The organism is Pedosphaera parvula Ellin514 (genome assembly GCF_000172555.1).
Taxonomy (GTDB): domain Bacteria; phylum Verrucomicrobiota; class Verrucomicrobiia; order Limisphaerales; family Pedosphaeraceae; genus Pedosphaera.
Genome location: NZ_ABOX02000048.1, coordinates 1 through 57,328, shown reverse-complemented (window position 1 = coordinate 57,328; position 57,328 = coordinate 1). Strand labels below are relative to the sequence as shown.

The 57,328-nt window shown below is 51.8% G+C and carries 53 protein-coding genes (1 of these 53 cut by a window edge); 37 read left to right on the top strand and 16 right to left on the bottom strand.

All coding sequences use genetic code 11. The annotated features are described in order from the left end of the window. Window positions 1-742, top strand: partial view of an NHL repeat-containing protein gene (locus CFLAV_RS25780; protein WP_007417817.1) — the 3' portion only. Its footprint begins 617 nt before the window's first position; 742 of the gene's 1,359 nt are visible here — the last part of the coding sequence; its start codon lies beyond the left edge, outside the window; it ends in the stop codon at window positions 740-742. Window positions 743-1,091: 349 nt separating this feature from the next. Here CFLAV_RS25780 and CFLAV_RS25770 read toward each other — a convergent pair whose 3' ends face one another. Then, window positions 1,092-2,654 carry a sigma-54-dependent Fis family transcriptional regulator gene (locus tag CFLAV_RS25770; protein ID WP_007417816.1) on the bottom strand — a complete coding sequence of 521 codons (1,563 nt, stop codon included), beginning with the start codon at window positions 2,652-2,654 and terminating at the stop codon, window positions 1,092-1,094. A 148-nt stretch (window positions 2,655-2,802) separates the two neighbouring features. Between CFLAV_RS25770 and CFLAV_RS25765 the strand changes: the two genes are divergently transcribed. The 11 genes from CFLAV_RS25765 to CFLAV_RS36695 all read left to right on the top strand — a co-directional run bounded on the left by CFLAV_RS25765 (window position 2,803) and on the right by CFLAV_RS36695 (window position 14,187). After that, complete coding sequence (locus CFLAV_RS25765) at window positions 2,803-3,246, top strand: hypothetical protein (RefSeq protein ID WP_150107596.1); 444 nt, start codon at window positions 2,803-2,805, stop codon at window positions 3,244-3,246. A 660-nt stretch (window positions 3,247-3,906) separates the two neighbouring features. Next, complete coding sequence (locus CFLAV_RS25755) at window positions 3,907-4,533, top strand: MotA/TolQ/ExbB proton channel family protein (protein ID WP_007417813.1); 627 nt, start codon at window positions 3,907-3,909, stop codon at window positions 4,531-4,533. Next, entirely contained in the window at window positions 4,530-4,970 is a 441-nt protein-coding gene (locus tag CFLAV_RS33185; RefSeq protein ID WP_007417812.1) for an ExbD/TolR family protein, read from the top strand. Before CFLAV_RS25755 ends, CFLAV_RS33185 begins: the two co-directional genes overlap by 4 nt. Continuing rightward, window positions 4,967-5,749, top strand: a complete 783-nt coding sequence (locus CFLAV_RS25745) for an energy transducer TonB (RefSeq protein WP_150107595.1) — start codon at window positions 4,967-4,969, stop codon at window positions 5,747-5,749. Before CFLAV_RS33185 ends, CFLAV_RS25745 begins: the two co-directional genes overlap by 4 nt. Before the next feature lie 3 nt (window positions 5,750-5,752). Next, window positions 5,753-5,977 carry a SprT family zinc-dependent metalloprotease gene (locus tag CFLAV_RS25740; protein WP_007417810.1) on the top strand — a complete coding sequence of 75 codons (225 nt, stop codon included), beginning with the start codon at window positions 5,753-5,755 and terminating at the stop codon, window positions 5,975-5,977. A 90-nt stretch (window positions 5,978-6,067) separates the two neighbouring features. Further along, entirely contained in the window at window positions 6,068-7,246 is a 1,179-nt protein-coding gene (locus tag CFLAV_RS25735; RefSeq protein WP_007417809.1) for a GuaB3 family IMP dehydrogenase-related protein, read from the top strand. A gap of 20 nt (window positions 7,247-7,266) precedes the next feature. Continuing rightward, on the top strand, window positions 7,267-7,866 hold the full coding sequence (locus CFLAV_RS25730; RefSeq protein ID WP_007417808.1) for a HupE/UreJ family protein: 600 nt from the start codon (window positions 7,267-7,269) through the stop codon (window positions 7,864-7,866). 144 nt (window positions 7,867-8,010) lie between these two features. Then, on the top strand, window positions 8,011-9,432 hold the full coding sequence (locus tag CFLAV_RS25725) for a TolC family protein (RefSeq protein WP_007417807.1): 1,422 nt from the start codon (window positions 8,011-8,013) through the stop codon (window positions 9,430-9,432). After that, a complete protein-coding gene (locus CFLAV_RS25720) occupies window positions 9,429-10,481 on the top strand; it encodes an efflux RND transporter periplasmic adaptor subunit (protein ID WP_007417806.1) in 1,053 nt (350 codons plus the stop codon). Before CFLAV_RS25725 ends, CFLAV_RS25720 begins: the two co-directional genes overlap by 4 nt. An 11-nt stretch (window positions 10,482-10,492) precedes the next feature. Further along, window positions 10,493-13,615: an efflux RND transporter permease subunit gene (locus CFLAV_RS25715; RefSeq protein WP_007417805.1), complete on the top strand. Its 3,123-nt coding sequence runs from the start codon at window positions 10,493-10,495 to the stop codon at window positions 13,613-13,615. 365 nt (window positions 13,616-13,980) lie between these two features. After that, on the top strand, window positions 13,981-14,187 hold the full coding sequence (locus tag CFLAV_RS36695; protein WP_150107594.1) for an addiction module protein: 207 nt from the start codon (window positions 13,981-13,983) through the stop codon (window positions 14,185-14,187). Here the strand turns inward: CFLAV_RS36695 and galE are convergent. Further along, on the bottom strand, window positions 14,184-15,155 hold the full coding sequence (galE, locus tag CFLAV_RS25705; protein WP_007417804.1) for a UDP-glucose 4-epimerase GalE: 972 nt from the start codon (window positions 15,153-15,155) through the stop codon (window positions 14,184-14,186). The genes CFLAV_RS36695 and galE overlap by 4 nt on opposite strands. Window positions 15,156-15,474: 319 nt before the next feature. Between galE and CFLAV_RS25700 the strand changes: the two genes are divergently transcribed. The 4 genes from CFLAV_RS25700 to CFLAV_RS25685 are packed head-to-tail and all read left to right on the top strand — an operon-like array spanning window position 15,475 to window position 19,497. Further along, window positions 15,475-16,440, top strand: a complete 966-nt coding sequence (locus CFLAV_RS25700; RefSeq protein WP_007417803.1) for an ABC transporter permease — start codon at window positions 15,475-15,477, stop codon at window positions 16,438-16,440. After that, window positions 16,441-17,541, top strand: a complete 1,101-nt coding sequence (locus CFLAV_RS25695) for an ABC transporter permease (protein WP_007417802.1) — start codon at window positions 16,441-16,443, stop codon at window positions 17,539-17,541. 22 nt (window positions 17,542-17,563) lie between these two features. Then, window positions 17,564-18,532 (top strand): ABC transporter ATP-binding protein, encoded by a 969-nt coding sequence (locus CFLAV_RS25690; protein ID WP_007417801.1) that lies wholly within the window; start codon window positions 17,564-17,566, stop codon window positions 18,530-18,532. Next, window positions 18,529-19,497, top strand: coding sequence for an ABC transporter ATP-binding protein (locus CFLAV_RS25685; RefSeq protein WP_007417800.1), 969 nt, complete (start codon window positions 18,529-18,531; stop codon window positions 19,495-19,497). Before CFLAV_RS25690 ends, CFLAV_RS25685 begins: the two co-directional genes overlap by 4 nt. A gap of 168 nt (window positions 19,498-19,665) precedes the next feature. Here the strand turns inward: CFLAV_RS25685 and CFLAV_RS25680 are convergent, their stop codons facing one another. Next, window positions 19,666-20,142: a hypothetical protein gene (locus tag CFLAV_RS25680; RefSeq protein WP_007417799.1), complete on the bottom strand. Its 477-nt coding sequence runs from the start codon at window positions 20,140-20,142 to the stop codon at window positions 19,666-19,668. A gap of 149 nt (window positions 20,143-20,291) precedes the next feature. Between CFLAV_RS25680 and CFLAV_RS25675 the strand changes: the two genes are divergently transcribed. Together CFLAV_RS25675 and CFLAV_RS25670 are read left to right on the top strand one after the other, a co-directional pair. Continuing rightward, entirely contained in the window at window positions 20,292-21,080 is a 789-nt protein-coding gene (locus CFLAV_RS25675) for a DUF1559 family PulG-like putative transporter (protein WP_007417798.1), read from the top strand. Window positions 21,081-21,636: 556 nt separating this feature from the next. Further along, entirely contained in the window at window positions 21,637-23,889 is a 2,253-nt protein-coding gene (locus CFLAV_RS25670) for a fibronectin type III domain-containing protein (RefSeq protein ID WP_237712466.1), read from the top strand. 24 nt (window positions 23,890-23,913) lie between these two features. On the opposite strand, the gene lepB is transcribed toward CFLAV_RS25670, so the two are convergent. The 3 genes from lepB to CFLAV_RS25655 all read right to left on the bottom strand — a co-directional run bounded on the left by lepB (window position 23,914) and on the right by CFLAV_RS25655 (window position 26,361). Further along, entirely contained in the window at window positions 23,914-24,402 is a 489-nt protein-coding gene (lepB, locus tag CFLAV_RS25665) for a signal peptidase I (protein ID WP_160164660.1), read from the bottom strand. A gap of 266 nt (window positions 24,403-24,668) precedes the next feature. After that, a complete protein-coding gene (locus tag CFLAV_RS25660; protein WP_007417795.1) occupies window positions 24,669-25,130 on the bottom strand; it encodes an OsmC family protein in 462 nt (153 codons plus the stop codon). Between the two features lie 25 nt (window positions 25,131-25,155). After that, a complete protein-coding gene (locus tag CFLAV_RS25655) occupies window positions 25,156-26,361 on the bottom strand; it encodes a DUF4097 family beta strand repeat-containing protein (RefSeq protein WP_007417794.1) in 1,206 nt (401 codons plus the stop codon). 437 nt (window positions 26,362-26,798) lie between these two features. Between CFLAV_RS25655 and CFLAV_RS25645 the strand changes: the two genes are divergently transcribed. After that, window positions 26,799-28,427, top strand: coding sequence for an ABC transporter permease (locus CFLAV_RS25645; RefSeq protein ID WP_007417793.1), 1,629 nt, complete (start codon window positions 26,799-26,801; stop codon window positions 28,425-28,427). A 238-nt stretch (window positions 28,428-28,665) separates the two neighbouring features. Further along, entirely contained in the window at window positions 28,666-28,899 is a 234-nt protein-coding gene (locus CFLAV_RS35215; protein ID WP_007417792.1) for a hypothetical protein, read from the top strand. 68 nt (window positions 28,900-28,967) lie between these two features. Here CFLAV_RS35215 and CFLAV_RS25640 read toward each other — a convergent pair whose 3' ends face one another. Further along, complete coding sequence (locus tag CFLAV_RS25640) at window positions 28,968-31,994, bottom strand: outer membrane protein assembly factor BamB family protein (RefSeq protein WP_007417791.1); 3,027 nt, start codon at window positions 31,992-31,994, stop codon at window positions 28,968-28,970. Window positions 31,995-32,349: 355 nt separating this feature from the next. On the opposite strand from CFLAV_RS25640, the gene CFLAV_RS25630 reads away from it, so the two are divergent. The 5 genes from CFLAV_RS25630 (at window position 32,350) to CFLAV_RS25605 (ending at window position 37,396) form a co-directional block, all read left to right on the top strand. Next, entirely contained in the window at window positions 32,350-33,564 is a 1,215-nt protein-coding gene (locus tag CFLAV_RS25630) for a patatin-like phospholipase family protein (RefSeq protein ID WP_007417790.1), read from the top strand. Between the two features lie 543 nt (window positions 33,565-34,107). Next, a complete protein-coding gene (locus CFLAV_RS25625; RefSeq protein WP_007417789.1) occupies window positions 34,108-34,566 on the top strand; it encodes a response regulator in 459 nt (152 codons plus the stop codon). Between the two features lie 363 nt (window positions 34,567-34,929). Then, on the top strand, window positions 34,930-35,721 hold the full coding sequence (locus CFLAV_RS25615) for a DR2241 family protein (RefSeq protein ID WP_007417788.1): 792 nt from the start codon (window positions 34,930-34,932) through the stop codon (window positions 35,719-35,721). 15 nt (window positions 35,722-35,736) lie between these two features. Continuing rightward, window positions 35,737-36,921, top strand: a complete 1,185-nt coding sequence (locus CFLAV_RS33180; protein WP_007417787.1) for a TlpA family protein disulfide reductase — start codon at window positions 35,737-35,739, stop codon at window positions 36,919-36,921. A gap of 58 nt (window positions 36,922-36,979) precedes the next feature. Beyond that, window positions 36,980-37,396 (top strand): lipid-A-disaccharide synthase N-terminal domain-containing protein, encoded by a 417-nt coding sequence (locus CFLAV_RS25605; RefSeq protein WP_007417786.1) that lies wholly within the window; start codon window positions 36,980-36,982, stop codon window positions 37,394-37,396. A 38-nt stretch (window positions 37,397-37,434) separates the two neighbouring features. On the opposite strand, the gene CFLAV_RS25600 is transcribed toward CFLAV_RS25605, so the two are convergent. Both CFLAV_RS25600 and CFLAV_RS25595 read right to left on the bottom strand, forming a co-directional pair. Beyond that, complete coding sequence (locus CFLAV_RS25600) at window positions 37,435-37,791, bottom strand: hypothetical protein (protein ID WP_007417785.1); 357 nt, start codon at window positions 37,789-37,791, stop codon at window positions 37,435-37,437. A 3-nt stretch (window positions 37,792-37,794) separates the two neighbouring features. Continuing rightward, complete coding sequence (locus CFLAV_RS25595; protein WP_007417784.1) at window positions 37,795-38,091, bottom strand: hypothetical protein; 297 nt, start codon at window positions 38,089-38,091, stop codon at window positions 37,795-37,797. Between the two features lie 221 nt (window positions 38,092-38,312). Between CFLAV_RS25595 and infA the strand changes: the two genes are divergently transcribed. Then, window positions 38,313-38,531 (top strand): translation initiation factor IF-1, encoded by a 219-nt coding sequence (gene infA / locus CFLAV_RS25590; protein WP_040550192.1) that lies wholly within the window; start codon window positions 38,313-38,315, stop codon window positions 38,529-38,531. Here the strand turns inward: infA and CFLAV_RS25585 are convergent. The 3 genes from CFLAV_RS25585 to CFLAV_RS25575 form a co-directional block, all read right to left on the bottom strand. Then, entirely contained in the window at window positions 38,528-38,944 is a 417-nt protein-coding gene (locus CFLAV_RS25585) for a Co(2+)/Mg(2+) efflux protein ApaG (protein ID WP_040550190.1), read from the bottom strand. The genes infA and CFLAV_RS25585 overlap by 4 nt on opposite strands. Window positions 38,945-38,959: 15 nt before the next feature. After that, window positions 38,960-39,568: a YceI family protein gene (locus tag CFLAV_RS25580; protein WP_007417781.1), complete on the bottom strand. Its 609-nt coding sequence runs from the start codon at window positions 39,566-39,568 to the stop codon at window positions 38,960-38,962. A 145-nt stretch (window positions 39,569-39,713) separates the two neighbouring features. Then, a complete protein-coding gene (locus tag CFLAV_RS25575) occupies window positions 39,714-40,004 on the bottom strand; it encodes a hypothetical protein (RefSeq protein WP_007417780.1) in 291 nt (96 codons plus the stop codon). A 358-nt stretch (window positions 40,005-40,362) separates the two neighbouring features. On the opposite strand from CFLAV_RS25575, the gene xylB reads away from it, so the two are divergent. From xylB to CFLAV_RS25545, 6 genes are all read left to right on the top strand, one after another. Then, window positions 40,363-41,889, top strand: coding sequence for a xylulokinase (gene xylB / locus CFLAV_RS25570; protein ID WP_007417779.1), 1,527 nt, complete (start codon window positions 40,363-40,365; stop codon window positions 41,887-41,889). Window positions 41,890-41,935: 46 nt separating this feature from the next. Beyond that, on the top strand, window positions 41,936-43,138 hold the full coding sequence (gene thiH / locus CFLAV_RS25565) for a 2-iminoacetate synthase ThiH (RefSeq protein ID WP_007417778.1): 1,203 nt from the start codon (window positions 41,936-41,938) through the stop codon (window positions 43,136-43,138). A 27-nt stretch (window positions 43,139-43,165) separates the two neighbouring features. Continuing rightward, window positions 43,166-43,891, top strand: a complete 726-nt coding sequence (locus tag CFLAV_RS25560) for a DUF2071 domain-containing protein (RefSeq protein ID WP_007417777.1) — start codon at window positions 43,166-43,168, stop codon at window positions 43,889-43,891. A gap of 11 nt (window positions 43,892-43,902) precedes the next feature. Next, window positions 43,903-44,112, top strand: a complete 210-nt coding sequence (thiS, locus tag CFLAV_RS25555; protein ID WP_040550188.1) for a sulfur carrier protein ThiS — start codon at window positions 43,903-43,905, stop codon at window positions 44,110-44,112. A 136-nt stretch (window positions 44,113-44,248) separates the two neighbouring features. Then, on the top strand, window positions 44,249-45,625 hold the full coding sequence (locus CFLAV_RS25550) for a mechanosensitive ion channel family protein (RefSeq protein WP_007417775.1): 1,377 nt from the start codon (window positions 44,249-44,251) through the stop codon (window positions 45,623-45,625). Window positions 45,626-46,034: 409 nt separating this feature from the next. Beyond that, window positions 46,035-46,973, top strand: a complete 939-nt coding sequence (locus CFLAV_RS25545) for a carbohydrate-binding protein (protein WP_150107593.1) — start codon at window positions 46,035-46,037, stop codon at window positions 46,971-46,973. A 5-nt stretch (window positions 46,974-46,978) separates the two neighbouring features. On the opposite strand, the gene CFLAV_RS25540 is transcribed toward CFLAV_RS25545, so the two are convergent. Continuing rightward, window positions 46,979-48,421: a GH39 family glycosyl hydrolase gene (locus CFLAV_RS25540; protein ID WP_150107592.1), complete on the bottom strand. Its 1,443-nt coding sequence runs from the start codon at window positions 48,419-48,421 to the stop codon at window positions 46,979-46,981. 100 nt (window positions 48,422-48,521) lie between these two features. On the opposite strand from CFLAV_RS25540, the gene CFLAV_RS25535 reads away from it, so the two are divergent. After that, window positions 48,522-51,305, top strand: a complete 2,784-nt coding sequence (locus CFLAV_RS25535) for an HAD-IIIC family phosphatase (RefSeq protein ID WP_007417772.1) — start codon at window positions 48,522-48,524, stop codon at window positions 51,303-51,305. A gap of 165 nt (window positions 51,306-51,470) precedes the next feature. Then, entirely contained in the window at window positions 51,471-51,893 is a 423-nt protein-coding gene (locus tag CFLAV_RS25530; RefSeq protein WP_007417771.1) for a hypothetical protein, read from the top strand. Between the two features lie 101 nt (window positions 51,894-51,994). Here the strand turns inward: CFLAV_RS25530 and CFLAV_RS25525 are convergent, their stop codons facing one another. After that, window positions 51,995-52,276 carry a hypothetical protein gene (locus CFLAV_RS25525; protein WP_007417770.1) on the bottom strand — a complete coding sequence of 94 codons (282 nt, stop codon included), beginning with the start codon at window positions 52,274-52,276 and terminating at the stop codon, window positions 51,995-51,997. Window positions 52,277-52,457: 181 nt separating this feature from the next. Here CFLAV_RS25525 and CFLAV_RS25520 point away from each other — a divergent pair, with 181 nt between their 5' ends. Next, on the top strand, window positions 52,458-53,585 hold the full coding sequence (locus CFLAV_RS25520) for a Gfo/Idh/MocA family protein (protein WP_007417769.1): 1,128 nt from the start codon (window positions 52,458-52,460) through the stop codon (window positions 53,583-53,585). 263 nt (window positions 53,586-53,848) lie between these two features. Here CFLAV_RS25520 and CFLAV_RS25515 read toward each other — a convergent pair whose 3' ends face one another. Continuing rightward, window positions 53,849-55,357, bottom strand: coding sequence for a tetratricopeptide repeat protein (locus CFLAV_RS25515; RefSeq protein WP_007417768.1), 1,509 nt, complete (start codon window positions 55,355-55,357; stop codon window positions 53,849-53,851). Window positions 55,358-55,729: 372 nt separating this feature from the next. Between CFLAV_RS25515 and CFLAV_RS25510 the strand changes: the two genes are divergently transcribed. Further along, the gene (locus tag CFLAV_RS25510; RefSeq protein ID WP_007417767.1) at window positions 55,730-56,293 is read left to right on the top strand and encodes a DUF4823 domain-containing protein; all 564 of its coding nucleotides are present in this window, start codon (window positions 55,730-55,732) and stop codon (window positions 56,291-56,293) included. A gap of 29 nt (window positions 56,294-56,322) precedes the next feature. Next, window positions 56,323-56,973, top strand: a complete 651-nt coding sequence (locus tag CFLAV_RS25505; protein WP_007417766.1) for a MarC family protein — start codon at window positions 56,323-56,325, stop codon at window positions 56,971-56,973. A gap of 11 nt (window positions 56,974-56,984) precedes the next feature. On the opposite strand, the gene CFLAV_RS25500 is transcribed toward CFLAV_RS25505, so the two are convergent. Beyond that, window positions 56,985-57,328 (bottom strand): cytochrome-c peroxidase (locus tag CFLAV_RS25500; RefSeq protein ID WP_007417765.1); only part of this gene is annotated, 344 nt, incomplete at its 5' end.

Below are 57,328 nucleotides of genomic sequence, written 5' to 3'. Positions count from 1 at the left end.
AAACTGGGTGGTCACCACGATAGCGGGGGCGGCCGGAATCCACGGCTTTAAAGATGGGACCAATAATGACGCTCTTTTTTACTCTCCAATAGGACTGGCATTGGACAGTGCAGGAAATATGTACGTAGCGGATACGGGGAACAACGCCATCAGAAAGTTAACATTGGAGGGAACGAATTGGGTGGTGACAACCATTGCAGGCTCGACCAATCAGCAAAATGGGAGTCTGGACGGTACAAACAACCAGGCTTTGTTCACGTGGCCCGAAAGCCCGGCGGTGGATAGTGCAGGTAATGTTTATGTCGCCGATTCGTACAACTATACGATTCGGAAAGTGACTGTGGTGGGGACAGATTATGTCGTAAGCACCGTAGGTGGTCGGGCCGGATTTAGTTACCCTTTAGATGGGGTTTCAACCAAAGCAGCATTTGTAAATCCTGTCTCGGTAGCTCTTGATAAGAATGGTAATCTTTACGTTGCGGATCACTCGTATAATACCGTTCGTTGCGGTTGGGTGGAGTCGATGGCATCGCCGACCTTGCAGATAAGCTCTTTGCCGAACAAGGCAGTGTTGAAATGGGAGCCGTGGGCGCCGCGTTATGTGGTGGAGACGAATAGTTCCTTGTTGCCGGGGTCAGCGTGGGGTGTGTTGACGAATGCACCGGGGATTTTGGGCAATCAGTTTGCAGTGACGAATAGTGTGAATGGTGCGCCGGTGTTTTATCGGTTGCATGCGCCGTGATGAGCGGAAGTTGGTGGCATGGGGCCATGGGTTTCGCGAGAGGTGGTGTTGTTACAAAGGCACCGCCTGAAGGCGGGACTCCGAGCCAGGAGGACGCATCATTGGCTCGATCGGTTCCGCTTCGGCGCAGTTACGGTGTTATCAATCGCTGGCCGAAGCGGGATTGTTTTGGGCGTCAGTTACCCAGCCCGATGGGCGTGGGCTAAGATAAAGCCGGTCCTTTGGACCTCCTGGGTAGTCGCGCCAGGGAGAACGGAGAGGTGCGCCAACCCTGGGCTGATACGCTTCGGGGCTTTCAGGGCGAGGAAAGAGGAGGAAGTAAGGGAATTCCAAACAACACGACCATCGATTAGCGTCGGTTGATGCCCAGGGCGGCGATCCGTGAGGTGAGTGTCGTGGGGCGGAGGCCGAGCAAGGCGGCGGCGCCGTCGGGGCCGTAGATTTTTCCGCCGCTCTTTTTTAACGCGGCTTCGATGGCTGGGCGTTGGGATTGGAGCCATTCCTTTTGGGTTGAGGGGACAGCGAGGGTTTCATGGGGCGCGGGGGAAATGGCGGATTCGTTTAGCTGGAAATGCAATGTGCCGCCCCGGGACAAGATGACGGCGCGTTCAATGACGTTTTGGAGTTCTCGAATATTTCCGGGCCAGGAATAGTTCGTCAGAGTTTGCAGGTCGGAAGCAGTCAAGGGCGGCGTGGGAAAATTCATTCTCGCGGCGGCGAGTTTTAGAAAGTGAGTGGCAAGGATCGGGATGTCCTCACGTCGTTCGCGGAGAGGCGGCAGGTCCAGAGGAAAAACGCTGAGGCGGAAGAATAGATCCTGGCGGAAGTGTCCGGCAAGAATCTGTTCCTTCAAATTTCGATTGGTGGCGGCGATGATTCGAACGTTCACCTTGCGGGTGCGGTCTTCACCCAGTCGCTCGAATTCTCCCTCTTGAAGCACGCGCAGCAATTTGCCCTGGAGGGCGAGGGGAATTTCGCCGACTTCATCCAGAAAGAGCGTTCCGCCATCGGCCAACTCGAAGCGTCCGGCGCGATCGCGAACTGCGCCAGTGAAGGCGCCTTTGACGTGGCCGAAGAATTCGCTCTCGAACAATTCATGCGGCACAGAGGCGCAATTTACTTTTACCAGGGTGTGAGTGTTGCGTTTGCTGCGTTCGTGGATGGCGCGGGCGGCCAGTTCCTTGCCGGTCCCGGATTCACCGGTGATTAAAACGTTGGTATCGGTGGGAGCGACCAATTCGATTTGTTGGAAAATGTTTTGGAGCGCGGGACTTAGGCCGACGAAGCCGCCGAAATTTTGCGTTACCTCGCTGCGCAGGTATTCGTTTTCCAGTTCAAGCCGTTCGCGCAGGCGTTCGATTTCCTCGAAGGCGCGGGCGTTGGCGATGGAAACGGCGGCTTGATCGGCGAAGAGTCTGAGCCATTGGAACTGCTGTTGGGAAACCGATTGTCGGCTGAAGATGCCCATGACACCGAGAATTTCTCCTTTAAACACGAGCGGGTGTCCGGCGAAGCCTTTGATCCCTTCCCGCGCGACCCAGTCGGGATGGGCGGTCCAATGGGAATTGGCGACTTCCTGTTCGTCGAGACGCAGGGATTCGCCGCGTTCGGCGATGTGGCCAATCTTGCGTGCACCGACAGGGATGCGGGCGAACTCGCCGTGGAGGTTATTCCAAAGTTGGCCGTCGTTGATCGACCGACCTGCGCTGGCGGCGAGTTGGAGAAAGGTTGATTTCGATGCGGGCTTGTTCTGCGTGGTGACTGGAGGTTTTTCGAGGAGCCAGATTCTGGCAAGGGCGAAGCCGGCTTTCTCTGTCAGACCTGTTACGACGAGGGGGAGAACGGCATCCATGTGGCGTGCCTGACCGACGGCCAAGGAAATGGAAAGCAGCGATTCGAGGTCGACGTTCATGGAAGCAGAATAACGTAGAGCCGTTGGAGTAACAACGTTTCGTCGTTGTTACACGATTTTAAAATGGCTGAGTCATGTGTAAGGTATTGAAAATCAGTGCCGTACTGAATAAAATCGTGATGGCATGGATGCTGCGGTTAAGGGAAATATGGATAAAAACACTCAACTTGCTTCAAATCTTCAGAGCATTGTTATTTGGGGTAGCGCACTGGGCGGGGCGGTCCTGGCGGCGACCTTGCAAGCTTACAGGTTGCCCAGTTCGTTCGAGTTTTCCGGGTACACAATGGCGGCGTCGGCGGTGGGAGGAGTGGTGTTTTGGGCTTATTGGAAATTGTTTTTCGTAAAGCGCCAGTTTCGCGGGTTCAAGTTGCTCCAGTTCCTATTCACGGTGGTCTTAATCGGGGCGGGGCTGGCTGGTGTGCTTTATCCGTTAAGGTTTGTGAGTCGGGAGCAGTTGCCGCAGTTGTTTATAGGGTTGAGCACGGCAGTTTTTGCGCTGTCGGGAGTGGGATTGTTGTTGCGAGGGTGCAAACTGATGTTTGAGGAGGACGAGCGGAATAATGCGGTGGGAAGTGTGGGTGAAACGGATTAAACCCGGAAGTTAGGAGATTGCGCTGTCCTGTTCCGCTTCGGATTGCGGGAGTTGAAAAGCCAGCATCGTGGGCCGAAGCGGGTTCTTTTTTTGGGCAGGTTTCCAGCCCGTTGGGCTTCGCTAAGATAAGGTTGGCCCGTTGGGCCTTGGGGAGAGGCGAACCAGCATGCTTTCGGGGGAAAGGATTTATGTTTGCCTCCAATGGCTGTTTGAGCTTCGGCTTGCCGGTCTTGTGCGCGATAGGGGTGCGCAAGAGCTTTAGTCCGTTTCATGGTTGCGAGAGGGTAATCGTTTTGAAAATATGACAAAATCATATTGACAAAGTATTATATTTAATATACTAAGAACGAGAATACACGCTTAAAATATAATTTATGCACAAGAGATTCCTTTACACGACCTTGATTCGAGATGTAACTGTGAAATACTTCGATTCGTGTCTTGAAAATCGCTGCGAGACGGACGAAGTAACTATCAACTCGGGACTTGAGGGCTTTTCGAGCGGTGCTGAGTGGTCAAATTTTCATACATCTATAGGGGGTTCGGAAGGTATCGGTAGGTATCGGTAGGTATCGGTAGGTTGAAATTTTTACTTTGGAGAGATGATGCGGGTAGAGTTTGACCTTTAAACTTTGTGTTTAGAATCGTATAAAGGGTGGCATGTTGCCGAGTTTGCTATTTAAGGGCGGGCCGATGTTGTGGGTGATTTTATTCGCCAGCGCAGTGGCCATTGCCGTTTTTGTTGAGCGCTTTTTGCATTGTCATCGCGCGCAGATCAATTCCGCGGAGTTTTTGAATGGTGTGCGGACGGTTTTGAAGCGGGAAAATGTGGTGGAAGCGATTTCGATTTGTGATGCGACGCCGGGGCCGGTCGCCAGGCTGGTGAAGACGGCGATTTTGAATCGTGATTACGGTCGCGAGCGGGTGCGGGAGTCGTTGGAAGAGACGGGATTGGCGGAGGTGCCGCGGTTGGAGGAGAAGCTGAATTTGCTGGCGACGTTGGGGCAGTTGGCGCCGTTGCTCGGATTGTTGGGAACGGTGTTGGGGTTTATCAAGGTCTTTCAAAGCATCAATTCCAAAGGTGTGTTTGCCAATGTGCAGGAACTTTCCTCGGGGATTTGGCAGGCGTTGATCTGCATGGCGGCGGGTTTGGCGGTTTCGATTGTGTGTCACGCAGCCTATAATTATCTGGTGAGCCGGGTGAATGCGATTGTGCTGGATATGGAAAAGGCCGCGACCGAGATCGTAAACATAGTCACTGAATCGTCCGCCCAAAACGGCAAATGAAGTTTCCACGCAACGCCAAGATCATGCGGGGCCATCTGGATGTGGCACCGTTTGCGGGAGTTTTTTTCCTGCTCGTGATTTTTCTGCTGTTGACCTCGCTGGTTTATACTCCGGGGGTGCGGGTGGATTTGCCAACGTCCAGCGCTGAGATGGCGGGAGTGGCTGGTCCGACGGTATCGGTAGGTGTGGACAAGAATGGAATTTTTTATTTTGAGAACCAGATCATCGACAAAAGAGAGTTGAAGCAACGGCTGGCGGCAGCAGTGGCGAAATCAGCGCCCGAGGCGTTGACGTTGGTGGTACAGGCGGACAATGCGGTGGATACGGAAACCTGGGTGGGTTTGATGGAATTGGCGAAGGAAGCCGGGATCAAGCAGGCCTTGCAGGAGGTTCTGCCAAGAATTTTCGACAAGCCGATGAAACCGAAAACTCCATGAGGTCCGAGTCAGCTCAATCCAACGGTTGGCCGTCTCGTCAACTATGGGGGATGGTGGTTTTCCTTTTTTTTCTGCAGGTGGGATTGATTTTCTGGTGGGGAGAGAGGAAGTCGCCGACGGTGCGTCGGCCGGAAGGCGGCCTCACAATGGTTTTGGCGCCAGACTCACGGGCGCAAATACCGGGTCTGGAAAATCCCAGGTTGTTCGCACTGCCGAGCCGGGAGGGATTTTCCGGGTTGGCATGGATGAGAAGCGCAGGAATTCCATACGACCTTGACAAGTGGGAGGGGCCAACGAACCTTTTGGCCCTGCCAGCAGAACAACTCGGTAGCCTTTTTAGCACGTTGGTGCGATCCAACTTCAGCCGACCTTTTGATCTTGTGGGCGAGTCCGAACCGGATTTGGACGATGTTTCGCTATTTTCGATTGCTGAGGGGAAATCCAGGTTGCGAGTCGCTGGGGACTTGGTCGGTCGGCCATTGCTTCGGAGCGTGGAACTGAGGTCCCAGACAGGAGCGAGTATTCTGAAAAACTCTGAAGTGCAGGTGAGCGTGGAGCCGGATGGAACTGTTTTTTCTGCCGCGCTGGTTTCCGGGAGTGGTTCCAAGGAGGCAGATTTGTATGCGTTGAATGTGGCCAGAAGCCTATGCTTCGAGCCCACCCGCTCGGATGGATTGAGCAGTTCGGCCAAAATGGAGGGAGTGACTTGGGGGAAATTGATTTTTGAATGGTATACGGTGGCACTGGCGGGCACGAACATCGTCAATGCAGGACCATAATTTATGTCAATCGAGGCCCTCATTTTTGCTTATGTAGTTTCTTTGCTTGCCGCGCTTTCCGGCCTCGCCGTATATTCCGAGCTGCGTCGCAGACGGTTCGGTCCGGCATCGGCCGAAGACCGGATTTTTCGCTGTGAAAACTGCGGATTGGTTTATACCGACGACGTGGATGTGGACCGTTCGCGCTGTTCACAATGCGGCAGGTTGAACGATGCGATAGAGTTTTAAAATCGTGGTTGCGGTGTTTGCAAACTGCTGCAACTTTAGACTCAAAAGCGGGGAGTATTCTCACCGCTCGATTAGACTAATTAAAGACTTATGGGAATGTGGATTGGCCGGAACCGTAAAGCCCGTGTGACCTACGGGTTCGATGAAATCGCGCTCGTACCCGGAGATGTGACGATTAATCCAAACGAGGTGGATACGAGTTTTCTGATTCCTCGCAAGGATGGCAGTCATATCAAACTGAAGATACCGATCATTGCCAGCGCGATGGACGGCGTGACGGATGTGAAGTTTTGCGTCGAGATGGGCAAGTTGGGCGGGCTCGGAGTGATCAACCTTGAAGGGGTCCAAACCCGTTACGAGAATCCTTCGGAAGTCCTGGAGCAGGTGGTCAAGGCGGATAAGGATGAGGTGACGTCCTTGATTCAAAAACTCTATTTGGAGCCGATCAAGGAAGAATTGATTGGTCGTCGGGTGGAGGAACTGAAAAAGGCGGGAGTGCTGGCAGCGGTCAGTTCCATTCCCCAAAAGGCCGAGCGTTTTGCGGCGATTGCCCAGGAAGCGGGTGCGGATATTTTCATTGTGCAGTCCACGGTATCGACCGTGCGTCACGTTTCGACGGAATATAAGTCGCTGGAGTTGGAGAATTTTTGCAAAAGCCTGCGCATCCCGGTAATCATCGGCAATGCCGTTACGTACAACGTAACGTTGGATTTGATGGGTTGCGGAGTGGCTGGCGTGCTGATTGGTGTAGGGCCTGGTGCTGCTTGCACGAGCCGTGGAGTGTTGGGGTTGGGAGTGCCGCAAGTCACGGCGACGGTTGATTGTGCAGCAGCGCGCGATGCCTACCATAAGAAAACCGGCAGGTACATTCCGATCATCACTGATGGTGGTATGAGCAAAGGCGGGGACGTTTGCAAGGCTCTAGCTTGTGGTTCTGATGCGGTCATGGTGGGCAGTGCTTTTGCCCGCGCCAAGGAAGCTCCGGGCAAGGGGAATCATTGGGGCATGGCCACGCCGCACGCCAACTTGCCACGCGGCACGCGCATCAAGGTGGGAGTGACTGGCTCATTGAAACAGATTCTTTTTGGCCCGGCGACGGTGGATGACGGCTCGCAAAATCTTGTGGGGGCTATTACTACTTGTATGGGTAATGTAGGGGCGGCGAGTATTAGAGAGTTTCAGGAAACTGAAATCATTATTGCGCCCAGCATCAAAACGGAGGGCAAGCTATTTCAGACCGTTCAAAGTGTCGGCATGGGTACCCGTTAATAGGAATTTAAACCAAGTTTATGAAGAATCAGAACAGCAGCAACCTTTTGAAGAAATCGTCCCTACTCGCGCTATTTGCTTTCGTGCCACTTCTGGCGCAAGCGCATCATCTTCCGGGCGAGAGCAATGGATTTACGAGCGGAATTAATCATCCGATTCATGGTTTGGATCATATTCTTGCCATGGTGGCGGTAGGGCTTTGGGCGGCTCAGTTAGGTGGAAGGGCCATCTGGATGGTGCCGACCGCATTCATCAGCTTGATGACTTTGGGTGGTGCGCTGGGGATGACGGGCATGCACCTGCTGATGGTGGAAGCGGGGATTATGGCGAGCGTGCTGGTGCTTGGGTTGTTGATTACCGCATCGGCCAGGCTGCCGTTGATCGCAAGCATGGCAATCGTTGGAGTCTTTGCCTTGTTTCATGGTTTTGCGCATGGTGCTGAGATGCCCAGTGCAGCTTCCGGCGTTTCGTACGGACTCGGTTTTGTGGTTGCGACGGCGGCATTGCATGCCTGCGGCCTTGGCTTTGGAATGATGGCGCAGAAGCGAGCAACCACACCGTTCGTACGGTTTGCCGGTGCAGCGATTGCGGTAACGGGCGTCTGTCTCTGGTTGGCATAAGTGAAATCCTTAAAGAAATTTGATCCTCTGTTTCGTTTGAAACAGAGGATTTTTTGTTGTTGCAACGCAGGATTCCACTTTGTGAAAAGTTTGTAATGAAGGAAGACTTGCTTTCTTCCAGTCAATTTCATTCAGTTAACCAGCTTGAATCGTTGGTTTGTAATTATTGCAGTTGTCGTAGTTGGACTGGCAGGTTGTGTCCGTTTTCAGCCACACCCGATTTCGCCGTCTGAAACCGCGGCGAAGCTCGAGTCCCGTTCATTGAACGATACGGGTTTCAAAGCATTCCTCGAAAAGAATCTTCAGAAAAAGTTCGCCGATTGGCCGGCAGCAAACTGGGATTTTGAGACCCTTACCCTGGCAGCTCTCTATTACCATCCGAGCCTGGACGTGGCACGAGCGCAATGGGATTTGGCGCGGGGCGGAGAGGTGACGGCTGCAGAGCGGCCCAATCCGACCCTCAGTGCGGTGCCGGGATATGATTTCAGTGCCACTTCGCCAGCAAATCCATGGATACCAGCGGTGAGCTTTGATCTGCCGATTGAAACGATGGGCAAACGCCGATATCGCAAGACGCAGGCGGCGCAACTTTCCGAATCAGCGCGTTTAAATATTGCGACCGCTGCCTGGCAGGTGAGGATCAATTTGCGTTCGGCTTTGATTGATTACACGACCTCGCGTCAACGGGAGGGTTGGTTGCAACGGCAATTGGAAATTCAGGAGCGGGTGATTAAACTGTTGCAACAACGATTGGAAGCCGGGGCTCTTGCCAGTTCCGAGCTTACCCTGGTGCGAATAGCCGCGCAAAAAATACGTTTGGATTTGCTCACGACCCAGACGTCCAGGGCTGATGCACGCGCGCGAGTTGCGGAAGCGATTGGAATCCCGGTGTCACAATTGGAAGGAATGGATTTTTCCTATGATCCCGGTGCCCGACTGCCTGCTGCGAGTGAATTGGTGACGGAGGCGATTCGGCGTCAGGCGCTGCAGGGCCGTGCGGATGTGCTGGCGATTCTCGCAGAGTATGAATCCAGCCAATCTGCGCTGCAACTTCAGATTGCCAAACAGTATCCCGACGTTCATTTGGGACCCGGGTATCAATTTGATCAGGCTGACAATAAGTTTTCTTTTGCGATCACGGCCGAGTTGCCAATCCTGAATCAGAATCAAGGGCCCATCGCCGAGGCGGAAGCCAAACGCCTGGAGGTTGCAGCCCGTTTCATGGCGCTCCAGAGCAAAGTGATTGCCGAAATAGACCGCAGCCTGGCGGTGTATCGAACCACGAGCGCACAAATCGGTGGGCTTGATGCTCTGGCCGCAGAGCAGAAAAGACAGAGTCAATCTGTGGAGGCTCAGGTGAACGTTGGGGTGGCTGATCAACTGGATCTGGCAAACGCGCGATTGGATTTGGCAACCAGCGAACTGGTGCAGTTGGATACGCGGATAAAGTTATACCAGGCTTTGGGTGCTGTAGAAGATGCATTGCAACGTCCAATTGATTCCATAAAGCCGGGATTGATCGAGCAATCACCGCGCCGACAGGCGATGAAGGAGAACAAACCGTGAGACAATTCTTTTTATCCACTCTTATTTTTGCGGCCTGTGCCGGCGGACTGGTGATGACCAAGGCGCATGCAGCGGATGAGCCGGCCAAGGACGCGAAGAAGCCCGCGGAAGCTCCAACCAAAGGAGAAAAGAAGCCGGCTGAAACCGCAGCAAAGGATGAGAAAAATCCGGCCGAGGAATCAAGGGTCAAGACCGATGCAAATGGCAATACTGTCATCGCTGTGGATGACGAGACACAGAAACGTATCGGCCTGAAAGTGGAACCTCTAACAGCAACCGAACTGACCCCTGAAGTGAAGGGGTACGGCAGCGTGGTTGATCCCTCTCCTTTGACTGTTGCAATAAATGATCTGGCCACCGCAGAGGCGGCTTACAATGCTTCCAGCAAAGAACTGGAACGGCTTAAAACTTTAAAGGAACAAGGCAACGCGTCGGATCGAGTACTTCAAGCTGCTGAGGCGGCAGCGGTTCGTGATCAGCTTTTGATTCAGTCGGCGAAGGATCGTCTGACATTAGCATGGGGGAAGGCAATTGCAGAACAAAAGGATTTGCCGGAGTTCGTGAAGTTGCTCACCTCGCTTGATTCGGCCCTGGTGCGGATCAATCTGGCGGGAGGAGAGAATTTGGATTCAAATCCCACAAGCGCTCGCATTTTAAAACTTTCAGGGAATCCAATTGAGGCACAATTTCTTTCGATTGCCACCACAGTAGACCCACAGACACAGGGACAAGGATTTATTTTCATTGTTAAGAATAATGAGGCCAGACTGCGGCCGGGCGAAGCGGTTACCGGGTATTTGAAGGTAGCCGGGGAGCCAATCAAAGGGATGGTAATACCGCGCGAGGCGATTGTTCGTTCCGAGGGAAAAGGCTGGGCCTACGTCCAGACGGGTGAGACGGTTTTTACCCGTAGGGAAGTGCCTTTGGATCATCTGATCGAGAAAGGTTGGTTTGTAACCGAAGGATTTGCACCGAACGACCGTCTCGTCGTGGCTGCCGCGCAGGCGTTGCTCTCAGAAGAGCGTAAGGGCTTGATCAAAGCCGACTAATAGAAGTTCCCATGCTCCAGCGCATCGTTCATTTCTCACTCAAGTTCAGGGGCGTCCTTATTGCTTTATCCTGTGTGCTGCTTGGCTATGGCTTGTATGTCGCAGCCCATTCCAAGCTCGACGTCTTTCCGAATTTTGTGCCGCCACAGGTGGAAATCCAGACAGAAGCACCGGGGCTTTCGCCCGAGCAGGTGGAAGTGCTGGTGACTCGACCCATCGAGACCACGGTAAACGGACTGGGAGGGATGGACTCGTTGCGCTCCGAGTCGATCCAGGGGCTATCAGTCATCACAGCAGTCTTCAAAGAAGGAACGGACATCTTTGTCGCACGCCAGATGTTGGCGGAAAAGTTAAATGAGATCTCGGGGCAACTACCGGTAAGCGTTAAAACGCCTCGCATGTCTCCGCTCACGTCCGCGACGATGGATTTGCTCAAAATTGGTCTGGTGTCGGACAAGCTCACGCCGATGCAGTTGCGCACTCTGGCTGATTGGACGGTGAAGCCGCGATTGCTTTCTGTCCCTGGTGTGGCGCGGTGCATTGTGTTTGGAGGACAGGTGCGGGAGATGCAAATTTTGGCCAAGCCGGATCGTTTGAGCGCCTATGATCTGTCGATTTCCGATGTAATGAACGTTGCCAAACTCTCGACTGGCGTTATGGGGGCCGGATTTGTGGAGAATGCCAACCAGCGGATCGTCCTTCAAACGGAAGGGCAGGCGCTGAGCGCGGAAGCATTGGGCGAGGTGGTGATTGTTCGCACCAATGGTCTGAGCGTACGATTGAAGGATGTGGCCGAGGTGAAGGAAGGGCCGGAGCCGAAAATGGGAGATGCGCTTATCCAAGGCAGACCGGGCGTATTGATGGCCACCGCCAGCCAATACGGAGCGAACACCATGGAGGTGACGCTGGCAGTGGAGGCGGCGCTAAGAGAGATGCAGCCCATATTTGATCAGGAGGGAGTTACTCTCTATTCACGACTGCATCGGCCGGCAACTTTCATCGAAGTATCACTCAAGAACATCAAGCATTCCCTATACATGGGCGGCATTTTGGTAGGGGTGGTTTTATTCCTGTTCCTGGGACACTTCAGGACAGCATTCATCTCCCTTACCGCCATCCCGCTTTCGCTGCTCACGGCGATCATCCTGTTGGATAAATTTGGCATAACACTGAACACGATTACTTTGGGAGGCCTGGCGATTGCGATTGGTGAAGTGGTGGACGATGCCATCATTGATGTGGAAAATATTTTCCGCAGGTTGCGGGAGAACCAGGAGCTGGCAAAGCCTAAATCTGCCTTCCGCGTGGTGCTGGACGCCTCGCTTGAGGTGCGCAGCGCAGTGGTTTATGCGACGTTCGTGGTGGCTCTGGTATTCCTGCCGGTGCTTACGTTGACAGGATTACAAGGGAGCTTTTTCGCTCCGTTGGCACTGAGTTATGTTTTCGCGATCATGGCTTCACTGGCAGTCGCCCTGACGGTGACACCGGCCTTATCACTGATATTTTTTGCCAAGGGAGTGCGCAATTCCAAGGAGCCAAGACTACAAGTCTGGCTTAAGAGATTTTATGGGCGAATCATCACCTCGCTTGCTCGTTGGCCCAAGGTAGTCATGGCGGTGGTAGGAATCGTATGCATCGCTGCAGTGTTGATGTTGCCTCATTTTGGGAGCGAGTTTCTCCCCGAGTTCCGCGAAGGACACTTCGTCCTGGGTGTGCAGATGATTCCCGGCACATCGTTGCAAGAGATGTTGAAGATGGGAAAAGAGATTTCTGATGAACTGCTGAAAAATAAGAATATCGCGACAGTGGAGCAGCAGGTGGGACGGGCAGAGCAGGGCGAGGACACTTTCGGGAGCCATCGTTGTGAATTCCATGTAGAATTGAAACCCGATGTGTCGGGTGAAGACCAGGAAACATTGACCAAAGAGATTCGTGCCGTGCTGGAGAAATATCCAGGAATTCAATTCGAAGTGATGACGTTCCTAGGAGACCGCATTGGGGAGACAATCACGGGGGAAACCGCCCCGGTAGTTATTAACGTTTATGGCGACGACCTGGATACGATTGATGAGAAGGCTCGCGCAGTGGCGCAGGTGCTAGGCACTGTCAAGGGCGCGAAGGATGTGCAGGTGAAGTCGCCTCCGGGCGCTCCCAGAATGGCGGTGCGATTACGGCCGGACCGCATGACCCAATTTGGCTTTCGTCCTGTGGACATTTTGGAAGCGGTTCAAACCGCCTATCAAGGAGCAGTGGTAGCCCAGGTGCATGAAGGTGACAAAGTGGCAAACGTGACAGTGATTTTGGATGGCGCAAACTGGCGCGAACCAGAGGAGGTAGGTTCATTGTTGCTGAAGAGTGCTGAAGGTTTGCAGATGCCCTTGAACCAACTGGCGGAAGTCTATCTTACCACGGGCCGCTATTCCATCATGCATGATGGCGCGCGGAGACGGCAGGTGGTGACTTGCAAGCCGGAGGGGGCGGATGTGACTTCATTTACCGCTGAGGCGAGAAAGCAAATTGTTTCCAAGGTGATGTTCCCGAAAGGAACTTATGCAGTGTTTAGCGGCGCCGCAGAGGCGACAGCGAAGGCACAACAGCAACTCTTGTTGAATTCAGCAATTTCCGCTGTGGGGATTATAATCCTGTTGGGAATTGTCACTGGGAATTGGAAGAACCTTCTGCTGATTTTGGCCAACGTGCCTTTTGCGCTCGTAGGTGGCATTCTGGCAGTGTTTTTAACGACCTATTTTGGAGATCCCGGAGAAGGCGGATTGACGATTGGCTCGCTGGTGGGTTTTGTGACCTTGTTCGGAATTACCACGCGCAACTCCATAATGATGATCTCACATTTTGAACACCTCGTGCAGGTGGAAGGGATGAATTGGAGTCTGGAAACGGCGTTGCGCGGAGCCTCGGAGCGGCTGATTCCCATTTTAATGACGGCGATCGTCACGGCCCTTGGCTTACTTCCACTGGCGATTGGCAGCGGGGAAGCAGGCCGTGAAATTGAAGGACCGATGGCAATCGTAATTCTTGGTGGCTTGATTACCTCGACGGTTCTGAATCTGTTGGTGCTGCCGACTTTGGCTCTGCGATTTGGGCGGTTTAGCAAGGCAGCACAAACGGATGAATAACTCGTCTCTTTGCCAAACTCTCCGTATTTGTAAACGTTGAATCTGGCCCTCACGGCGGACGCATCTCAACGCCACCACAATCCGGTGGAAATCACTCGGTTTTACGAATGGGCGCAACTCCAAAATGCTACCTTCCGGAATGCTTCATGAATTAAGAAACCCGGTCGGCAAGTTTTAGACGAACCATCCCGGAATAACGTAAACTACCCGCATTTAGGCCAAGAAATGCGGGTAGTTTAAAAGTGAAGGGACTCCGTGTCGAGAGCAATTGTGTGGCGACAAAAATTCTGTGATACAACCCATTTAAATGCGTCTGCCCTGATTTGGCTTTTGATCAATGGGGCGCTGAGGCCTATTCTCCTGACATGATTGCGTTATCGGAGTTGGTCGCGGAGTTACGGAACTCGATTGCGGAAGAGCAACATTCACTGCCTGATCATCCATTAGTGGTTCAGGAAATTCGTGCTCGAAAAGCACGATTTCAGGGCGAGCCTGCTTCGGGAATCACTTGGGAAGAGGTCAAAAAGCGTATTCGCTCCAGGCGTGATCAGGAGAACCGTTTTAATTCCTAATCCGAGTAACCATTCGGATGCTGCTTATGCCAGTTCCAGGCGGTGGTGACGATGTCTTGCAGCTTGGGATATTGCGGTTTCCAGCCCAGTTCACGAATGGCTTTGTCTGCGCCAGCCACTAGTTTAGGCGGGTCACCGGGACGGCGTGGTTTCTCAATGGCCGGAATTTTGGTCCCGCTCACTTTTTCGCACATTTCAATCACCTGTCGCACCGAATAGCCATCGCCATTTCCAAGATTGTAAAAACCCTGTTTGCCCGGGGCAAGGGCCAGCATGTGAGCCTGGGCCAGATCGATGATGTGGATGTAATCGCGGATGCAGGTGCCATCGGGAGTTGGGTAATCAGTGCCGTAAATGTCGCATTGTTTGGATTGGCCAAGCGGAACTTTGAGAATGTTGGGAATCAAATGGGTTTCGATGCGATGATGTTCACCAAACTGCTCGCTGGCGCCCGCGGCGTTGAAATAACGAAAAGCGACAAATTCCAATTTGTGAACCTGATGATACCAGTTGAGCATTTTCTCAAACATTAATTTGGATTCGCCGTAGGGATTGATGGGGCGTTGGGGCAAATCCTCGGTCATGGGGACCTTGTCAGGCGGACCATAAGTGGCGCAGGTGGAGCTGAAGACGAATTTTTTAACCCCGGCTTCGACGGCGGCGTTGAGAAGTGTGAGACCGTTGCAAACATTGTTGTGAAAATATTTGCCGGGATCGGTCATGGATTCGCCCACGAGAGTGCTGGCGGCAAAATGGAGGATTGCTTCCGGTTTGGTGGAGAGGACGGCATTTCGAAGGTCGTTTTCCTTCTCCGGATGTCCAAGGATGAATTTTGCTCGTGAATCCACTGCCGAGCGATGTCCCTCAGACAGATTATCATAAACCGTGACCTGATGACCTGCCTTGATCAACTCCTCCACGCAGACTGACCCGATATAGCCTGCTCCGCCCGTGACAAAAACGTTCATGGCGAGAAGGTAATGTCAGGCACCAAAGCTCACAATCTGAAAAGACGTAGCATAAATTGGCGACAGAATGGGGAATTCGCCGGATTTACAAGTGCACAAGGCGTTATGCCTAAAATATTTGGCTTTGCTCCGTACATTGAGTAAGTTGTGCTCGTGAGTTTGCATTCATGGGTTTTGTTTTCGAGAATGATGCCGCTCTAAACCCCTGCAGCAAACCGAGGTCAAAATTTTAGTATCATTAAATGTCGTGCAGGGCTGGACAAAAATAGCTTTGTGCTATCCATTTACCGACCCGGATTTCGCTAAGACTTAGTTCGTAATGTTGTCCTTTATAATTAAACGTGTGTTGCATCTGATCCCAATTTTATTGGGCGTTTCGCTGCTCACATTTTTGCTGATGGCACTGACTCCGGGTGACTATTACACCCAGCTCGCGCAGAATCCCCAAATATCTCCTGAAAAGGTAGCTCAATTACGTGCTGAGCGGCATCTGGACAAACCCTGGTATATTCAATATGCCTACTGGCTCAAGGGTGCTCTGCAGGGCAATTTTGGTTATTCAGTCGCCTATAAGACTTCTGCGAGCGATCTCATCGCGAGCCGTTTGTGGAATACATTTCTATTATCGCTTTGTGCCACGGTGTTGGCCTGGTGCACGGCGATTCCATTGGGAATTTGGGCAGCAGTGAAAAAGGATTCCTGGGTTGATCGATTGTGCTCCCTGATTGCGTTTGTGGGGCTTTCCATCCCTGATGTGTTACTGGCACTGTTGGCATTGATGTTGGCCGCGTCCACGGGCTGGTTTCCGGTGGGTGGATCGCAAAGCCCGCTTTATGACCTGATGACTCCCGGTCAGCAGTTTATGGATCGGATTCACCACTTGATTCTTCCCACCATTGTTTTGGCGGCAGGTGAACTGGCCGGCATTATGCGGCAAATGAGGTCGAATTTGTTGGACTCTTTACGTGCTGAGTTTGTAACGACCGCTCGTGCCAAAGGGGTGCCAGAGGGCTGGGTCATTTATAAACATGTTCTGCGGAATGCCATTAACCCTCTGCTTACAATATTTGGTTATTCCCTGGCTGGCCTGCTAAGCGGCGCGTTTATTGTTGAAAACATCATGGCGTGGCCCGGACTGGGGCGGCTTACCATTGAGGCGCTTTCGGCGAAGGATTACTTTCTCGTGGTGGACAGCGTGGTGATGGCCGCGGGATTGTTGGTGGCTGGTAATTTTATTGCGGACCTGCTCCTGGCCTGGAGTGACCCGCGGATTCGATTGAAATAGATGGAAACCTCGCCGCAATCCTCAGGAACCGAAGCGATCGCACAAGCGACCCCGCTGGTTGCGTCGCCGACGCAAATGATCTTGAAGCGGCTCCGCGGGCAGCGCATGGCAATGTTGGGGGCGATAATCCTCGTAATTCTTTATTTGATGGCACTTTTCGCCGGATTCATCGCACCCTACGGATATGAACGACAGGATCGGGAACGACTTTTTGAAGCGCCCATGGCCCTGCGAATCCATGGATGGCGTTTGGTGGTCCAGCGCTATGAGCCAGTCGGCTCTTTCAAATTCAGGCCGGTACCAGGAGAGTTTGAGCCCGTCCGGTTTTTCGTGCGTGGCGAGAAATATAAATTGTTTGGGTTTATACCGACGAATTTGCACCTTTTCGGGACGGATGATCCCAAGCATCCGATTTATCTTTTGGGCACAGATCAGTATGGGCGGTGTATTCTGTCGCGTCTTTTATATGGATCGCAAATCTCCCTTTCCATTGGGTTAATTGGCATCATCATTCGATTCAGCCTGGGGATGATTATTGGAGGTGTTTCCGGCTACCTGGGCGGCAAAGTTGATAGTGTAATCATGCGTTTTTGCGAGTTGATCATGTCAATTCCCGCCTTGTATTTGATCATGGCTTTGCGCGCGACCTTTCCTCCGGGCTTGAGTTCCACCCAGGTATATTTGTTGATCATCGCCATATTGAGCTTGATAGGCTGGGCCAGTTCGGCCCGGGTAATCCGAGGCATGGCGTTATCCCTGCGCGAGAGACAGTTTGTGCTGGCCGCGAAAACCCTTGGTCAAAGCCGGAGAGTAATTGTCTTGAAACATATTTTACCCAGCACCTTTTCATACGTAATCGTTGCTGCTACGCTCAGCGTGCCGTATTACATATTGGGCGAAGTGGTGCTGAGCTTTTTAGGTGTGGGTATTCAGGAGCCGGATGCGAGTTGGGGAATCATGTTGAATGCAGCGCAAAATCCCGAGTATCTGACCAATTATCCGTGGTTGCTGGCCCCTGGCGTGGCCATTTTTGTCACCGTTCTTGCTTTCAACTTTCTCGGAGATGGTTTAAGAGACGCAGTCGATACGAAAAGCCAGTAGACGGAAAAGCAGTATTAATCCAATGCCATTGCTTGAAATTAAAAATCTGAAGCTGGATTTCATTGCCGGAAGCCGCAATTTAAGAGCGGTCGATGATGTTTCCATCACCATTGATTCGGGCGAAACCGTCTGCCTCGTGGGCGAGAGCGGGTGCGGCAAGAGCGTTACCGCCCTCTCCATTGCGCGGTTGGTTCCCAGTCCACCGGCCAAATATGTTGGTGGCGAGATTCTGTTAAACGGGAAAGACGTGCTCAAGATGTCCAAGAACGAGGTTCGCGACATCCGGGGCGGGGTAGTAAGCTATATTTTTCAAGACCCGAGCGCATCATTAAATCCCGTGTTCCGAGTGGGCAGCCAAATCAAGGAATCGCTCAAGCTGCATCGTCCGGAAAAAGCAACCGACGCAGAAGTTATCCGGCTTTTGAAACTGGTGGGAATTCCCGCGCCTGAATCGCGCATCAAAGATTATCCGCATCAAATGTCGGGGGGAATGCAGCAGCGGGTGATGATTGCCATGGCCTTGGCTTCGGAACCAAAACTCCTGGTGGCAGACGAACCGACGACGGCGCTGGATGTCACCATTCAGGCGCAGATTTTGGAACTGCTGCTGGATTTGAAGAAGCGTATGGGAATGAGCATTCTTCTTATTACGCACAATTTGGGAATCGTGGGAGACATTGCGGATCGTCTGGCGGTCATGTATGCGGGACAGGTGGTTGAAATGGCTCCGGCGCTGGACCTGCTGCGCCGACCGTTACACCCGTACACCAAAGCATTGATGAATTCAGTGCCGAAGCTCAATGGTACCGCGGAGCGGCTTACGGCGATTCCGGGAAATGTGCCCAGCCTGGGTAATTTTCCAATTGGTTGCCGGTTTTATCCTCGTTGTCCATCAGCAGCAGCGCACCCCGAATGCGCGAACACCATGCCGGAATTGATCGAAGTTGAACCAAAGCGCTGGGTACGCTGCCTTTATTCCAAAGATTTGTGAGCCTCCTCGAAGTCAATAATTTAAAAGTGCACTTTCCCGTCAAGCACGGCTTGTTCAGTCGCGTGCATGCTTTTGTGAAAGCTGTGGATGATGTCAGCTTCAGCATCAAACCCGGCGAGACGCTTGGATTGGTGGGGGAGAGCGGTTGCGGAAAGACAACCCTGGGACGTGCCATCGTCAAACTCGTTGAGCCGACGGCGGGAAATATTTTTTTCGAAGGAGAGGATATCGCGCGATTGAGCGGTTCGGAGTTGCGGGCCAGACGGCGCAAATTCCAGATGATCTTTCAAGATCCTTATGGATCGTTGAATCCCCGCATGACCGTGGGACAGATCATCGGCGAGGCGATTGATATTCATCATCTGGCTGAAAATTCTTCTGCGCGGCAGAAAAGAATTGCTGAATTACTCAAGTCAGTGGGATTGGACCCGATTTATGCCCAACGTTATCCCCATGAATTCAGTGGTGGGCAGCGTCAGCGAATTGGCATCGCTCGCGCCCTGGCTGTGGAACCCAAGCTGATTGTTTGTGATGAACCGGTCAGCGCGCTGGACGTGTCGGTACAGGCGCAGATCATCAATCTGCTCCAGGATCTGCAGCAGAAGCATGGTATTGCTTATTTATTTATTGCGCACGATCTGGCCGTGGTGGAGCACATTAGTCGCCGGGTGATGGTCATGTATTTGGGGAAGGTGGTGGAACTGGCGGAAGCCAAGGCAATCATCAGCGCTCCCAAACATCCGTACACTCAGGCTTTGATTTCAGCAGTTCCGGAAGTCGATCCTGAAACGAAAAGAAAGCGCATCGTTTTAGCGGGAGATGTGCCTTCACCAATTAATCCTCCGTCGGGTTGTCCGTTTCATCCACGCTGTCCGATTGCAGAGTTTCCGAAATGTCAGGCAGAAATTCCCGCATTGAGAGAAGTGACACCCGGTCACTGGGCAGCTTGTCACTTCGCGAAATAGAAAAGTTTTCTTTGCAGGATACTTCAGACCACACCATCTAGCGGTGTGTTAGTCTTTGGGCCCAAGATGTGGAGGTTTTGAGTGTTCGGCAATCGTAATTCAAACAACGAATTTTAAAATTCTAATTTAAAAGTGTAACCTATCAGGTTGCGAAGCTTGTCTAAGTTTCTATTGGGCGACATTTGTATCGTCGGCGATGGAAAAGTCGTGTTCGCCTTTTTGTGAACCTGCTTCAATCCGCAGACGATAGGTGACATTGGGTTGTAGCGGGGCAGGCTGAGCGCCTTTGACGGTCGGATGCATTCCTCTAACATGAGCACCATATGCGAAAACGGAGGTGGGAGCGCTATTTGACTTGGTTGTCAGTTCCCAAAGCGGATGAGCAAATCTATTTGTGGCGATTTCAGCGGCGGAAAAAACACTTATCGCAGTAAGGTTGTAATCACGGTTCATTGAGAAGATAATCAAATCCTCTGGCGCTGCATCGGGATTAGGGTTGGGCCGCCGAAACGATCCCCGTTTTGCACGAATTGTGTGGCTGATTTGAATATCCGCCTTTCTGAATAAGTCCCTATAGAGGTAAAAGTAAATACTGCCAACCAGGACGAGGAACGCAGTAATCAGAATAATGTTCTTTTTAGTCATAAAGGCTTGAAGATGGACGATGGGGATAGGGAATTATTCGAGCGGCAGAAGAATTTTGTGGAAAAGGCATAAGCCATGCTCGAACGTTTAAATCCGGGTTGATATCCGCCATATCGTCCTAAAAAAGGACACACTCAAGAGAAACTATTATGGATATGAAAATTGCAAACAAATGGATAAAGACGAAAGAGAAGTTCGTTGCGCATGATGCAAAGAATAAAATTCTCGGCTTCACCCTCGTGGAATTGCTGGTGGTGATTGCCATCATTGCCATTCTGGCTGGCATGTTATTGCCCGCGCTCGCGAAGGCGAAGGAGGCCGGTCGTCGCATTGGATGCGTTAACAACCTGCGTCAACTCGGTCTTTCATTGCGGCTTTACGCGGATGATAATGAAGGGTTTTATCCGCCGCGTTCGGTGACCAGCCGCTGGCCCTCCGCATTGAGTGATGGGTACAAGACCACTAATATATTGGTCTGCCCAACCGATCCACATCCGCAATCATACACTGCTGATCCGGTTAATTATCCTTTTGATGCGGCCCCGAGAAGCTACATGATTAATGGGTGGAATGATTATTTTTCATCTGCTTTGAGTACAGATGATTTCGCCAAGTATATGGCAGGGACCTACCCACAAGGGATGAAGGACGCTGCGGTATCGCATCCTTCCGACACGATTGCCTTTGGTGAAAAGAAGAGCGTGAGCATTGATCTTTCGAGGCAATATTACATGGACTTTGATGAAGGATACGGCAACGACAGCGACCAAATCGAAAAGGGACGTCACTCGAGCGTCGGCTTTTCAAATGGATCGGGTGGATCCAATCATGCGTTTGTGGATGGCGGTGCAAGGTTCTTAAAATATTGGGAGGGATTGAAGCCGCTGAATCTTTGGGCAGTGACCGACACAGGCCGGACCAATTACGCCTTTTATTAAGTCTGGCCAATAGGCCGCCAATCAGCAGTCATTTCCAACGGGCAACTTGTGCAAACAAGTTGCCCATTTGTTTTGTCGCTTTTAGGGGCGGACAGAGGCCCAAGGAGAGGCGCGTGTCTCATTTCAATTCGAGAGAATCCGTATTTTTCAATTTATTTTAAGGTGGGATTAAACCGTGTTCACCATTCAGGCAGCCAATACGACAACGTCCTCGTTAATTACTCGTGCAACTTCTCAGCGGTATTATTGCGTTATCGTTGTTCATTAAAGTCGGGCTTCTCGTGGAGCCGTCCTTTGCCAAATTCCTGGGACCTAACACCCCATTGAATGAGAGCAGATCGTCACCGAGGTTTCCTGCCAGTACAGAAGGATTCAGAAAGACTCGAAAAAGACTATGTCTCACTACAATCGGTGTGATTGGAGACCAAGTGCCAACGAAAGTGGGTGCTTCCGGCATCTTTTTCAATTGCTGAAAACGTGCTCTCTGCTCCAGTTCCTAGTTTTCTCCGTGCAAACGGTGGTAGCCGTTGAGGCGACTTGGGACTATTCAGTGAGGGTGAGCGCCACCATACAGACAGCGCCTCCACAAATTACCCTGGTGTGGCCTCAGGATACTTCCGCGACACCGAACAGCTATACAGTGTATCGCAAGGGGCTGGATGATAGTGCGTGGGGGCCGGGAACCCTCCTTCCTGGAATCAGCACCAACTATATCGATGGCAATGTTGCTTATGGCCAGGCTTATGAGTACCAGATCATGAAGGATGCCTCTGGTTACAAAGGGTATGGTTACGCGTATGTTGGCATCGATGCCCCGCTGACGGAGTCTCGCGGCAAATTGATTCTGGTCGTGGATAAAACCTACGCTACGGAGTTGGAATCTGAGCTAGCTCAGTTGCAACAGGATATGGTCGGTGATGGTTGGGTTGTGGTCCGTCAAGATGTCTCTCGGACCAATTCTGTGACCACTGTAAAGGGACTGATTCAGGAGCAATACGATGCGGACCCAGACAATGTGCAGATGGTTTTTCTTTTTGGCCATGTACCGGTTCCGTATTCCGGTGACATTGTTCCGGATGGCCACCCGCCAAACCACAAGGGTGCCTGGCCGGCGGACGTGTACTATGGAGATATGGATGGTTCCTGGACCGATAACCAAATCAACGATGCTGCGGCGGATAATTCCCGGAACTGGAATGTTCCCGGTGACGGCAAGTTCGATCAATCGACCATGCCAGCCATGGTTCGGTTAATGGTGGGAAGAGTGGACCTGGCAAATATGCCAGGAAAGCCAAGCTACGACAGTCCTCCTACATTTCCGAGCGAACTGGAGTTGCTGCGGAATTACCTTAACAAGGATCACAAATTTCGTCATAAGCTGATCGACGTACCGCGTCGCGGGTTGGTGGGGGATTATTTTGGAATTCATGATGGTGAAGCCTATGCGGCGAGTGGCTGGCGCAGCTTTGCTCCTTTCTTTGGGGCGGAGAACATCGCATCCCTGCCCGATCAGGGAACGTGGATTCCGTGGCTGGGAAATAACCAATATTTGTGGGCTTATGGATGTGGAGGGGGATCATTTAACAGCATTAGTGGAATCGGGACTCAGGGACAATATGATACAGGCACGACCACCGATCTTGTTGGGGCAGATGTAAAAGCAGTCTTCACGCTATTGTTTGGCAGTTGGCTTGGGGATTGGGATTCTGAAGATAATATCATGCGCGCGGTGCTGGCGACGCCGAGTTTGGGCCTGACTTGCGCGTGGAGTGGCCGTCCACATTGGTTCTGTCACCATATGGCACTTGGTGAACCGATTGGGTTCAGCACCCGTCTGACGCAGAACAACGGTTTCACTGGCCTTTACCAAAATCAGACGAACCAGGACGTTGCACAAATTCACATCGCATTGATGGGTGATCCAACGTTGCGAATGCATTCCGTGAGCCCGCCGGGCGATCTGGCAAGCACTTCGGATTCCAGCGGTGTTTACCTGAGTTGGAACTCTTCAAGCGACTCTGTCGTCGGTTACCACGTTTATCGAGCAACAGATACCAACGGCCCTTATCTGCGAGTTAACGACTCTCTCGTAATGGGTAACAGTTATTCGGACTTCAATGCGCTTGCGGGGACTTATAGCTACATGGTCCGAGCCGTGAAATTGGAGAACACGGCGAGTGGCACATACTATAATGCCAGCCAGGGGATTTTCTCCGGTGTGGATTCATTTTCCAGTGGAATACCAGTGGTGACCATCAGCGCCACTGCTCCTTATGCATCTCGTCTGGCTCCGACTCCAGGGACGTTTACGTTGATGCGAACCGGCGGTTTATCTGCAGATCTCGCAGTTGCGTATACTCTGAGCGGCACTGCCCAGTTATGGTCTGATTATCAACTCTCCACCGGTGACATGGTGGGGGTGATTATCATTCCGGCAGGTTCAGCTTCGGTGACACTGGACGTTTTTCCACAATCAGTTTGGAGTCCGGTGGAAGACAGGAGATTGGTGATCGCCCTTAATCCTGATTCAAATTATCAAATAGGAACGCCGAATCAGGATACGGTTTTCATTGCCGGAAATGGCGTGTCGAATGTTTCCATTCATGCTTACAGCGACGGGATCATGCTTGCTTGGGACAGTGTGGTGGAAGGACATTATCATGTGGCGTACAAAATGTCCCTGGATGATCCATATTGGACGGATATGGGTGTGGATGTGTGGGCCAATGATTCCCGCGCCAACTGGTTTGATTCTGTTCCGAGCGATCAGCAGAGGTTTTATTGTGTCTTTGGATTTTCCTCAAAATGAGAGTACTGACCAGCCGGCCAGAACTCATTTGGAAATGTAACCCAGGATTTCGTGCCTTTGCACGGCTCCATAGTAGCGGCTGTCAAAGCTTTTGCTGCGATTGTCCCCCAAAACGAAGTAGGAATTTTTGCCCAGTTTGGTAGGGGATACAGGTGTTTCGCCTGAAGCTTTAACAGCTGACGGGCTGAGATAAGGTTCGCTCAATTTATACTGATTTACATAGACCCCATCACGGCGGATTTCGACTGTGTCCTCAGGAAGCGCCACGATACGTTTGATGGAGAGACCATGGTCCTGGGGGTCCTTTATGACCACGATTTCGCCCTTTCGAGGGGTGCGCCAAAAATAAGTGCAGCGGTATAAGAGATATCTGTCGCCATCGATGAGTGTGGGATTCATGCTCACACCTTTGATTTCGACGGCCATTATTAGAAATCGGCTGATAAGAAAATAACTTCCAATCGAGGCGAGAAAGATGCAGAGGATGAGCAGAAACTGCCTGCTCTCGGGCACAAAGCGGAACAGTCTAAACCGAGGCCTTTCCGTCTTTGATTTTGCGGCGATTGAATCCGTATCTTTCATCTATCCTCTGGCATCAGAACATTCCTGAACCTAGCAGATTAACTATCAGGCAACAATCACTTTGGAGAACAAAATTGCTGTCTTCAGAGGGTGGTTTTTCCCTTTGCATTTGTCGCTTAACACATTGGAACTTTTCTCAAATCGAGGGATGAGCGAAGAGCCGCGCGGGAGAAAGACACGATGATTGAAAGGCGTGATCAGAAGCCGGCAACGGTAATCGTTGATTTGACCGAATTTGCAATAAAGCAATGTTCGTGAGCAAGGTGATGGAGTAGTGCTTCGTCGGTTGGAGCAGGCAACTTCTCGCCGCTGTATGAAATCTTTGGATGGAGCGTAACGGCACTCACCCATGGAATTCCTTTTTCGTTCTTCGTCATTACGCCGACAGCCTCGTCTTCGTAGCTATCCACGACCAAGCCTTGTTTGCCGGCATAATACAGGAAAGTGAGCATGTGACAGCTGGAGATGGAGGCGACAAAGGCTTCCTCCGGATCGACATGCGCGGGATTGGAATAGGGGACGGGCACAACTGACGGAGAAGGTGAAGCGGGAATTGTGGTTCCGCCATCGAAAGTCCAGGTGTGTTCGCGTGAATACCTGCCCTTGAGGAAATCGGGGCTGGTTCTTTTCCAACAAATAATGGCTTTATGTTCAGACATTTTATGAAGTATTAGAAAACTTCGTTTAACGTGCAGCGGTGGCTTTTTCGCGCAGGATTCTGATGCCTCCGTTTTGATTTTGCAGGGTGACGCGCGGCGTGCCAGCTTCAATGTCAGCAAAGACCTCCTGACCTTTGGGTTTCAGGAGCACAGGAAAATCGGATTCAATTTCCGCGAAACTGGTGTGAGCCTGGATGGCCGGCTTTAATCCGGCAGGCAAACTCACTTCAATCGTGCCGAAAGAGGTTTGGGCGTCGATTTTGGCGAGATCAGTGGAAGAGGCGCGCAGATGAATTGACCCGTTCTGGTCATGGCAGATAAAGCTTGGACCGGTGCCTTCGACTTCCAAAGTAGCAAAGGAGGTGCCCGCTTTTACTGAGCCGGTGATATCGCGAGCGCTGATGCGGCCGTTCTGATTGGCCAATGCGGCATCGCCTTCCACTTGTTGAGCAACCAAATCAGCAAAGGAGGTTTTCAAATCTGCATTGCCTTTGACTTGCAGGGCCTCGATGCGACCGTTCTGATTGTGCAGTTTAACCGGGCCATTGACGCCTCGCGCTGTCAGGCTGGCAAAACTTGTTTCGGCATCCAATGAACCATGGATGTTGACGGCTTCAATCGGTCCGTTTTGATTTTTTAACGAAGCAGGACCGGAAGTATCGACCCTTAGCAAAGCGAAGGAAGTTTTTGCCTGCACCTTGCCGTCGAGGTTGCGCAGTTCAACCGAGCCGTTTTGCCCTTCGACTTCCACGTCCCCGGCGAGGCCAACGATCGTCGTTGCCCCGAAATGGTTTTGCGTGCGCAAGGCAGTGGCCTTTGGAATTTGAATTTCCAGGTCGGATTGATAACTCAAACGGTCAGCGGTATCAGGCGGGATGAGGATCAACTGAACGCGATCGCCATTACGCACAGGCTCGCAACGTGCCACCGCGAGAGCGTTGGATGCCAGGACATCGGTGCGCGCGTGAACAGTCAGTTTCCAGGTGAATTGTGCGGGGCCATTGTCGGTGGCGACGACGTGGACGGCGCCGAAATGATTCTCCACATCCAGGATTTTGAGGTCGGCAGGAAGCTCTCCCTTGCGGGTCTGAGAGGCCACAGCCGTGAAATCACTGCTGGAGTAACTATAACTGGAATCGTGGACATACACACAACCGGCCGCGAGGGACAAGGTGGACGCGCTGAGCAGGCAAATCAGTCGAAAAGCATGTTTGTGACGAAAGGTTTTCATTTCGATTAGTTGACGGGTGCGTTTACTTCCAAGGCTCTTATACACGATGCCAGAGGCAATGACAAGGGAATCGTCCTCACGAACCAGGACAGACGCATCTCAATGCCACCGCAATCCGGCGGAAAAACATTTGGTTCTGCGAATTGGCGCAGCTCCGAAATCCTGCCACGGCTAATGCTTCATGAATTGAGGCACCCCAGCCAACATATTTTAAACGAACCAGCCATGAAATAAACTACCCGCATTGCCTGCCCCCAATGCGGGTAGTTTAAAAATGATTGGAACTTCGTGTCGAGAAAAATGGTGTGGCGGCAAAAACTTCTGGGGGCAGAACCCATTTAGATGCGTCTGCCCTGCCTGACGAACCGAAGATGGCCGGGGCGCGGTGATGTCATTGACATACGGCCGGTAATTTTCGAGAATGATTTTACCAAGGCATGACATTCCTGCCCATTGTGGATCGCGAGTTGCGTGTTACTGCGCGCAGGCGTGGCACGTACCTGACCCGCATGGCGATGGCCCTGATTGCGATCGTGCTTGGGGTTTTCGTTTATGTAGCGGGGGCCGGAAGGCCACCGCAGGAGCGGGGGCATGTCCTATTCCAAGCCCTGTCGTTTCTCTGTCTGTTGTATTGCCTGGCAGCGGGGCGGCGTTCGACGGCAGATTGCCTGAGTGAAGAGAAACGAGAGGGAACACTGGGATTGTTGTTTCTGACCGACCTGAAAGGGTATGACGTGGTGTGTGGCAAGTTGGCCGCGACGTCCGTGAATGGTTTTTATGGATTGCTGGCGGTATTCCCAGTGCTGGCGGTGCCGCTGCTCATGGGCGGCGTGACGAATGGCGAATTTTGGCGGATGGTGGTGGTGCTCATAAATACCTGTTTGTTTTCACTCGCAATCGGAGTATTTGTTTCCTCGTTCAGCCGGGATAGTCGTCAGGCGTTTGGCGCCAACTTCCTTTTGTTCCTATTACTGGTTGCCGCACTTCCTGCGTGCGCAGGGGCAGTGGCTGCACTCGGGGCTCCGCACAGGTTCATTCCTGAATTGCTGCTGGCCTGTCCATTTTATTCCTTTTATCTCAGTTTTGACGCTCCCTATACCGGGCTTAAGGAGCATTTTTGGATTTCGTTGGCGGTGGTTCATGGCCTCACCTGGCTGCTGGTCGTGCTGGCGTGCATGATCGTTCCCCGATTTTGGCAGGACAAACCAGCGCCTGCTGGAAGGAAGAGATGGCGCGAGCTTCGGCAGGCAGTGAACTATGGAGGAGCGGCGAAACGGAAAGTATTTCGAAGACGCCTGCTGGATGTGAATGCGATTTATTGGCTGGCGAGCCGGGCGAGGATGAAGCCGCTGCACGTCTGGTTGTTTCTTGGCTTGATGGGAGGTTGGTGGATCTCTGGCTGGATGTCTGCAGGACGCCTGTGGCTGGATGTAACGACGGGCGTGACCATGGCATTGATTGTGAATTCAGCCCTCAAGCTGTGGATTGCCCTGGAGGCAGGGCAACGGTTGGCGGAAGATCAAAAAGCAGGTGCTTTGGAATTATTACTCTCCACACGTCTGAGTGTGCAGGACATATTGCGGGGACAACTTCTGGCCTTGCGACGACAGTTTCTCGTGCCGGTGCTGGTCGTGATCGTTTTGGAATTAGCTTTTATGTGGGTAGCAGCCGGAGAATCGCCCCAGTTCACCGCGAAGATCTTGACCATGTCGATTTACGGGAGCGTAATGCTGATCGCGGATGCGGTGGCTTTGAGTTGGGTTGCGATGGCAACAGCGCTAACCGCTCAAAGTCCGAACCATGCAAGTGTAAGCACGATCACGCGGGTAATGATCGTGCCATGGTTGCTTCTGGGCGCGGTGGCAGTGATCGCAAACATCCTGGCATGGCTGGGGATACCGGAGCCGGGTTGGAAATTCTATCTAGGCTGGTGGTTCGCATTCGGGGTGCTGGCTGATGGTGTCTTTGGTTTCACCGCCCATTGGCAATTAACACGCAATTTTCGCGAGCTTGCCCTAAAACGGTTTTCCCGGAACTCATCGGGCTCCCTTGGGTTGGCAAAGTAAGATATTCATTCGGAGCGGAACGCGCAAAATAGAGCGCACATTTGGAGCGATGGTTTGATCTCATTCAGATTCCAGAAACTCGGGTTATTGGGCTGCATAAAGGGAGGAGAAGCGATCGCCTCAAACCAAAATCCCTCCTGCCATTCGGAAATTTCTTTTGGCATTCGGTATAACCGCTGAAAGGAGGAGGTTAATCCCCCAATGGCAATTGTGACCCGGGAGCGATGAGGTTTACCCCATGAAATTACTATTAGTATTTGTAATATCTGGTTGGATATTGAATTTCGTGGGATGCAGCAGCACTAGTCAGGGTGGTATGGGGGGCGTTGGGGGTGCATATCAGCACAATACCAGCGCTGCTCGAAACCCAGCCAGCCGCTGGAGCACCGGTGAGCTGGACGTGGGGACTGGTACTGCGGGCGTCGGTGCAGGCACCGGCCTCGGAGGCGGGTCCACAGGAAGTGGTCTTTAACCGCGCATTTTTAATCAGTGATCGACTGCGGGTGTTCCTGTTTAGATGGCAGTGAGGAGTAACGATCTTTATCTTCGTGCCGGCAGCGCGAAGGCAACGTAAGCATCGCCTGTGGGAGTGCCCAATTTGCCGCCACCAGTTGCCGCGACAACGACGAATTGTTGGCCGTTGACTTCGTAGGTGGCTGGCGGGGCTGTGCCGGTCCAAGGCAATTTGGCTGACCAAAGTTCCTGGCCGGTTTCCTTATCGAAGGCGCGGATTTTATTATCGCGAGTGCCGGCGCAAAAGACGAGGCCGCCAGCGGTGACAATGGGCCCGCCAAGGTTTTCCGTGCCGGTGTTCTTAATTCCCTGTTTCGTCAATTCTTCGTGTTCGCCCAAAGGAACCCGCCAGGCGATTTTGCCGGTATTGAGATCGATGCAATTGAGCGTGCCCCACGGTGGTTTGCTGGCGAGATATCCATCCTGATCGACGAACTTGTTGTAGCCATTGAAGCTGTACCGAGGACGTTCAGATTTTTCCGTGGAGACTGGCAATGGACGATCGCGGAGCAACAGAAAATCGACCAGGGATTTAAGGTCTGTTTCGGTGATATCAGGCTGGCCGGGCATGGAATTTTTTCCGTTACGGATTTGTTGAACGATGGCTGCATCGGTCATGCGGTGGCGCAGTCCACGCAATGGAGGACAGGTGGCGATGCCGATGCGGTTATTGCCATGGCAGGCTGCGCAACGTTGTTCGTAGACAACCTGACCGGGAGTCTTGGGTGCATGTGGGTCGTCAGGCGGATCATCGTCGCGGAAGAGTGAAATAATCCAGGGAATTCGGTTGGCACTGACATAGAGCCGTCCGGTGGTTGGATCGACACAGGCGCCGGTCCATTCCGCTCCGCCGAGCAGACCGAAAAAGAGGTTCATTTTGCCTTCGCTAAAGGGACGGAACCACCCGGTAGTGGAACTCTTGAACTTGCTGAGGACATATTCGTGCGCTTCGTCGGAGCGATCGGTAATGTCGGCGAGCGTGAAGTCTTGTTTGGCGAAAGGCTGAGGGAGTTCAAGATCGGGTTGGTAAGGCCAGGTTTGTTCGCCGGGCAGATCGCTGGTGGGTGCGCGACGCAGGCGGAAGGGGAAGATCGGTTTTCCGGTGACGCGATCAAGGAGGAGAGTGTTGCCGATTTTGGTGACGGCAGTGACGACATCGATCCGCTTCCCATCCCGCGTGATGGTGGTCAGGTTGGGCGGTGCGGGGATATCCAAATCCCAGATGTCGTGGCGTATCTCTTGAAAATGCCAGAGACGTTTTCCGGTGCGGGCATCAAGCGCAATGAGGCAGTTGGCAAAAAGGTTTTGACCAAGATGGCGTGTGCCGATGAAATTTTCCTTGGGCGAACCGGTGGTGATGAACGCGATGCCGCGAGTTTCGTCCAGCGCCATGCCGGCCCAACAATTCGCACCGTAATGCTCAAGACGGTCCCAGGTATCCGCTCCAAACTCGCCGGGCTGAGGGATGGTGTGAAAAGTCCAACGATGAGCACCGGTGACGGCATCGAAAGCCCAAACGTCCTTCTCAAAGCCGGGCACGATAATGGTGTGATCGTAAATGGCGGGTGCGGCGGTGGCAGCTCCGAAGTCGCCTTGAGCCGCGCCGGGCAGTTCGATACGGCCATCGCGTCCAAAATCGGTCAGTAGGTGCCCTGTTTTCGGATTGAGAGCGTAAAGAAACCTGCCCGCGCAAAACATAACCCTTTCGCTGATACCGTTGCTCCCGGTCCAGTAGATCAGGCCGCGAAAGGCGGGGCGGCCATCGGGTTTGAAGCGCCAGAGTTCTTCGCCCGTGGCAGCATTGACCGCCACGATGCATTTGCCGGGAGTTGGCGCAAACATCACGCCGTTGGCGATAATGGGATTGCACTGGATATTTCCGGCGGCGTCCTTGGAATGATAAGTCCAGGCGACCTGGAGGTCTTTGACGTTCTGGCAGGTAATTTGGGTCAGGCCGGAGTAACGCGTGCCGGCGTTGTCGCCTTGTGACCGATGCCAGATGAGAAAGGATTCCGGTTTGGGCGTTGCCTGTGCGGGAGTCAGTTCGTCCGGTTTAGCAGCGGGGATTTCCTGATAGAGAGGGAGTTTTTCACGTTCCCTGGCATCCTCCACGGCCCAGTAATCGGTGGCATGCCGGGGATTTTCTGTGGGTTGTTGCAATTGGGTGACCAGGTGATCGAGACCGGTGAGGTTTTGGCGCAACCGTGTTTCAGCATCTTCATCCGTGTGATTGAGAATCCCGATTGGCCCTTGCCAGCCGCTGGTGGCGATGGTTCGCAGAAGTTTTAAATCGAGATCGCCTTGACCGATGGGGAGAACCATCTGGCCATGTTTATCACCTTCACGAACCATGCCATTCAGGTTGAGCGCGACCAGGTAAGGTTTGATTCGTTGCAATAACTCGGGAAAGCGATCTAGATCATCGTGGCCATGATGGAGGTTGTAAACGATGCCGACATTGGTGACGGCTTGAGATCGGAGCAGAGTGATGATGGCGATCTGGTTGTCAGGATTGCCGAACCAACCGCCGTGGTTATAGAGAGCGACGGTGCAGTGGATTTGCGCGGCGGCTTCGGCGATGGCACGAATGCGTGCGGCTTCGGAAACGATGCGCGCAGTTTGTTCCTTGGCGCCATGGGTTGCCTCGCCACCACCCATCACCCAGAGCTGAGGTTGGAGGTTATGACGTTTCAGGAGGTCAAGGATGAGACGGGCTTCGTCGTTCATGGCGGTTGGAAACCACCAGGCGAGGAGTTGGATGTGATGACGTCGGAGAGTTTCAATCTCGGCATCAAACGAGGGGATGTGTTCAGCGCGGTAATCGTAGGCGAAGAGTTTGAAACCGAGGTTTTCGAGCATGGCGGCGCGTTCCTCCGGGCCACGCTTTTTCGCATCAAAGGGAACGATGCACCAGGCCACGAGATTGGTATGGTTGAAAAGGGCGGTGTTGAGATTGGCGGGGTCTTTCGCAGCTGCAAGTTGCGCATGCCCTGGGAGTGCGAAGAAGGGAAGACAAAGTAGAGCGGCGATGCAAAGTGTGAGGAACCTGTTCATTGATTGGAGGCAATGAATAGCAGACGTGTGAATTGGTCAAGGAAATCAAGTGATGGGAGGTGCAGAGAGACGGGTTGGAAACCAAGTTGAGCCGGTAGCAACCTGGCTGACTTGTTTCGGAAAGCTCCTGCTGAGACTAGTGATTGGGCAGGAGGTGCAACTTCATTGCCGGTGAGCATGATTAAGACGTCGGTGTTACCAGATGGCAATTACGAGGGTATGGGGTTCGCACCCAGTGGTCAACCGAGCGAGGGGTTGGTATAAAAGCCCCCGAGCCTAAACCCCGGGAAGTTTTTTACCAGCCTGCCAATACAAATAATGCCGCACTGCCGAACTGGAGGAGAGGATGAAGAGAATGAAGAAAAGCCGAAAGGCTCATGACTACGATTGCATTGCCCTGGCCTGCCAGGGCGGCGGTTCTCTCGGCGCGTATCATATTGGCGCGCTCAAGGCGATGGAAGCGGCCGACTATTCACCTGATATCATTGCGGGCATTTCCATCGGGGCGTTTACTGCCGCCATCATTGCCGGAAATGAGCCTCAGAACCGGGTCAGCCAGCTGAACGCATTTTGGAAGGAGATCGCCTGGCCGGACTTTTTCAGGGTTCCGGAGGGCCTGGCCGATCTCAAGAAATGGCACAATCAATTCAGTTCCTACCAAGGTTTTCTCTTTGGCCAGCCCAGCTTCTTTATGCCCCGCTTTCCCACTCCGCCATATCAACCCGCCGGGTCGCTGGGGGCCACGAGCTTTTACGACACCGCCGCACTGGAGACAACTCTCGCTAAATATGTCGATTTTGACCTCATTAACGTCCGGAAAAAAGCACGCCTCATCCTCGGGGCCACCCACGTCCGGAACGGCCATCAGCATTTCTTTGACAGCAGAGTCTGCAAACTGAATGTGACTCATGTTGTGGCCAGCGGAGCCATGCCTCCGGGATTCCCCGGCACTTCCATCAATGGCCAACTTTATTGGGATGGCGGCTGCCTGTCCAACACTCCACTAGACGGAATATACGACGCGGCCGCCCACAAGAATACGCTTTGCTTCATGATCGACCTCTTTGGACCGAACGGTCAGGAGCCCCAAAATATGGATGAAGTGCTTCTGACGATAAAGGAACTCCAGTTCAGCAGCCGGACGCGGAACCAAAGCAGGCAGGTGGCCGACCGGCATTATCTGGCACACTTGCTGCACCACGTGGTGCAGCAGAAGCCCGCAGGCCGCCCCCGTCTGCGTCAAGTGACGAAACAATTGCACGAAGCGGTAGCGCCAACGCTGTTTGACATTCTGCATATCATCTACCGCAAGCCGCCCAGTGAAGTACCGACCTGCGACTGCGAGTTTTCCCAATCCTCCATCCTCGCTCGATCCGATCAAGGTTGCCGGGACATGGAGAGAGCTTTAAGGAAAATGTCACAGCTTCACCGCGAACATAAAAAATATCGCAAACTGCACGCGATTGGTTCTGTGGTTCGCACCTTTGCTGACGGACATTTGCTGGACTCCTACTTTCCCAACAGCACCAAACCTTCGGGCAGGACGCGACGGGTGGAGCAGCTCTCCTGACCAGGGGTTCTCTGACACGGTGGATTCTTTAATGTCCAGTCATCGACTTTTGTTTTTCCATATGCTCAAAGGATAAACGCGAGGATCATACAGGCGAAGACGCCCAACCTTGCTGGTTGCGACACGGGCCACACTGTTTGTAGCTCCCCCGTGACCTCACTTGGGGATATGACGAATTTACGATGACTGCCTTCCAGTTCGTAACAGGCAGATACCTTATAAAAAAGACCAGTCTCAAGACTTGAGACTGGTCATTCGAACCATAGGACATCCCTACAACGATGCCCTATACATATAATACGTAACCAAACGGGAGAATATTTCATGATAATTCAAGAAGACGGCAATTAGTAGTTGTCGCCAGGGAGGTAAATTGCAGGAACTGGGCTGGATTGCCGCCGCCGAAGGCGTCTGCAAAGGGGGCGGCAGCGATGAATTGGCCCGAAGCGGAGGCAAGCCGGACTGGTTTATTTGAGAATTGGGCCTCGAAGATGAGAATTCTTGAAAGATTCTGCCTCCAGCCTCCGTATTTATTATGGCACTATGCGCGAAGGCACTGGAACCATCCTACTGGCAGAGGACAACGAAGCTGATGCGGGCTTATTGATAAGCGCATTTGAGAGTTGGGGTGTGAGGAATCCCATCTCAGTGGTTAAAGACGGAAACGAAGCCGTCGCTTATTTGCTCGGCGCGGAAAAGTATCAGGATCGCTATGAATTTCCCATGCCCAGCCTGATTCTACTCGATGTGCACATGGCCCACCTTGGCGGTTTTGGCACGTTGGACTGGATTCGCAAACGCAGCGAGTACGATCATATTCCTGTGATTCTTCTCACCGGAACCCCGCAGCCTATCGATGTTGAGAAAGCGTACCTCATGGGGGCCAACTCATTTCTTATAAAGACGCAGAAACTGGACGAATTTAGAAGGAGGATCGAGGAAATTAACGTTTTCGTGCTACAGGCCAGATTTCCGTATGCGAGACTGTGTTATAATTTTTAGACCGAAACCCGCCATGAACTGTTAGGGTGAGGGAAGGTGGAAGCGAGGGGAGAATATCGAGCTTTTCCCGGTGAGGCTGGATTTGCGGGATGGCAGCGTGATCCGATTGCGGAGCAGGGCTTTACCTCGAATAAGCGATATTTCTTCAAGCCTGAAATTCCAACAAATAGTTTAGTTTTCCTTCAACGTGGCAGATTTTCGAGTTGGGGAGGAATAAAGTTCGGCAGCTAAGAGCGCGTATCGAGAGGGTATTGCGGGTTTGAGGCCGGGGAATGCAGATGGAAATAAGAGTTTATGGCTTATTGAAATGGGAGGAAGTTGTTTGGGGTTTCCAAATTTGGAATTTGGTCTACTTTGAGCGTAATGGCTGACTTGGAAAATCCTGCTTTAAAGCATTTTATTGCCCAGATTGGCACTGAGTTGGTTTTCGCCCAGGTGCTGATTCGTCGCAGTGATGGCAACTACCATCTCAGGCACGTGGAGGATCGGGAACAACTGGCGGAATCCTTGAGAGAGCTTAGGTTGCCTGAGGTTAGAAGCTGGGCGCAACATACAGAGGCAGGAGCATTCAGGCCCTTAAAATCCGCGCCGAACTTGAAGCGTGGATGGAGATTGGTCGTCGCGGATGCTGAGGGGTTGGGCATGGCGCTGGATGCATTTTATCCGGGAGCGATCGCGGATTGGCATGCCGTGAGAGCAGGGAATCCATCGGTGACAGATTTTCGGGAGTTCACGGGGCGACAGTCGGGGATGTATCGGATAACGGCCATGTTGAATGACGCACAGGCCGGGCGGGTGATCGAGGCTTGTTGCAACCGGAAGTTTTGCTTAAAGCAACGCCTTTGGACAGTGGCCGGATTGGGGGCAGATTCAGTGGAGACAAAAAGTTTGATTCCATGCCTGGAGCCGTGCGCGGTATTCATGGAGTTTGCGCGTAAGGCGATGCGAATGGAACAACAAGAGAAGCTGCGGTGGGATTTGGCTCCAGACGAAGTGAAGACACTGGAGGCGGTTTTAAAGGAAGGGGTGAACCAGACGGATGCATCTTTGCGGGAAGGGGATGTGGGGGCTGCCAATAATCCACGAAGAATTCAATTGGTGTTGGAGAAATTGAAGCCGCTGTTGACCCTTACAAACAGGGATAACGACGTATAACTTGCGGGTAATCTTATGATGACAATTAAATACTTTTCTCGTTGGTGCGCGACGGTGGTGGCTTTGATTGGTTGGCATGGGTTTTATGATGCGAGCGTGTTTGCCGAGGACGTGGTTATCAAGAGCCCTGGGATCGTGGCAGTTGACACCGTGAACTCGATCCAGGCGACGAATTCCGTCGCAATGACTAATAATCCAGAAGCGGACAAGGGGTGGAAGGAAGTGATGAAGGCATCGCAATCGCCGATGATTCCAGTTGAATGGCAGCAGAAGCAGCCAACATTGGAAGAACAGCAGGCGTTTTTTGTGCCATTGCTGACTCAGGGCGCAGACAAGGCGAGGGACTTTTATACGAAGTATCCGAATCATCCAAAAGCTGACGAAGCCAAAAAGAAGGAAGTTATGTTGCTGAGCATCGCGGCGAAAAGATTTGGCGACACGAATCAGGTGGCGAGATTGGATAAGTTAGACAAAACGATTTTGGCAGTTGAGAGCCCTGCAACGCAAAAAGAGTTATCGCCCGAAGATCAGGAAGTCAGGAAGCAACTGCCAGAGATCCAAAAATTGGTGAACGGTTTGCCTGGAACTTTGAATCAATTGGAGGCAAAGGCCCATGAACTACTGAAGGAATATCCGAAGCATCAAATTGGTTTCGAGTTGCTGATGATAGCCTCGCAGATGGAACAGGGGGAGAAAGCAAAAGCAGTTTTGCAGGAGATTGCCGCGAATGAAGCGGCACCGGAGCAGTTTAGAAATGAGGCGATGGACAAGTTGAAGCAGTTGGACCGGTTAGGGAAGCCGGTGGAGATCAAGTTCACCGCGATTGATGGCCGCAAAGTTGATTTGTCACAGATGCAGGGCAAGGTTGTGCTGGTGGATTTCTGGGCTACATGGTGCGGGCCGTGCGTGGCAGAAATCCCCCACGTGAAGGAGGTTTACGAAAAATTTCATCCAAAGGGTTTTGAAGTCGTAGGCATCAGCCTGGATCAAGAACAGGAAAGTCTGGAAAAATTTGTAAAGGAAAAGGAATTGCCATGGCCTCAGTATTTTGATGGCAAGGGATGGGAAAATAAATTTGCCCAGCAATATGGAATCCGTGGAATTCCGGCGATGTGGCTGGTGGATAAGCGCGGTAATTTGCAGAGTGTAAATGCCAGAGGGGATCTGGAGGGCACGGTTGAGAAATTGCTGGCGGAGTAGGGTGACGAAATGGTTTGTATGATCGAGTTTGCTCGGGCTTAATCCAAGGGATTGTACTATGGATTCGCTTGAGCACCTGCTATGGCATAACGGACATTTTCTGGGAATCGACTGGAGTGTTTGGAAATGTATTGGCTGGATGGGAAATGCTATTTTCTCCACCCGGTTCGTGGTGCAGTGGTATGCCACTGAAAAACGCAAACAAGTGGTCGTGCCAGCTGCTTTCTGGTGGTTGAGTTTGACTGGTTCCCTGCTGTTGCTCTCCTACGCGCTTTTTTATCAGCACGACTCAGTGTTTATTTTTGCCTATGCCTTCACCTGGATTCCGTATATTCGGAATTTGATCATCCAGCGACGTCATGCGGAGGCACACCTGCAATGTTCCGAATGCGAAGCTGTATGCGCTCCCAAATCCAATTTTTGTTCGACTTGTGGCGCTGACTTAAAATCCGCGCCCAGCCAGATGCAGCACTAGGCTGTGCCGCATCCAGCGAGAAAATTTGAAGGAGAATATTACTTCTTAGGGGCAACGCCAGTTGTGCCGGCCTGAGGAGGAGCAGTGATGTATGGGCGGTACTTCTCTATGACGGGATTGAAATCGGGATGTGCCTTTGAATAAGCAAGCAACCTGTTCCAAAAGTCATTGGCCCAAGGAGCTCCAAAGCCGTTAAATTGAGCGATGACCTTTTCAGCCTCATCAGCCTGAGCCTTGGCCATCTTTGATTGATGAGTGAGGTAAAGATTTACACCGGCACTGAATATGAAAACGAGAGCCAGGGTGGTGATAAGCAGCAGCCGTAAAGAACGAACTTGTGCCTGCAGATCATTAAGAGCAGAGTCGGCCGACGCTTGAGGATTGGTTTCGTTCATGAGCTATTTGGTTGCAGGTTTGGAAGGGGTGGTGGATGTGCCGAGGGTAGGATGGCCTTCCGGGAAAACCTGCTGCAAGAGGTGATTCATATCCGGGTTGGGATTTCTTTTGCTATACTCCAGTGTGTCATTGATCAGAGATTGAACCAGGTTGCGGGAGCTATTAACCGCTATCAACCTTGGCTGCAGGGAACGGGCTTTTATGACTGCGAATGTGTATCGAAAGATCTGAAAGCACGTTATCAGCGTACTTACCAGCAACAGCCCGGCAAGCACAGCCGCGAATTGGTTGTTTTTCATATTTCGGTGAGTCTAATCAGTCTATGATGGTTGTCCAATGCGTTTTTGACAGCTTGGGGCGGGAAAGATTCAGAAATTACCTAAAATGAAAACTTCGCATGCGTCCGATTGAAACAAAAGATGCTTGATTTTGGTATCTGAAAATTGCAATGTCCCAAGTCTTGTAATTATTTGTCGGTGCCAGAATCGGGCCCAAACAAATCATTGAATAAGAGGATCACTTGGCTAAAGAAGAACCAATTGAAGTTACCGGTGCCGTAACTCAGGTATTACCCGGCACCATGTTCCGTGTTGCGCTGCCTAACGGACATGAAGTTTTGGCTCACATTTCCGGCAAGATGCGCAAAAACTTCATCCGGATAAGTGTTGGAGATAGAGTGAATGTCCAGATGTCTCCTTATGATCTGGCCAAAGCACGCATCACCTTCCGCCACACTTAACCTCTTTTCCGTAATAAACTACCGGTGGACGGAACTCTCATTTCAAATTTGGGAATCCGCGTAATCACGTGGCAGCCGGCAGCATCCACGCCCAAGTAGCTGCCTTCAGCTATTGCTGAGGTGGTATCAAGCAAATGAAAACTGTTATAATCAAATGAGTTTCCAGGATCTATGGTTGGTGTTTGCCCCACCACGCCTTCTCCTTCGACGGCAGTAATCTCGCCACGCTCATTAGTTACGACCCACTTTCGGCCCTTGATGGTGACTGGAATGTCAGTCTCGTTATGGATACTGATGTAATAAACAAAGCAATAGGGGCGGTCAGGTGGAGTTTCAGCTTCCGGGTAAAACATTACCTTATCCACGGTTACCCGTAGCCCGGCAGGTTCAATGAACTTTGCTCTATCCTTCACTAAAAAATATTCAGTTTAACGAGGGGCCTGACCAGCCAGGCTAAGGTTGAGTTCAATATCGTCAGAAACTTTATCCTCGAGATTGCCCTTGTTAATGCCAAAATCGCTTCGCTTGACGGTGAATGTTGATCGAATCACCAGGAGGTCACCTTTTAGGTTGGGGAAGCGATCTTTCAGTTTGTCCTTGAGGTAGGTAAGTTTGACTGGGGCAGCTATTTTTTTGGAGACTCCTTTGATCGTCAAGGTGCCGGTCACATCCGCCGTGGTTACATTGCCGGCAGTCTTTACGTTTTCGAGGCTGATGGTTTCAAAAGTAATTTGAGGATATTTGGCGACATCCAGCCATTTGTCACTATGAAGATGCCCTTTCATTGTGGGATTGGGAACATGCAACGAGGCTGATTCCACAATAATTTTGCCATTAAGAGTGTCTTGTTTTTCGGGATCGAAAGAAACGGTGCCAGAGATGCCGCTGGCTGTGCCGTTGATGGATTCCAAGGGGGCATCGGTCTTAAACACGACGTTGTTAACCCCTTTAGGATCCTTGAAATCAAATTCCTGCGGAGCGGCAAATGCCCCGAATTGGAGGCAGGCCAGAGTGATGATGAGCGCAGATTTCTTCATACATTGAAGCTTATCAAGTTACTCCTTAGAAAGCACTTATTTTTTCTCGTGAAAATCAGGATGTGGCTGCCGACTGCGGGAATGCGGATGAAACAAAGACTGTTGGATTTCCGGGTCATTCCTTCCGGGCAGGCACGGAATGGGTTTAATGCGGGCAACTGCATTCGCGACCGTGTTCGTTCGTCAGTGCGGGTTTCTTTTTAAAGAAAAATGAGCTGGCACTGAGCACCGCGGCAAATGCCAGTCCACCAAACAAAAAATCCATTCCCGGCACGAATTGTTTTTCGTAAACAATCTTCTCGAGTTCGGTAACGGGATCTTTCTCCTTGTGGGCAACCGAGGTTTTCGTCCAGCCGAGATTCGGTCCGCCGAAAAACCAGAAAGCCAAAATTATCAAGGTGAGGATTAGCGCAAACACGCGCAGCTTTGTTCTCATGTCGAGAAGAGTATCTGTTCCACAGTTTTTGGCCAAGCGCCACGTTGCCGCCGAAGAAAAGGTGAGTTTTACCGAATGCCAAAATTAATTTCCGAAATGGGGAAAAGAACCGGAAGGAAGGCAGAAAATAAGTCTGCAGAAAGTGGAGACTGATGAGTCATGGGCTTGGGGACGGGGAAATTCATTAGTCATTGGGAGCAGGTGCTTTTGGTTTGAGGTGGCGCTGTAGGCCTTGCCTCAAATCAAAATCCCTCCTGCCATTCGGAAATTTCTTTCGGCATTCGGTATAGAATCAACTTTTCGCACGGGTTTAATGCTTCACATATCAGTGGCAGTCTGTTTTTCTATTACCTTGCCTATGAGAACGCTTTTGATCGGTGTTGATAGTGGAACGCAATCCACCAAGGTATTGGTGGTGGATGCACAGAACGGCAAAGTCCTGGCCTCGGCTGCCCAGGCGTATGATTTGCTGCCCAACCTTCCGCCTGGCGCGAAGGAGCAACATCCGCATACCTGGCGTGAGGCCACTGGGAGCGCGATCCGGCAGGCGTTACGGGCAGCCAAGGCGGTGGCTGCCGAAGTAAAAGCCATCGGCGTCAGCGGGCAGCAGCACGGGTTTGTGCCCCTGGATGAGAAGGGCGAAGTGATTCGCCCGGCCAAGCTCTGGTGTGACACGAGCACTGAGGCAGAGTGCGCTGAAATTACGGAAAAACTTGGCGGCCCCAAGGCGACGATCAAGACGCTGGGGAATGCGGTGCTGCCCGGGTTTACCGCTTCGAAAATATTATGGCTCAAAAATCATGAGCCAAAAAATTATCAACGCCTGGCCACAGTGCTTTTGCCGCACGATTACCTGAATTTTTGGCTGACGGGTGAGAAGGCGATGGAATATGGCGACGCGAGCGGCACCGCGCTGTTGGATGTGCGCAAACGCAAATGGGCGCAAGCGGCCATTGACGCGATTGATCCCGAGTTAATGGGGAAGCTTCCGCCGCTCAGCTCCAGTGATGCGCCGGTTGGCAAACTGCAATCGGCGACCGCCCGGATGCTGGACTTGAACACGGACGTGCTGGTCAGTGCCGGAGGGGGCGACAATATGATGGGCGCCATCGGAACTGGTAATGTCAACCCGGGCGTTATTACCGCGAGCTTTGGAACCAGCGGCACCATTTATGCCTGCGCGGAAAAGCCGGTGGTGGATCCCAAAGGAGAGATTGCTGCCTTCTGCGATTCCACGAATCGTTGGCTGCCGCTCCTATGCACCATGAACGTAACCACCGCGACCGAGTTGGTTCGCAATGCGGCAGGCTGGAATCATGAGAAATTTTCAGCAATGATTTCGCGGGTGCCGGTTGGTTCAGGTGGATTGATTCTGCTGCCCTATCTTGAAGGTGAAAGAACGCCAAATGTGCCAGCTGGGACGGGCGTTTTGATGGGAGTAAGCCAGCGCACTTATAATCTCGACTACCAGGCGCGCGCTGCCATGGAGGGTGTTACCATGGGGATGAACTATGGATTGCGGCGACTGGCCGAGTTGGGAGTCAAACCAACCCAGATTCGTGCGACCGGTGGCGGTGCCAGGTCGAAGGTATGGCGTCAAATCATGGCCGATATTTTCAATGCGGAAGTGGTCACACTCAAGGTCAGTGAAGGTGCGGCATACGGTGCCGCGTTACAGGCGCTTTGGTGTCTGCGCCAGCAACAGGGCGAAAAAATTACGATCAAGGAGATCACCGACAAGTTCATCGAATTAAACAAGGAAGAGACGGCTCTACCAGACAGCAAGAACGTGGAGACTTATCGGCAACTGCAGGAATTGCAGGATGAAATGTCTGCCAGTCTGCGTGATGTATTTGTGAAGCATCGGCGATTTGTATCGCGGTAAAATAGCACCCGCTCGACAACGTGGGTGCATTTGCTAAGTTGGTCGTATGAGTTTCGTCGCTGAGTTTAACGCATTGCCCCTGGATGCCCTGGTAAAGCGGGCGCTTTCCACAGCTGTCGCTGCGGTGCGTGAAAGCATGGTGAAAGGTCAATTATCGTTGACTGATTTCACACACCTGATTTCACCTGTTGGCGGCGAGGAACTTGAATCCCTCTGCAATCGCTCACAGGCAATCACCCGGCAACGTTTTGGCAAAGTCATTCGACTTTTCGCGCCGCTTTATCTTTCCAACGAGTGCATCAATAATTGCAAATACTGCGGGTTCTCCCGGGACAATGCCATTCTTCGCGTGACTTTATCGGTTGAAGAGGTGGTGCGTGAGGCACGGGCGCTGAAGGAGCAGGGGTTTCGTAATATTTTACTGGTCGCGGGCGAACATCCCAAATTTGTTTCCAATGGTTACATGGCTGAATGCGTGCGAGTGCTGCACGAGGAAATTCCGAGCATCTCGCTTGAGGTCGGCCCGATGGAAACGGAGGAGTATCGGCCCATTGTGGAAGCTGGCGCGGATGGGTTGGTCGTGTATCAGGAGACTTATGATCGTGCAGTCTATAATGATATGCACACAGCCGGACCAAAACGGAATTTTGATTGGCGATTGGAAACCCCGGAGCGCGCTTATGCAGCGGGGTTTCGCAGGTTGGGTATTGGAGCGTTGTATGGTTTAAGTGACTGGCGGATGGAAGCTATTTCCGTGGCAGCACATGCCGCCTATTTATTGCGTACGTGCTGGAAATCGCAGGTCACTATTTCATTACCACGGCTAAGACCTTGTGCGGGTGAGTTTCAGCCGCTCACACACCTGAGTGATCGTGAACTGGTTCAATTGGTTTGTGCGTTTCGCCTATTCCTGCCGGATGTGGGATTGGTGCTTTCGACCCGTGAACCGTCCAAACTGCGGGACGGGTTGATTCCGCTGGGCGTTACGATGATCAGTGCGGGCAGCCATACGGAACCGGGAGGATATACGGGAGCTGGAAAGGAAAAAATTCATCATACGGAGCGGGGAAGAATTGTGGAATTAGCAGCCGGAGCGAGTGAATGGTCACCAGCGAATAATCGAGCAACTAACGCGACCGGCCAGTTCGATATTGCAGACGAACGTTCGCCGCAGGAAATGGCGGAATTGATTCGTCGATTGGGTTACGAACCGGTTTGGAAGGACTGGGATGCGGCGCTGACGGCTTGAACCAAATGTGCGATTAGTCCACATGTTATGAAACTACCCACCATACAAGGAATTATCCGGAGAAGAATCCTGGTGAATTACCGCGTGGATTCGGTGGTGATGCAGCGGCAGTTGCCAGAAAAGTTTCGGCCCAAGTTGCATAACGGTTTTGCGATTGGTGGAATTTGTTTAATCAAGTTGGAGGAAATACGTCCGAAAGGAATGCCGGCATTTTTGGGGATTAGCAGCGAGAATGCGGCGCATCGGGTGGCTGTATTATGGGATGATGAACAGGGAAAGGCTCAGGAAGGAGTGTATATTCCGCGGCGGGATACGAATTCACGATTGAATCAAATTGCGGGCGGACGGTTTTTTCCCGGTGAACAGCATGCGGCCAAATTTGCGGTGGCCGATGACGGAGAGGCCGTGGATTTTTCGTTGAATTCAGAAGATGGACAAGTGGCTGTTGCGATTCAGGCACGCACAGCCAAACAATTGCCGAAAAGTTCCGGATTTTTAACACTGGAAGAAGCTTCTCAATTTTTTGAACCTGGCGCGCTGGGTTATTCTGCAACGAAAGGTGGTTTGAAACTTGATGGCATCCGGTTGAAGACCATGAATTGGAAGGTGGAGGCTTTGGATGTGGAGCGCGTGCGTTCCAGCTATTTTGATGAAAAATCAAAGTTTCCTGAAGGATCGGTTTCATTCGATTGTGCTTTGATTATGCGCAATATCGAGCATGAATGGCACACGGAACAGGAGTTGCACGTTTAGATGGGGATATTGTGGATACACCTTTTGTCATCGCCAATGGGCAACGAATAGCAACGCGGTTGCCATTGACCATTGAAGAGTTTCTTTTGACCCAGAAATTGTTGCCCCGTAGCGTGGTGGTGGAACATAACGGTGAGGCAGTGGCGCCTTCGGAATTTGCAGCGCGACAGTTGGCTTCAGGGGATCGTCTGGAGATCGTCAAGATAGTGGCCGGTGGTTGAATTTTGTAGTAAACTTCTCAAGGGCTTTGAGGGCATGCGTTTACAGGATTTCCTTGTCCGAAGCCTGGATAATTCTTTGATTAAAAGCAGCGAAACCCTGTCCATAACTCCGCAGTTATTGATAAACTGACAAATTATGAAATGGAAGTTTCAGACATTTTTTAACGCTTTACTTGTTGGGTTGTTCATTTTGCTCTTTTGGTGCAGTTGGACCAGCCTGGCGCAAAGTTCGAGCACCCCATCCACCACTACGCCACCCGATACCAAGTTAAATAGATTCTTGAATTTCTTCACTCAAGGGCATGATTCCCCACCAGTTGACCCGGTGGATGTTACACCCCAATGGATTGAGAAACTGGCGGTCGATTTTCCTTTTCTGAAATATCAATGGCTGGGGAATGAACTGTGGAAATACATGGCATCCCTGGTCTATATCATTCTCGCTTTTTATACTTCGAAATTTCTCGATCACTTGACGCGCGTGTGGCTCAGGAAGTGGGCTGAGAAAACCGAGACCAAGTTCGACGATCTCATACTCGACCTGTTGAATGGACCGGTGAAGGTTGTCAGTTTTGTGGTGTTTCTGCACATCGGTCTTAGTGTGTTCAGGTGGCCGACAGTGGTGGAAAATATTCTAGCGAAATGTTTCACCATCGTCGTAGCGAGCACCCTGACCTACATGCTGGTTAAATTTGTGGAATTGGCCCTGGGGTATTGGCGTCAGCGTGCCTCCACGGACGCGGATAGAACATTTGATGAACAACTGTTCCCGATCATCCGTAAAAGTTTGAAGGTATTCATCGTTGTAGTAGCGGTGTTAGTGACGTGTCAGAATCTAGGCATTAATGTGACCGCAGCAATAACGTCATTATCCATTGGCGGTTTGGCAATCGGTTTGGCGGCGCAGGATACATTGGCCAACTTATTCGGAGCGATTGCAGTATTCGTCGATAAGCCGTTTCGGATTGGCGATACGATCAGAATTGACCAGGTCGAAGGCAACGTTGAAAGCATTGGTATGCGGAGCACGCGAGTGAGGAATGCCAAGGGGTTCCTGATCACCATCCCGAACAAGACCGTGGGCAACGCCACCATCACCAACATTACCGGGCGACCGACCATCCAGACAGAAATGAATATCGGACTAACCTATGATACGCCGACGGAAAAGGTGAGGCAGGCGCTGCGCATCATAGAGGAGGTGTATCGTTCCAATCCGATGACAAAGGATTTGGTGGTAAATTTTAACCGGTTTGCTGATTCTGCGCTGAACATCAATGTGGTTCACTTTTGGGGTTCATCCGATAATAAGGCCTATCTGGCTGGCATGCAGGAAATGAATCTGGCCTTAAAGGAACGTTTCGATAAAGAAGGAATTAATTTCGCCTTACCAACTCAGACACTGATGCTGAAACAAGATTCAGATGGGCGCATGTTGGAAAGACAATCCAGCAATGAAGTCATGGCTTTGCCGGGGAGTGGTCCAACCGGCCCGCCCGCCCCACAAGTTTAATCTGAATCAAATCACGAGCCTTTGTACATTTAACTCCTCGCAGGGTTCATGTGTAAATGTGTGAGTTGGAGTTTAAACCAGGGCAGACGCATTTAAATGGGTTCTACCCCCCAGAGTTTCGCCGCCACACCATTTTTCTCGACACGAAGTTCCATCATTTTTAAACTACCCGCATTGCCTGCTCTCAATGCGGGTAGTTTATGTCCTGCCAGAGTCGTCTAAAAATGTTGGCTGGAGCGCCTCAATTGATGAAGCAAGCATTAGCCGTGGCAGGATTTCGGAGTTGCGCCAAATCGCAAAGTTAAGGGTTTTTCCACAGGATTGCGGTGGCATTGAGATGCGCCTGCCATGGAGTTTAAACTTCCAGGTATGGAAGTATCTCGATAATCTTAAGTTCAATTACTCCTATATGCCCCAACCTTTAATCGTGCGCTGTTTTTGCTTTCTGGTTTGCGGTGTCGTGGTTGCCCTTGCCGAAAACCTAGGAGCAGCGGAAGGGACAGCAACGAACCGGCTGGTTGAGGTCGCATGGGGCGATATTTCCTTTCTCCCGGTGGATGCTCAACTTGCGGGAGGTGCAGCAGGAGTGGAGACGAAATTGAGCACCAAGTCAGTTTCCTTGATTCATACCTCCGATGTTGTGTCCTGGAATTACAAGCCGACTCGCTGGGGAATGTACGAAGTGAATATTTCGTATTCTGCAGAGACCAATGGCGGTACAATGCAGGTCGAAGTGGCCGGGAGACAATTTTCTGCCAGTTACTCATCGACTGGCGACACTTCGCATTTCACCAACCTCCTTATTGGCCGCGTTTACGTGGAGAAAGTAGAACCATTTTCCTTGCAGGTGAGGAGTGGAGATACGAATTCCCTCGGCGCCCTGAATTTAGCAGCCATCATCCTTCGACCGGCGCCTGAAGGAAAGTCTGTTATTCAGCAAGGCGACGGACCGATTACATTACATGCGAGCAATGCGATCACTCATAGCGTAACCATGCGTTATGAGCCGAATGAGAAGAAAAACTGCCTTGGTTATTGGGTGAATCCACAGGATTGGGCGGAATGGAAATTCACTGTGAGGCAGCTGGGTACGTACGACGTTGAATTGTGGCAAGGGTGCGGGAAGGGGCAGGGTGGAAGTGATGTGGATGTGGTTGTCGATGGCGAGAGGTTTTCCTTGGTTGTAGAGGAGACCGGGCATTTTCAGAACTTCGTGCCTCGACAGATTGGCAGGGTAAACCTCTCCCGGGCCGGCATCCATTCCATTGCGGTGCGGCCCAGGAATAAACATGCCGATGCAGTCATGGATGTGCGACAAATCCTGTTAAAGCCATTGAAAACCCCTTGATCCCGTCAATGAAGCGGGGAATTTTTCGGCAGACATCGAATGACTTCCAAGTGGGCTCGATCAATAGTGAGGTTTTTTATGGCCGTGCGATTGTCAGCCTGATCCAGCCGTATTCGGGAAATCAGCTCTCCCCGTTCGTTGTAAACCGTGGCTTTGGATTCCAATGGCTTGGGAAAGAGAAGATCGAGTTGCTCTGTTTGGGACTGAGTGATCGTTTGAGGGCTTTGGAAGTTTTCCATTTCCAGCCAGACGGTGACAAAAGTTGAGCCATTGCGTTGTTCAAAAACATGAGCCTGGCTGTCTGAGCGGATTAATCGCGATTCAATCACCTCTCCATCCAGGCACCGGAAATCGTTTTCAAATATGTAACTGAAGAAGCGCAACGTTTTCAGTGCCGGCTTGGGACGACCCTGGACATCGAGGATACCCAGACGCCGGTTGTTCACGTCGCCGATGATGAGCGTCGTTTCGGGCAGGTCATGAATGCGGTACCAGGCGATCAATTGAACCTTGCCGGTGGCCAAGATGGAGGAAAGCATGCGTGCCATGCTTTGTGCCTGGAATTGTGGGGTATGTTCAAAGTTGTAACGGGCTTCGTACGTTCTTGAGACATGACTGCCGTGACGGAAGTTACTGTAGCCTACTTCCGCCAGCCATAGGGCTTGTCCATTTCCATGGAGATCGATGATTTGGGAGGCCTTGGAAATGTATATGTTGATGTTTTCAATGGGATCGGGTGACCAGGTTTCATAGTAATTGTGCAGGTTTACCACATCGATGAAGGGACTTATTCCGTGGGTCACAAAAAGGTCGCGCAAAAATTCAATATTCCAGGACATGCCACCCAGAACGATCTTCGCAGTGGGATCGGCCTCGCGGACTGCTTTGCTCCCGGCTTTTGCCAACTCCGCAAATTCCTGTGAACTACCTTCCCAATACTCGGCGTTGTCCGGTTCATTCCAAAGTTCCCATGAATGGATGCGGCCTTTATAACGCCTGGCGATCACTTTCATGAAATCCGCAAAGCGGGAAATATCCTTTGGAGGTTGACGCCAGTAATTGGTGTCGTTGCCACTTGAGTTCCACCGTGGGGTATAGCAAACGTAGGGAATAAGGCGGATGCCATACTCGTCGGCAGCCATGCGGACAAATTCATCCCAGAAACTCCAGTCGTATTTTCCGGGTTCAATTTCAATTGTGTCCCAGGGAAAAGCTATTCGCAAAACGTGAATGCCATTCGTTTTTAAAAGGAGGAGGTCACCTCGCGCCACATCGATGGAGCGCGAAGCTTTTGGATAATCTTCACATAAACCGATTTCAACCCGCTGGTATGAAGGGGCGGGGAACGGGCGCGCAGTTTTGAACTGCTGCGGTGATGAGCATCCAATCAGGATGAAAAATCCGATCAGAAACCATTGATAAAGCATGAGACATTGATTTGGCCGCACATAAACCTCCTTTAGATAAATAGCACGTCCGAGCCAAGGCTCCAACGAAAAGCAGGCTGTTAAATATAGCAGCGCATCTTTACACTAGAAATTTAGCAAAATGCTCTGGCACTATGGAGGAGTAATGGTAGGAAAGAGCAAAGCTATTCAAATACCGGTGCAGGGGATCGCATGTGTGATCGTGACCGGGTTGGCTTTGATTGAGCCGGCACTGGCGGCGGCGGGCGTGGCGACAAGCATCAAGACGGTGGGATGGCAGCACTATTCCGCTCCATTTTGGATTGCTATTTCCCCCGTGCTATACGCGGTATGGCTGCTGATATTGTTGAGCGCATATACGCTGGAGACAACCATTCTGGGGTGGTTCTTCGAAAAGCCCCGGCGGTTGGATTCGCACAAAGACAAGATCGTTTCATTTTCCTCAATCGTTCTGATTCTGCTTTATCGACGCGCTTTTCTAGTGGGTTCGCTGCCGATGATATTCCACTTCGCCCAAGTGCCCGTCTTTGCCTGGTTGATTCCGAGGTCCTACTCCACAAAATTATTTCTGGGCGAACGCGCCATTCCGTTGGGGACAATCACTGATCCTGACCTGACGATCATTGGGGCCGGTTCGATTCTCGGACACGATAGCCGGTTGATTGCGCATAGCTTCACGCGAAGTGAGAGTGGGTCGCTGGTGTACCAAAGCGCACCGATTGAAATCGGCAGGAATGTTACGGTGGGCGGTGGCGCTCAGATTGAAATGGGGGCGAAAATTGGGGACGACTCGCTCATAGAGCCCTTTTCGCATGTGATGCCATTCATGCGGATACCGGCGGGAGAGGTTTGGGGCGGCAGTCCGGCTACTTTTCAACGCAGGCGCGAACTGGGGAATAAAGGAGTCCCGCCTGAGGCGAGTTCGGATAAGAGCGTATCAATCGATGTTGAAGTGACCGGTTTGATTGCCGATGCGCTTTCCCTGCCTCGTAAGGCAGTTACTATTTCCGCTGGCAGCGCGGAGTTTTCGGCATGGGATTCGATTGGGAAAATGGCCATAGCCGCGGCTCTGTACGATCGTTATGGAGTGATGGTTCCGGCAGACCGGGTGTTTCAACTCGACTCCGTGGCGGAGATTCAGAGACTTTTGCGGAGCGGCAAAAGTGAGAAATCCACGCCTGAAACAAAATTTTTACTGCCGGAGAATCCGGACTTATTTCCAATTTATGATGCTGGTGTGATTACCATAGCATTGGCCAGGAAGGAGCAGGCGGCAACCGGGAGGGCAGATGTGGCGAAGGCCAAAGTCCGGGTGGTTATTGCCGCGAGTTTTACGGCGGAGTCGCTGGCCAGCACTTTGAAGCTTTGGGGAAGAAGCTTTGGATTTGCGATTGAGGCGGAGTTTTATGGATTCAACCAGGTGCAGCAAGCTTTGCTTTCGCCAGAGAGTTCATTCGTGACGAATAAAGCAGGAGTAAATGTGGTGCTGGTTCGCCCGGAGGATTTGGTGAGCGAAAATGATCCGACGGGCAGAATTGTTGGCGAACAGTTGGTTCAAGCCATCCGACAGCATGTGGATGGGAGTGGAACGCCGTTGCTCGTGAGCGATTTGCCGCCGGTGGTGTCGACTGCCTGGGTTGGAGGTATGGGTGAGGCCGAGCGTCTGCAGAGTTGGTGGCGGGACGAGTTGGTTAAAATCGAGCGCGTGGAGGTGCTTCCATTTTCGGAGATTATAACCGAACTGGGAACCACCAATGCACGGGATCAACAGATGGAACGGATAGCCAGCGCTCCCTATTCGGCCCCGGTTTACCAGAGGTTGGGCATCGCGATCACGCGTGGGATAAGGAAATTCCGCGTGCCGCCGAAAAAGGTGGTGGCACTGGATTGCGATGGGACGCTGTGGGCAGGAGTTGTAGGCGAGGATGGAGTATCAGGGATAGGGTTGGATGATTTCAGGAAATTTCAATCCCAACTGCTCGCATTAAAAGCTCGCGGGGTGTTGTTGGTGCTGGTGAGTAAAAATTCGGCGGACGATGTCTGGCAAGTTTTGGAGAATCATGACGGGATGGTTTTGCTGAGAAAGGATATAGCCGCCGCGAGAATCAATTGGGAGGCAAAGTCGAAGAACCTCCGGGAGCTGGCTGCCGAGTTGAACGTTGCGTTGGATTCGTTTGTGTTTTTCGATGACAACCCGGTGGAGCGACTCGAGGTGGAAACGAACTGTCCCGAGGTTACAGTAGTTCCACTGCCGGCTAAGGCGATGTCTTTTGGCAATGTGCTTTCAAAGTTGTGGTTGTTTGATTCGCCGACGATCACACAGGAGGATGAGGCGCGGAGTGATTACATGTTCTCTGAATCCGAGCGAAAAATAGTGCAGGCACAAGCGGCGGATTTAAAAAGCTATTTGCGAACTTTGGAATTAAAGGTGCAGATACGCCTGGCGCAGGAAGCAGATATTTCACGGATCGCGCAACTCACCCAAAAAACGAACCAGTTCAATCTTTCACTGAAGCGCCGCACCGAACAAGAGATTCGGGATTTGAAATCTCAGAGCTGCTGGATTTGGGTGGTATCGGCACAAGATCGTTTTGGTGATTATGGTCTGGTGGGAACATGCATTGCGACACCCATTGATGAGGGGTTCTGGTTGGATACGTTGTTGATGAGTTGCCGGGCTTTGGGGAGAGGAGTCGAGGAGGCGCTATTGCATGGTCTTTCGCAGAAGGCGATTGCCCTGGGCAAAGGGGTGCTGATTGCACCCTATGTTGTGGGACTGCGGAATGAGCCGGCAATAAACTTTCTGTTGAAGCATGGTTTTGTTGAGAAGCCTGAGGGAACTTTTGCGAAGGATTTATCCCATCCAGTTCCGCTGCCAGAGCATCTGGATTTGAAAATGGAGTAATTCCTGGCGTAGTGAGTGTTTTTTTTGTCAAGAGAGAGGGATGCGATTTTTGCGGAAATGTGGAGCCATCTGCGACCGATTTTCTTTCATTTTATTCAAACAAAAACCTGGAAAAACGCTGAATAAAGTCAAATAACCGCCGGGTGGAAATCGTCGAATCTATGTATGAAGAAACTATTTCTAATGTCGGCAGTTTTGCTTGGATTGGCATCAGCATCCTATGCCGGCGTGGGCTTTCATATTGGCATCAATCTACCGTTTCCGCCCATACCATTGCCACCTCCGCCGTCCATAGTTATAGGAGGCCAACCTCCGCCTCTATATGTTCAGCCAGGTCAACAGCCTTTCTATCAGGGTTCAACTGCGTTTTATGGTCAACCGGCACCGATTTACGCTGCTCCGCCCCCAGTGGTTATATCACCGTATCCCTATTACGGCGGTGGCTATTATGGTGGTGGTTATTACGGCGGTGGCTACTACGGTGGTGGCTATTATGGACATGGTGGGTGGGGTCACGGCGGCTATTATGGTCGTGGTTATTATGGTCACGGCGGCGGCTACTACGGTCACGGCGGTTGGCACCATTGATGAGAGGTGCGGAAGCCAGCGTAATTTAAGTCCATAACTCGTGAGCGCGAGAGCCGGAATGAGATTTCCGGCTTTTTGTTTGGCCGTGCAACGGAGCGCTTTTACTTCTTCTTGCCTTTAGCGTCCTTAACCTGAACCGAAGTCGCAATCATTTGATATGTAACTGTAGCCTTGGAACCGACTTTGAGGTCGCCTGCGACGTCTGTATCTTTGGTGCGAGCGATTTGCCACTTTTCATCACCTTTCTGAACAGTGACCGTAGTTGGTGTTACCTCAAGGATCGGGCCGGTGACTTGGTAAGTTTTGACTTCGGCAGCAGCTTGCAAGCTGTTCGTGAATAAAAGAGCAGCTGCGCATAAGATTGTAAGGATGAGATGTTTCATATGTTCACGAGAGAAGTGTTTTAACTGTTTTGGAGTAAGTAGCGTCGGTCGAGCACGCCCGCAAGGTGGGTGGATACCCCGGCTAAAAGATTGAGTATGATTGCCGCCTTGTTTCCAAAAGGCTTGAGAGATAACATCCACCTGATTCAGCTCAACACATCAAACGGAAAGTTTTCGAACTATGAACTCAGAACAGTCGATATCCAAAAGTTTGCCGCGACGGGAATTCATCAGGCAAGTGGGTGCTACTGCGGCTTCTGCGGCGTTGTTTGCGCAATCCATTTCTGCATTTGGACAGGAGAATTCAAAAACGATTACGCTGGCGCTGGTGGGAGCGGCGCATATTCATACGCCCAACTATGTAAATATTTTGAAGAAGCGTCCGGAAGTAAAAGTGAAGTACGTTTGGGATCATGACCAGGAAAGGGCGGCCAGGAATGCCAAGGAGTTAGGGAGCCAGGTCGTGGATGACCCGAAGACCGTTTGGAATGATCCTGAGATTGTGGGAGTGGTAATTTGTTCGGAGACGAATCGGCACCGGGATTTGGTCGTGGCGGCGGCAAATGCGAAGAAGCATATGTTTGTCGAGAAACCGTTGGGAATTACCGCGAAAGATAGCAAGGCCATGGCGGATGCGATTGAGAAGGCGAACCTGATATTCACGACCGGCTATTTCATGCGCACCGCGCCAGCTCACATTTTCCTGAAGGAGCAAATTGAGAAGGGAAGTTTTGGCAAGATCACGCGCGCCCGAGGTTCAAATTGTCACAACGGATCGCTTGGTGGCTGGTTCGATAAAGAGTGGCGTTGGATGGCTGATCCAAAGCAGGCGGGTGTGGGTGCATTCGGAGATTTGGGCACGCACTCGCTGGATATTTTGATGTGGCTGCTGGGCGATGTGGAGTCGGTCACGGCTGCCATCAATGTGGTTACCGGCAGGTATGAAAACTGTGACGAATCAGGCGAAGCGTTGATGAAGTTCGCAAAGGGAGCAGCGGTTACACTGGCGGCTGGATGGGTGGATGTGGCAAATCCGGTCACTTTGGAGATCAGCGGCACGGAAGGGCATGCGGTGATCATCAACAACAAACTTTATTTCAACAGCAAGAATGTGAAGGGCGCGGATGGAAAGGAGCCCTGGACAGAATTGCCATCGGCCCCGCCCGCACCCATGGATCAGTTTGTAAATGCGCTGATGGGCAACAAAGACATGCCGCTGGTGAAACCTCGCGAGGCTGCGGCCCGTGTAAGCGTAATGGAGGCTGCGTACAAGGGAGCGCATAATAATGCGTGGGTAAAGGTGTCTTAATCCGGTTTAGTTAATGCAAAGCGTGAACCTTAAAAGTTCACGCTTTTTTGTTAGTGTGATCAGATTAAAAAAGGAGGGGGACCTCCAGGTCCCCCAATCGCTTCGTAGGATCCCCGAAGGGCTGAAACGATGGAAGGAAAAATAGCTGTGATGCTGGAATTGTCAAACAGTGAGTTGGCTGCAAGCCCCCCAGTGCTGCAGATGACAAGGCAGGGACAATACTTCCGGCTGCGGGCGTCATAGTAAAATTACGGCGCGGTCGCCTATTTTGGGGTTGAACGCGGGATTTCAGCCAAAATCTGTTCGGCTTGTTGCCGAAGCTTTTTGTCCACATTGGGAAGGCGCAAGGGGTCCAAGGTTTGACGAGCGGCATCAGGTTCGTTCCTGGCAATTTGAGCTTGAGCCAGACTGAAGAGATAGGACTGGTTTTCGGGCTCCAACTGAATGGCCCGTTGCAAATGTTGTTCGGCCGAGGCGAGATCATCACCCTGGACTATTTCAAAGAAACCGAGCAGATGTTGAGCGGGGCCGAAACTGGGCATCACGGCGATGGATTTTTCAAGTTCTTCACGAATTGCCGACGCCGCATCCTTTTCCAGCTTGGTATATCTCTCCCTTGAATCGGCGGTCTGCCGGAATTTTTCCTGGGCGTACACGTAATGAGCCAGGAAGCTGGTGGAACCATGGTCGAAAGCCTGTTTTAGAAAGTCGATGGCGGCTTCGGATTTATGTTCGTGCGCGGCCAGCAATCCCAGACCTTCGTAGGGAAGCGGACTGGCGGGAGCGATTTTATGGGCTTGCGAAAAATACTTCTCGGCGGTTTCGCCGCGACCAATACGGAGGAGTTCATTGCCAAGGTGAAAGGCCGTTTCGACTGTGGAAATATTTCGCATAGCCAGGTTGCGGGGAAGGGAAACATCAGAGCTCAAAACCAAGGCGAGGGATTCGAACTGCTGACGTTCGAGATAGTGGTGGAGTTCTGCTTCCATGGCAGGAAGCGAAGTGTGAAACGCATTGGTAAATGCCTGTTCGGCTGATTGACCCTGGCGGAGCAGTTTTGTGAGTTGACTGAACTGAGCTTTGCGGGCCGGGTTGCCGACCATGAGGTAATGCGTCAGAAGCCAGGATTCGGCATAGAAGATGCCTTGATGCTCGCGTTCGTTATATTGTGGCGAATCATGAGCCACGGCAAACAACTCGCCGAGAGGCATGAGAGGCTGTTCGGTAAGAGTATGGAGATGGTGGGGAATGGGTTTGCCTATGTGGACTCCACGTCCGGTGGCCTCAAACGTGGAGTAAATCTCCGCCATGCCTTCCTGAAGCCAGGGCGGCCAGATGAGGTCGTTGTGCCTTAGGAGGAGGTGAGTGTATTCATGAAAGATGACGTCGAGCCCATCTTCATTGGCTGAGAGGGCGAGCACGATAAGGTTTTGATCACTCCCACGGTGGAAAAAGCCGGCAAGATGAATCGGCTTGCCTTGATAGAGCGGCAGGAACGGCTCCATGGATTTGACATCCGGAAAGGCCATGACAGCAATCGGGGGAGAAGCCACGGCTTGGGCGCCAGCCAGTTGAGCGTAGGCGTCCCTGAATTGTTCGAGCCTTGAAGAAATTCTGGCAACATCCTGGGACGCACCGCAACTATAGACGTTGAAATGAGCCGTGCGAGTTTCGAACCAATGACGTTGCGCGAGTGGAACAGTGTTCGATTGAGCAAAAGTCCACGGAGCCGTGAGCAAAGCAGCAACGAAGATGAGCAGGCAACGATTCATATAATATCCTAATAGGAATAATATCAGACAGGGCAACCGTGTCACTGGAGATCCTGTTGGTCATCAATATCAAATGGCGCCGAAAGCAGCTTAAAAATCGATAAAAATAAACAAAAAGGCCAGTCCCACCCAGGACTGGCCACAAAGTACGAAAAACTACCTACATAGCTTCGACGCCTAAGATTAGATTTCGTTCAATCTATTTTTTGGGCAGATAACAGGGGATTTCGTTACGCATCACAGCAATCTGAGAAGGATGAGAATCCGAACTTAGCAGGTTCAGAAAGAGGTGCTTTATGAGGAGGATTAACCATAATTGAGACAAAAGAACGTTGTGTTCTCAGGAATAATCAACTACTTGCAAGAGGCGCGATGAAAGCAAATGAATATATTTTTGGTGGAACTATTGTGAACACGATACTGAAACTCTTCCTTTTGGTGGCCATGGCGTTGGGAATCGCGGGGTGCAAAACTCATTACGATGCAGTTGCCGAATACAAAAAGGCGCCATTGGACCGGAAAAAAAGTGGGTATATAGTGGTTGCGGAAGACGATTATAGGGGCGTCAAAAGGTTGAAAGGCACAGGAGTGGCGGTGTCGGATGTGGTTTACCAGGGTTTTGGGGACTATTTGAAATCGGTTATTGCTGGAGACGTGCCCCGCTCACTGGACGAGTCATTTACCAAGGCGCACCAACAGGAATGCGATTACCTGATAGTTCCTTCCATTGTGCAGTGGGTGAACGAGGACAACGAGTTTGGGAAGTCGAACGGCAACATTGCGGTAAGCATTCAAGTTTATGATGTGGCTACCCAGGAATCACTGGCTTCCGTAATTCTAAAGACAAAGGGCCCGAATTCGCCGCTTGATGATGAGCCGGCGCAGCAGCTCGTTGAGCCACTCAAGGCTTACCTGGAGGCGCTCTTCAAGAAGTGATGAGGGTTTGGGAATGGTCGATCTCTTAAATGAGCTTGTTTGAATATACTTTGCTGGCAGGCAGTTCGCTGTTTGTGATCGTAGATCCGGTAGCGACAGTGCCGGCATTTATTGCGATGACGCCGCATGATACCCCGGAACAGCGGATCAAAACGGCGAGGTTGGCTTGTTTTGTCATGGCAGGTGTCTTGCTCTCATTCGCAGCGGCGGGGAGGGTGATATTCAAATTGATGGGGATTACGATGCCAGCGTTTCAGATTGCAGCGAGCATTGTATTGTTGCTGGTGGCGCTGGACATGTTGCGGGCGCAGCGCTCTCGCGTGCAGGAAACGCATGAGGAGACGGAGGCTGGTGCAGAGAAGGCGGATATCGCAGTGACGCCGCTGGCGATTCCAATGTTAGCCGGGCCGGGAGCCATCTCGACAGCCATTCTGTTACAGAACCAGGCAAAAACGGCGGCCCAACATGCGGCAGTGTATGTGTGCATCCTTGGCGTTTCTTTCGCAAGCTATCTGATCCTGAAAGTTTCAGCACGAGGAGCGAAGTGGTTAAATCCGATCGCGATGAACGTGGCGATCCGCATCATGGGACTATTGCTGGCGGCAGTGGCAATTCAATTCGGTCTGAATGCGTTTAAGACGTTGAGAACAGATTTATTGGCCAACCCGCCAGGAATGTAGTCTGGAGCGGCCTACTTTACGGAAACCTGAACGAGGGTTGGCGACCTCAACGATTCTTCCGTGAGGGTTTTCAGGAAGGCGACAAGAGCTTTTTTGTCGGCTGGACTTAAAGGAACGCCGCCATCGGGATGCTTCGCGAGATTGGGGTCCAAGGTGACGCTCCGTTGCATTCCCGTGCTGTAGTGTTCGATCACTTCTTCCAGAGTTTTGAAGCGACCGTCGTGCATGTATGGCCCGGTGAGTTCGACGTTGCGGAGAGAGGGAACAGCGAACCTGGCTTTATCGGCTTCATTATGAGTCACTTCGTAACGGCCAAGTCCTGGAAGGTTGAATCCAGGCCATTGTTGGCAAAGCC

Bases quoted from the DNA above. Each gene is read 5' to 3' on its own strand.
- CFLAV_RS25770 (WP_007417816.1), bottom strand. From the start codon at position 2,654: ATGAACGTCGACCTCGAATCGCTGCTTTCCATTTCCTTGGCCGTCGGT.
- CFLAV_RS25765 (WP_150107596.1), top strand. From the start codon at position 2,803: ATGGATAAAAACACTCAACTTGCTTCAAATCTTCAGAGCATTGTTATT.
- CFLAV_RS25755 (WP_007417813.1), top strand. From the start codon at position 3,907: ATGTTGCCGAGTTTGCTATTTAAGGGCGGGCCGATGTTGTGGGTGATT.
- CFLAV_RS33185 (WP_007417812.1), top strand. From the start codon at position 4,530: ATGAAGTTTCCACGCAACGCCAAGATCATGCGGGGCCATCTGGATGTG.
- CFLAV_RS25745 (WP_150107595.1), top strand. From the start codon at position 4,967: ATGAGGTCCGAGTCAGCTCAATCCAACGGTTGGCCGTCTCGTCAACTA.
- CFLAV_RS25740 (WP_007417810.1), top strand. From the start codon at position 5,753: ATGTCAATCGAGGCCCTCATTTTTGCTTATGTAGTTTCTTTGCTTGCC.
- CFLAV_RS25735 (WP_007417809.1), top strand. From the start codon at position 6,068: ATGGGAATGTGGATTGGCCGGAACCGTAAAGCCCGTGTGACCTACGGG.
- CFLAV_RS25730 (WP_007417808.1), top strand. From the start codon at position 7,267: ATGAAGAATCAGAACAGCAGCAACCTTTTGAAGAAATCGTCCCTACTC.
- CFLAV_RS25715 (WP_007417805.1), top strand. From the start codon at position 10,493: ATGCTCCAGCGCATCGTTCATTTCTCACTCAAGTTCAGGGGCGTCCTT.
- CFLAV_RS36695 (WP_150107594.1), top strand. From the start codon at position 13,981: ATGATTGCGTTATCGGAGTTGGTCGCGGAGTTACGGAACTCGATTGCG.
- galE (WP_007417804.1), bottom strand. From the start codon at position 15,155: ATGAACGTTTTTGTCACGGGCGGAGCAGGCTATATCGGGTCAGTCTGC.
- CFLAV_RS25700 (WP_007417803.1), top strand. From the start codon at position 15,475: ATGTTGTCCTTTATAATTAAACGTGTGTTGCATCTGATCCCAATTTTA.
- CFLAV_RS25695 (WP_007417802.1), top strand. From the start codon at position 16,441: ATGGAAACCTCGCCGCAATCCTCAGGAACCGAAGCGATCGCACAAGCG.
- CFLAV_RS25690 (WP_007417801.1), top strand. From the start codon at position 17,564: ATGCCATTGCTTGAAATTAAAAATCTGAAGCTGGATTTCATTGCCGGA.
- CFLAV_RS25680 (WP_007417799.1), bottom strand. From the start codon at position 20,142: ATGACTAAAAAGAACATTATTCTGATTACTGCGTTCCTCGTCCTGGTT.
- CFLAV_RS25675 (WP_007417798.1), top strand. From the start codon at position 20,292: ATGGATATGAAAATTGCAAACAAATGGATAAAGACGAAAGAGAAGTTC.
- CFLAV_RS25660 (WP_007417795.1), bottom strand. From the start codon at position 25,130: ATGTCTGAACATAAAGCCATTATTTGTTGGAAAAGAACCAGCCCCGAT.
- CFLAV_RS25655 (WP_007417794.1), bottom strand. From the start codon at position 26,361: ATGAAAACCTTTCGTCACAAACATGCTTTTCGACTGATTTGCCTGCTC.
- CFLAV_RS25645 (WP_007417793.1), top strand. From the start codon at position 26,799: ATGACATTCCTGCCCATTGTGGATCGCGAGTTGCGTGTTACTGCGCGC.
- CFLAV_RS35215 (WP_007417792.1), top strand. From the start codon at position 28,666: ATGAAATTACTATTAGTATTTGTAATATCTGGTTGGATATTGAATTTC.
- CFLAV_RS25640 (WP_007417791.1), bottom strand. From the start codon at position 31,994: ATGAACAGGTTCCTCACACTTTGCATCGCCGCTCTACTTTGTCTTCCC.
- CFLAV_RS25630 (WP_007417790.1), top strand. From the start codon at position 32,350: ATGAAGAAAAGCCGAAAGGCTCATGACTACGATTGCATTGCCCTGGCC.
- CFLAV_RS25625 (WP_007417789.1), top strand. From the start codon at position 34,108: ATGCGCGAAGGCACTGGAACCATCCTACTGGCAGAGGACAACGAAGCT.
- CFLAV_RS25615 (WP_007417788.1), top strand. From the start codon at position 34,930: ATGGCTGACTTGGAAAATCCTGCTTTAAAGCATTTTATTGCCCAGATT.
- CFLAV_RS33180 (WP_007417787.1), top strand. From the start codon at position 35,737: ATGATGACAATTAAATACTTTTCTCGTTGGTGCGCGACGGTGGTGGCT.
- CFLAV_RS25605 (WP_007417786.1), top strand. From the start codon at position 36,980: ATGGATTCGCTTGAGCACCTGCTATGGCATAACGGACATTTTCTGGGA.
- CFLAV_RS25600 (WP_007417785.1), bottom strand. From the start codon at position 37,791: ATGAACGAAACCAATCCTCAAGCGTCGGCCGACTCTGCTCTTAATGAT.
- CFLAV_RS25595 (WP_007417784.1), bottom strand. From the start codon at position 38,091: ATGAAAAACAACCAATTCGCGGCTGTGCTTGCCGGGCTGTTGCTGGTA.
- CFLAV_RS25580 (WP_007417781.1), bottom strand. From the start codon at position 39,568: ATGAAGAAATCTGCGCTCATCATCACTCTGGCCTGCCTCCAATTCGGG.
- CFLAV_RS25575 (WP_007417780.1), bottom strand. From the start codon at position 40,004: ATGAGAACAAAGCTGCGCGTGTTTGCGCTAATCCTCACCTTGATAATT.
- xylB (WP_007417779.1), top strand. From the start codon at position 40,363: ATGAGAACGCTTTTGATCGGTGTTGATAGTGGAACGCAATCCACCAAG.
- thiH (WP_007417778.1), top strand. From the start codon at position 41,936: ATGAGTTTCGTCGCTGAGTTTAACGCATTGCCCCTGGATGCCCTGGTA.
- CFLAV_RS25560 (WP_007417777.1), top strand. From the start codon at position 43,166: ATGAAACTACCCACCATACAAGGAATTATCCGGAGAAGAATCCTGGTG.
- CFLAV_RS25550 (WP_007417775.1), top strand. From the start codon at position 44,249: ATGAAATGGAAGTTTCAGACATTTTTTAACGCTTTACTTGTTGGGTTG.
- CFLAV_RS25545 (WP_150107593.1), top strand. From the start codon at position 46,035: ATGCCCCAACCTTTAATCGTGCGCTGTTTTTGCTTTCTGGTTTGCGGT.
- CFLAV_RS25535 (WP_007417772.1), top strand. From the start codon at position 48,522: ATGCTCTGGCACTATGGAGGAGTAATGGTAGGAAAGAGCAAAGCTATT.
- CFLAV_RS25530 (WP_007417771.1), top strand. From the start codon at position 51,471: ATGAAGAAACTATTTCTAATGTCGGCAGTTTTGCTTGGATTGGCATCA.
- CFLAV_RS25525 (WP_007417770.1), bottom strand. From the start codon at position 52,276: ATGAAACATCTCATCCTTACAATCTTATGCGCAGCTGCTCTTTTATTC.
- CFLAV_RS25520 (WP_007417769.1), top strand. From the start codon at position 52,458: ATGAACTCAGAACAGTCGATATCCAAAAGTTTGCCGCGACGGGAATTC.
- CFLAV_RS25515 (WP_007417768.1), bottom strand. From the start codon at position 55,357: ATGAATCGTTGCCTGCTCATCTTCGTTGCTGCTTTGCTCACGGCTCCG.
- CFLAV_RS25510 (WP_007417767.1), top strand. From the start codon at position 55,730: ATGAAAGCAAATGAATATATTTTTGGTGGAACTATTGTGAACACGATA.
- CFLAV_RS25505 (WP_007417766.1), top strand. From the start codon at position 56,323: ATGAGCTTGTTTGAATATACTTTGCTGGCAGGCAGTTCGCTGTTTGTG.